Source organism: Micromonospora sp. NPDC023966 (genome assembly GCF_040639095.1).
Classification (GTDB): domain Bacteria; phylum Actinomycetota; class Actinomycetes; order Mycobacteriales; family Micromonosporaceae; genus Micromonospora.
Genome location: NZ_JBEZZJ010000001.1, coordinates 1 through 57,671, shown reverse-complemented (window position 1 = coordinate 57,671; position 57,671 = coordinate 1). Strand labels below are relative to the sequence as shown.

Annotated in this window: 45 protein-coding genes, 2 tRNA genes and 4 pseudogenes (1 of these 51 running past the window's edge); 25 read left to right on the top strand and 26 right to left on the bottom strand. The window is 68.5% G+C overall.

What is annotated here, in order from left to right; translation table 11 throughout:
• Positions 1 to 784 carry the start of a hypothetical protein gene (locus AB0F68_RS00255; protein WP_357331547.1) on the bottom strand. Its footprint begins 842 nt before the window's first position, so 784 of the gene's 1,626 nt are visible here — the first part of the coding sequence; it begins with the start codon at positions 782 to 784; its stop codon lies beyond the left edge, outside the window.
• A 133-nt stretch (positions 785 to 917) separates the two neighbouring features.
• On the opposite strand from AB0F68_RS00255, the gene AB0F68_RS00250 reads away from it, so the two are divergent.
• Positions 918 to 1,008 (top strand) — tRNA-Ser (locus AB0F68_RS00250).
• Between the two features lie 35 nt (positions 1,009 to 1,043).
• Positions 1,044 to 1,116 (top strand) — tRNA-Arg (locus AB0F68_RS00245).
• A gap of 260 nt (positions 1,117 to 1,376) precedes the next feature.
• Here the strand turns inward: AB0F68_RS00245 and AB0F68_RS00240 are convergent.
• From AB0F68_RS00240 to AB0F68_RS00225, 4 genes are all read right to left on the bottom strand, one after another.
• Positions 1,377 to 1,622, bottom strand: coding sequence for a hypothetical protein (locus tag AB0F68_RS00240; protein ID WP_357331545.1), 246 nt, complete (start codon positions 1,620 to 1,622; stop codon positions 1,377 to 1,379).
• Positions 1,623 to 1,822: 200 nt separating this feature from the next.
• Complete coding sequence (locus AB0F68_RS00235) at positions 1,823 to 2,266, bottom strand: hypothetical protein (RefSeq protein WP_357331543.1); 444 nt, start codon at positions 2,264 to 2,266, stop codon at positions 1,823 to 1,825.
• Positions 2,238 to 3,392, bottom strand: coding sequence for a nucleotidyltransferase (locus tag AB0F68_RS00230; protein WP_357331541.1), 1,155 nt, complete (start codon positions 3,390 to 3,392; stop codon positions 2,238 to 2,240). The genes AB0F68_RS00235 and AB0F68_RS00230 overlap by 29 nt, the downstream gene beginning before the upstream one ends.
• Before the next feature lie 3 nt (positions 3,393 to 3,395).
• Complete coding sequence (locus tag AB0F68_RS00225) at positions 3,396 to 4,346, bottom strand: CBASS cGAMP-activated phospholipase (protein WP_357331539.1); 951 nt, start codon at positions 4,344 to 4,346, stop codon at positions 3,396 to 3,398.
• 164 nt (positions 4,347 to 4,510) lie between these two features.
• On the opposite strand from AB0F68_RS00225, the gene AB0F68_RS00220 reads away from it, so the two are divergent.
• Positions 4,511 to 4,825: a hypothetical protein gene (locus tag AB0F68_RS00220; RefSeq protein ID WP_357331537.1), complete on the top strand. Its 315-nt coding sequence runs from the start codon at positions 4,511 to 4,513 to the stop codon at positions 4,823 to 4,825.
• Positions 4,822 to 5,919, top strand: coding sequence for a HigA family addiction module antitoxin (locus AB0F68_RS00215; protein WP_357331535.1), 1,098 nt, complete (start codon positions 4,822 to 4,824; stop codon positions 5,917 to 5,919). Before AB0F68_RS00220 ends, AB0F68_RS00215 begins: the two co-directional genes overlap by 4 nt.
• 357 nt (positions 5,920 to 6,276) lie before the next feature.
• On the opposite strand, the gene AB0F68_RS00210 is transcribed toward AB0F68_RS00215, so the two are convergent.
• The 9 genes from AB0F68_RS00210 to AB0F68_RS00170 all read right to left on the bottom strand — a co-directional run bounded on the left by AB0F68_RS00210 (position 6,277) and on the right by AB0F68_RS00170 (position 23,554).
• Positions 6,277 to 6,993, bottom strand: coding sequence for a SprT family zinc-dependent metalloprotease (locus tag AB0F68_RS00210; protein ID WP_357331533.1), 717 nt, complete (start codon positions 6,991 to 6,993; stop codon positions 6,277 to 6,279).
• Complete coding sequence (locus AB0F68_RS00205; protein WP_357331531.1) at positions 6,990 to 10,247, bottom strand: HsdR family type I site-specific deoxyribonuclease; 3,258 nt, start codon at positions 10,245 to 10,247, stop codon at positions 6,990 to 6,992. The genes AB0F68_RS00210 and AB0F68_RS00205 overlap by 4 nt, the downstream gene beginning before the upstream one ends.
• 4 nt (positions 10,248 to 10,251) lie before the next feature.
• Positions 10,252 to 11,400, bottom strand: a complete 1,149-nt coding sequence (locus tag AB0F68_RS00200) for a restriction endonuclease subunit S (protein ID WP_357331529.1) — start codon at positions 11,398 to 11,400, stop codon at positions 10,252 to 10,254.
• Positions 11,393 to 13,792, bottom strand: coding sequence for an N-6 DNA methylase (locus AB0F68_RS00195; protein ID WP_357331527.1), 2,400 nt, complete (start codon positions 13,790 to 13,792; stop codon positions 11,393 to 11,395). Before AB0F68_RS00195 ends, AB0F68_RS00200 begins: the two co-directional genes overlap by 8 nt.
• Positions 13,793 to 14,077: 285 nt before the next feature.
• The gene (locus AB0F68_RS00190) at positions 14,078 to 17,533 is read right to left on the bottom strand and encodes a DEAD/DEAH box helicase (protein WP_357331525.1); all 3,456 of its coding nucleotides are present in this window, start codon (positions 17,531 to 17,533) and stop codon (positions 14,078 to 14,080) included.
• Positions 17,502 to 18,944 carry an ATP-binding protein gene (locus AB0F68_RS00185; protein ID WP_357331523.1) on the bottom strand — a complete coding sequence of 481 codons (1,443 nt, stop codon included), beginning with the start codon at positions 18,942 to 18,944 and terminating at the stop codon, positions 17,502 to 17,504. The genes AB0F68_RS00190 and AB0F68_RS00185 overlap by 32 nt, the downstream gene beginning before the upstream one ends.
• Positions 18,941 to 21,259, bottom strand: a complete 2,319-nt coding sequence (locus tag AB0F68_RS00180) for a TerB N-terminal domain-containing protein (RefSeq protein WP_357331521.1) — start codon at positions 21,257 to 21,259, stop codon at positions 18,941 to 18,943. Before AB0F68_RS00180 ends, AB0F68_RS00185 begins: the two co-directional genes overlap by 4 nt.
• A gap of 1,203 nt (positions 21,260 to 22,462) precedes the next feature.
• Positions 22,463 to 22,732: a hypothetical protein gene (locus AB0F68_RS00175; protein WP_357331519.1), complete on the bottom strand. Its 270-nt coding sequence runs from the start codon at positions 22,730 to 22,732 to the stop codon at positions 22,463 to 22,465.
• Positions 22,733 to 22,774: 42 nt separating this feature from the next.
• Positions 22,775 to 23,554, bottom strand: coding sequence for a TauD/TfdA family dioxygenase (locus AB0F68_RS00170; protein ID WP_357331517.1), 780 nt, complete (start codon positions 23,552 to 23,554; stop codon positions 22,775 to 22,777).
• Positions 23,555 to 23,690: 136 nt separating this feature from the next.
• Between AB0F68_RS00170 and AB0F68_RS00165 the strand changes: the two genes are divergently transcribed.
• Both AB0F68_RS00165 and AB0F68_RS00160 read left to right on the top strand, forming a co-directional pair.
• Positions 23,691 to 24,131, top strand: a complete 441-nt coding sequence (locus AB0F68_RS00165; protein ID WP_357331515.1) for an NUDIX domain-containing protein — start codon at positions 23,691 to 23,693, stop codon at positions 24,129 to 24,131.
• A gap of 10 nt (positions 24,132 to 24,141) precedes the next feature.
• A complete protein-coding gene (locus AB0F68_RS00160; protein WP_357331513.1) occupies positions 24,142 to 25,398 on the top strand; it encodes a helix-turn-helix domain-containing protein in 1,257 nt (418 codons plus the stop codon).
• A 6-nt stretch (positions 25,399 to 25,404) separates the two neighbouring features.
• Here AB0F68_RS00160 and AB0F68_RS00155 read toward each other — a convergent pair whose 3' ends face one another.
• Both AB0F68_RS00155 and AB0F68_RS00150 read right to left on the bottom strand, forming a co-directional pair.
• Entirely contained in the window at positions 25,405 to 25,680 is a 276-nt protein-coding gene (locus tag AB0F68_RS00155; protein WP_357331511.1) for a hypothetical protein, read from the bottom strand.
• 53 nt (positions 25,681 to 25,733) lie between these two features.
• Positions 25,734 to 25,928 (bottom strand): annotated as a pseudogene (locus AB0F68_RS00150) (hypothetical protein); the annotation flags it as partial.
• Positions 25,929 to 26,309: 381 nt separating this feature from the next.
• Here AB0F68_RS00150 and AB0F68_RS00145 point away from each other — a divergent pair.
• Both AB0F68_RS00145 and AB0F68_RS00140 read left to right on the top strand, forming a co-directional pair.
• Positions 26,310 to 27,377 carry an ATP-dependent DNA ligase gene (locus AB0F68_RS00145; protein WP_357331509.1) on the top strand — a complete coding sequence of 356 codons (1,068 nt, stop codon included), beginning with the start codon at positions 26,310 to 26,312 and terminating at the stop codon, positions 27,375 to 27,377.
• An 89-nt stretch (positions 27,378 to 27,466) separates the two neighbouring features.
• The gene (locus AB0F68_RS00140) at positions 27,467 to 27,634 is read left to right on the top strand and encodes a hypothetical protein (protein WP_357331507.1); all 168 of its coding nucleotides are present in this window, start codon (positions 27,467 to 27,469) and stop codon (positions 27,632 to 27,634) included.
• A 177-nt stretch (positions 27,635 to 27,811) separates the two neighbouring features.
• Here the strand turns inward: AB0F68_RS00140 and AB0F68_RS00135 are convergent, their stop codons facing one another.
• The 8 genes and pseudogenes from AB0F68_RS00135 to AB0F68_RS00100 form a co-directional block, all read right to left on the bottom strand.
• Positions 27,812 to 28,183: a metalloregulator ArsR/SmtB family transcription factor gene (locus AB0F68_RS00135; protein WP_357331505.1), complete on the bottom strand. Its 372-nt coding sequence runs from the start codon at positions 28,181 to 28,183 to the stop codon at positions 27,812 to 27,814.
• Between the two features lie 712 nt (positions 28,184 to 28,895).
• The gene (locus AB0F68_RS00130; RefSeq protein WP_357331503.1) at positions 28,896 to 29,216 is read right to left on the bottom strand and encodes an STAS domain-containing protein; all 321 of its coding nucleotides are present in this window, start codon (positions 29,214 to 29,216) and stop codon (positions 28,896 to 28,898) included.
• A 269-nt stretch (positions 29,217 to 29,485) separates the two neighbouring features.
• Entirely contained in the window at positions 29,486 to 30,490 is a 1,005-nt protein-coding gene (locus AB0F68_RS00125; RefSeq protein WP_357331501.1) for a hypothetical protein, read from the bottom strand.
• Between the two features lie 221 nt (positions 30,491 to 30,711).
• Positions 30,712 to 31,392, bottom strand: coding sequence for a hypothetical protein (locus AB0F68_RS00120; RefSeq protein ID WP_357331499.1), 681 nt, complete (start codon positions 31,390 to 31,392; stop codon positions 30,712 to 30,714).
• A 149-nt stretch (positions 31,393 to 31,541) separates the two neighbouring features.
• Positions 31,542 to 32,684 carry a hypothetical protein gene (locus tag AB0F68_RS00115; protein WP_357331497.1) on the bottom strand — a complete coding sequence of 381 codons (1,143 nt, stop codon included), beginning with the start codon at positions 32,682 to 32,684 and terminating at the stop codon, positions 31,542 to 31,544.
• A 638-nt stretch (positions 32,685 to 33,322) separates the two neighbouring features.
• Positions 33,323 to 33,502: a hypothetical protein gene (locus tag AB0F68_RS00110; protein WP_357331495.1), complete on the bottom strand. Its 180-nt coding sequence runs from the start codon at positions 33,500 to 33,502 to the stop codon at positions 33,323 to 33,325.
• Between the two features lie 1,445 nt (positions 33,503 to 34,947).
• Positions 34,948 to 35,331 (bottom strand): annotated as a pseudogene (locus AB0F68_RS00105) (hypothetical protein); the annotation flags it as partial.
• Between the two features lie 455 nt (positions 35,332 to 35,786).
• On the bottom strand, positions 35,787 to 36,011 hold the full coding sequence (locus tag AB0F68_RS00100) for a hypothetical protein (protein ID WP_357331493.1): 225 nt from the start codon (positions 36,009 to 36,011) through the stop codon (positions 35,787 to 35,789).
• Between the two features lie 350 nt (positions 36,012 to 36,361).
• On the opposite strand from AB0F68_RS00100, the gene AB0F68_RS00095 reads away from it, so the two are divergent.
• The 4 genes from AB0F68_RS00095 (at position 36,362) to AB0F68_RS00080 (ending at position 40,237) form a co-directional block, all read left to right on the top strand.
• Positions 36,362 to 37,228: a hypothetical protein gene (locus tag AB0F68_RS00095; RefSeq protein ID WP_357331491.1), complete on the top strand. Its 867-nt coding sequence runs from the start codon at positions 36,362 to 36,364 to the stop codon at positions 37,226 to 37,228.
• A 40-nt stretch (positions 37,229 to 37,268) separates the two neighbouring features.
• Positions 37,269 to 38,216, top strand: a complete 948-nt coding sequence (locus AB0F68_RS00090) for a DNA methyltransferase (protein WP_357332847.1) — start codon at positions 37,269 to 37,271, stop codon at positions 38,214 to 38,216.
• A gap of 189 nt (positions 38,217 to 38,405) precedes the next feature.
• On the top strand, positions 38,406 to 38,690 hold the full coding sequence (locus tag AB0F68_RS00085; RefSeq protein ID WP_357331489.1) for a DNA-binding protein: 285 nt from the start codon (positions 38,406 to 38,408) through the stop codon (positions 38,688 to 38,690).
• Positions 38,691 to 38,806: 116 nt separating this feature from the next.
• Positions 38,807 to 40,237, top strand: coding sequence for a tyrosine-type recombinase/integrase (locus AB0F68_RS00080; protein ID WP_357331487.1), 1,431 nt, complete (start codon positions 38,807 to 38,809; stop codon positions 40,235 to 40,237).
• A 255-nt stretch (positions 40,238 to 40,492) separates the two neighbouring features.
• Here AB0F68_RS00080 and AB0F68_RS00075 read toward each other — a convergent pair whose 3' ends face one another.
• The gene (locus AB0F68_RS00075; RefSeq protein WP_357331485.1) at positions 40,493 to 41,173 is read right to left on the bottom strand and encodes a hypothetical protein; all 681 of its coding nucleotides are present in this window, start codon (positions 41,171 to 41,173) and stop codon (positions 40,493 to 40,495) included.
• Positions 41,174 to 41,361: 188 nt separating this feature from the next.
• Between AB0F68_RS00075 and AB0F68_RS00070 the strand changes: the two genes are divergently transcribed.
• The 4 genes and pseudogenes from AB0F68_RS00070 (at position 41,362) to AB0F68_RS00055 (ending at position 43,778) form a co-directional block, all read left to right on the top strand.
• Positions 41,362 to 42,363 (top strand): RHS repeat-associated core domain-containing protein, encoded by a 1,002-nt coding sequence (locus AB0F68_RS00070; RefSeq protein ID WP_357331483.1) that lies wholly within the window; start codon positions 41,362 to 41,364, stop codon positions 42,361 to 42,363.
• A 195-nt stretch (positions 42,364 to 42,558) separates the two neighbouring features.
• Positions 42,559 to 43,227 (top strand): annotated as a pseudogene (locus AB0F68_RS00065) (polymorphic toxin-type HINT domain-containing protein); the annotation flags it as partial.
• Positions 43,184 to 43,363 (top strand): hypothetical protein, encoded by a 180-nt coding sequence (locus AB0F68_RS00060; RefSeq protein WP_357331481.1) that lies wholly within the window; start codon positions 43,184 to 43,186, stop codon positions 43,361 to 43,363. The pseudogene AB0F68_RS00065 and the gene AB0F68_RS00060, both read left to right, overlap by 44 nt.
• 1 nt (position 43,364) lies before the next feature.
• The gene (locus AB0F68_RS00055; RefSeq protein WP_357331480.1) at positions 43,365 to 43,778 is read left to right on the top strand and encodes a hypothetical protein; all 414 of its coding nucleotides are present in this window, start codon (positions 43,365 to 43,367) and stop codon (positions 43,776 to 43,778) included.
• A gap of 367 nt (positions 43,779 to 44,145) precedes the next feature.
• On the opposite strand, the gene AB0F68_RS00050 is transcribed toward AB0F68_RS00055, so the two are convergent.
• On the bottom strand, positions 44,146 to 44,307 hold the full coding sequence (locus AB0F68_RS00050) for a hypothetical protein (protein WP_357332896.1): 162 nt from the start codon (positions 44,305 to 44,307) through the stop codon (positions 44,146 to 44,148).
• Positions 44,308 to 44,493: 186 nt separating this feature from the next.
• Here AB0F68_RS00050 and AB0F68_RS00045 point away from each other — a divergent pair, with 186 nt between their 5' ends.
• The 9 genes and pseudogenes from AB0F68_RS00045 (at position 44,494) to AB0F68_RS00005 (ending at position 56,894) form a co-directional block, all read left to right on the top strand.
• Positions 44,494 to 44,901 carry a hypothetical protein gene (locus AB0F68_RS00045; RefSeq protein WP_357331479.1) on the top strand — a complete coding sequence of 136 codons (408 nt, stop codon included), beginning with the start codon at positions 44,494 to 44,496 and terminating at the stop codon, positions 44,899 to 44,901.
• Between the two features lie 794 nt (positions 44,902 to 45,695).
• Positions 45,696 to 46,190: pseudogene (locus tag AB0F68_RS00040) on the top strand (IS3 family transposase); the annotation flags it as partial.
• 204 nt (positions 46,191 to 46,394) lie between these two features.
• Positions 46,395 to 47,681, top strand: coding sequence for a hypothetical protein (locus AB0F68_RS00035; RefSeq protein ID WP_357331477.1), 1,287 nt, complete (start codon positions 46,395 to 46,397; stop codon positions 47,679 to 47,681).
• A 1,043-nt stretch (positions 47,682 to 48,724) separates the two neighbouring features.
• Positions 48,725 to 48,814 (top strand): K(+)-transporting ATPase subunit F, encoded by a 90-nt coding sequence (kdpF, locus tag AB0F68_RS00030; RefSeq protein WP_089017935.1) that lies wholly within the window; start codon positions 48,725 to 48,727, stop codon positions 48,812 to 48,814.
• Positions 48,814 to 50,469, top strand: coding sequence for a potassium-transporting ATPase subunit KdpA (gene kdpA, locus AB0F68_RS00025; RefSeq protein ID WP_357331474.1), 1,656 nt, complete (start codon positions 48,814 to 48,816; stop codon positions 50,467 to 50,469). Before kdpF ends, kdpA begins: the two co-directional genes overlap by 1 nt.
• Positions 50,470 to 50,489: 20 nt before the next feature.
• Positions 50,490 to 52,679, top strand: coding sequence for a potassium-transporting ATPase subunit KdpB (gene kdpB, locus AB0F68_RS00020; protein WP_357332846.1), 2,190 nt, complete (start codon positions 50,490 to 50,492; stop codon positions 52,677 to 52,679).
• Positions 52,679 to 53,560 carry a potassium-transporting ATPase subunit C gene (locus tag AB0F68_RS00015; protein WP_357331472.1) on the top strand — a complete coding sequence of 294 codons (882 nt, stop codon included), beginning with the start codon at positions 52,679 to 52,681 and terminating at the stop codon, positions 53,558 to 53,560. The genes kdpB and AB0F68_RS00015 overlap by 1 nt, the downstream gene beginning before the upstream one ends.
• A 95-nt stretch (positions 53,561 to 53,655) precedes the next feature.
• A complete protein-coding gene (locus AB0F68_RS00010; RefSeq protein WP_357331470.1) occupies positions 53,656 to 56,205 on the top strand; it encodes a DUF4118 domain-containing protein in 2,550 nt (849 codons plus the stop codon).
• Positions 56,202 to 56,894: a response regulator gene (locus AB0F68_RS00005; protein WP_357331468.1), complete on the top strand. Its 693-nt coding sequence runs from the start codon at positions 56,202 to 56,204 to the stop codon at positions 56,892 to 56,894. Before AB0F68_RS00010 ends, AB0F68_RS00005 begins: the two co-directional genes overlap by 4 nt.
• Positions 56,895 to 57,671 lie beyond the last annotated feature (777 nt).

The window sequence follows — 57,671 nt, the reverse complement described above, 5'->3', positions numbered from 1 at the left end:
GGACCTGGGCGGCAGTGGGCTCCGCGGGGACCGGGGCGGCAGCCGGTTCGGTCGGGACCTGCGCGGGTTCGGTGGTGCCCTGGGCGAGGGCGGGCGCGCCGGCCTCCGACTGAATTTCGGTCGGCGCGGCGGACGCCCGGCGAGCGGGCGTCCGTTTCGGCGGGGCGGTCTTCTTCGCCGGTGTGCCCTTGGTCTTCCTCGCCCGCCCGGCCGGCGTCGGCGCGGCGGTGCCCGGTGCTGCCTCGGCCGGCTCCGCCGCCCCTGGTCCGGCGGTGGTCGTCTCGGGCGTCTCGGTGTCCGCGGGCACCGCTGTCTCGGGCGCATTCGGAGCCTCGACCGCGACGGCGGGCTTCCGTGCCGTCGACGTGGCCTTCTTCGCCGGGGCCGCCTTCTTCGCCGGGGTGGCCTTCTTTGCCGCCGGCGCGCGGCGGGGGCGCTTCGGTGCCTCCTCGATCACCGGCACGTCCGCAGCGGCGGCGCCCGGTGGCGGCGCGACCGTCGGCGTACCCGGATCGGTGCCGGCGGCGACCTCGGCGGGCGGGCGCGGGCGGGGGGCCGCCGGCCCGTCGGCGGCCGGCGGCATGGTCTGCGCGGGGTCGGGTGGCTGGAAGAGGACGATCGGGGCGGCCTTGACCCGCCGGGGAGGCGGCGGTGCGTCGCCCGCCACGTCGGGAGCGGGCTCCGGCGTGGGCGGCGGGGTGAAGGTCGGTCGGGGGGAGCGGCTCCGCGGGGCCTTGGCGGCGGGCTCGCGACGGGGCGGATCGCTCGGCGGCTGCTCCTGCATATCGATGGAGCGTAGACCCGGGCGTGACATGGCACACGGTGAAAACGCAGGGGATGGGCGCTTCCCGGTAGTCGCTTTGCTCCGGGTGGGTGTGGCCCTGTATCCTCGGGCGCGGTGGTCTCCGGGCCACCAGGGAGACTTCGCCTAGTCTGGTCTATGGCGCCGCACTGCTAATGCGGTTGGGGTCTTAAAGCCCCTCCCGGGTTCGAATCCCGGAGTCTCCGCGCGAAAGCCGGTGTGTAGACTGGCCGAGCAGCAGGCGCCCGTAGCTCAATGGATAGAGCATCTGACTACGGATCAGAAGGTTAGGGGTTCGAGTCCCTTCGGGCGCACAAGATCAAGAGGCGTCTGACCTGCAGTAACCGGGGTCAGACGCCTCTTTGCTTCGCAGCATGTAGACGAGATGGTGCTCGGATGGTGCTCGTGCGACGGCCGTGCCCTACGTCCCGTCCCGTCCGTGGGTGATGCGGATCCGGATGCATTCGGGTAAGACCTGATGAGCCGAGGATTGCCCGCCTGGTGTTTGCGTTCGTCCACCGTCAGGTGAGGTTTAGTTGTAGCGGTAGCCGAGCCGGAGGATCGGGTCGTTCTGTCAGAACCGGGAGACGATCTGCCGCTGCTTGACGCGCGTCAGCTCGTAGCCGAAGCCCTGCTCGGTCATCTTGGGGACGACGGAGATCCGCACGTCCTCGTCCTCGAAGGGCAGCAGCGCATAGGCCGACACCCGGCCACGGGTGAGAACGGTGAACAGCGGGCTGGGCGCGATGGTCTGGAACTGGAAGTTGCCCTGACCGTCGGGCTGGATGCGCAGACGCTGCTGCGCGAGGCAGCTGAGCATCTTCCACGGTTGGTCGCACGACCTCGCCAGGGACAACCCCGGTTTACCCGCTCGACGTCCGTCAACGCGCCGAGGACCATGCCGCGATCGTCCAGCTCCGCGACCAGGCCGAGGCCGGACTCCTCACGCTGCGCGTCGCCGACACGCTCTCAATGGGCGACGCGGCAGAGGCGGTAACGAGCCGGCTGGCGCGCTGGTGATCACGCGTCTCGCGTTGACAGGTAGGTGACGGTGTCGCCGACCGTGTGGGTGTCGCCGCCTCCGGCCCAGTAACCGGTGATGAGCCACAGCTCGTAGTGGATGAGCCATTCGGCGGTCCAGGGCAGGATGGTGGCGGCCAGCAGCATGTGGTGTTTCCACTCGCCGGGAAAGTACAGGCACAGTTCGTCGCCGGGGTAGACGTGAGGGAGCGCGTCTGCGCCGGGATGGAGGTCAAGTGGCGGATCGGTGACGGTCACCCGGGGGCGGCGGCCGTGCCGGTAGATCAGGCGCACCGTGTAGGTCTGGCTGGCCGGGGTCGGCTGGAGCCGGGTGGTGCAGTCCAGCTCGCCGCGGCGGACAGTGCCGTCGACGTTGGGCAGCACGGCGGTGATCGCGACGAGCTGCCGGGTCAGGTTAACCGCGCGGGTCGGTGTGCTGGCCATGGAAGGTGTGCTGCCGGACCCGCGGCCCCGCCGTGGTCGTGGTGAGCAGGCCGCCGACGCCCATGCGTAGCGCGCCGGTCGTTGTCTGCTGGCGGAGGCGCTCGCCGTAGCGCTGCACGGAGCGCTGCACCGCGTCCGAGGTGAAGCTCTCCGACATCCGTGTGGCGAGCACGTGCAGCCCCTTGCGCTGCAGCTGGACGAGGTCGTCGAGGACGATGCTGAGGTCTGTGTGCCAGCGGATGAAGGCTTCGCGTCGCTCGGGGTACTCGTTCCACTTGTCGGCGAAGTTCTCCTCCTCGTGCGCTGGGTTGGGCACCCACCACCGGCCGTGGCGGTTCTCGACGAAGTTGCCCATGCCGTGGAGGACGTTGCGGGTGCCGGTGAACAGGTCGTGCTCCCCGGCGTATGCGCGGGCAGCCAGAGTGGTGATCAGGATCGACGGGGGCCGGTTGTCCGGGTCGTTGGCGAAGTACAGCATGGCGTGCCATTTGAGGACCTGCACGAGCCGCTGCAGGGTGGTGCGGACGTCCCAGTCGGGTACGTCGGCGACGTTCGCGTGCCGCTTCGCCTCGACCAGGTGGCGGTCCAGCTGTGAGCGCAGCTGGAACCAGGTGGCGTAGCCGATCGGGTTGCTGTGCTGCCACGCGCGCAGCTGCTTGTCGGTGAGCAGGATGCCGGTCGGCGGGACCGCCGGGTCGGGGATGGTGGGCAGCACGTCGAGGTGGAAGCCGTCGTCGGGGTAGCCTAGCGTCCAGCAGCGGCGGGTGGCCTTACAGCTGGCGGGGCCGTCGCCGTGGCCCTGCCGCTGCTTCCAGCGTACGAAGGCATGCAGCATGCGCCCGACGCGCTCCTTCAGCTCGGCCTGGGTGATGGACTCCTTGGCGATCGGCAACCAGCACACGAGGTCAATGTCGTACTCCCCGGTGGGAGTGTTGGGGCGCACGACGGTGCCGAGCCGGAAGGAGCCCTGCGGGTAGATGCGCCAGTCCGGCGTGCCGTGCTCGGCGAGCCAGGCGCCGACCTCCTCGTACTTGTCGACGGCGAGCTGGTGCAGGTGCGGGGAGATGTCGAGGGTCTCGACGGCACCGTCGAGCAGCATCGAGAGCATCTCTTCGATGGTGTCCACGGGTCAGTCCTTCCGTGCCGGGTAGTGGGGGACGTACGCCGGCGCGGTGTGGTCGGCGAAGCAGCGGGTGAAGGTCGGTGACGCGGCGCGGCTCTCGTGTCCGGCCAGGCCGATCAGGGCGTCGGCGTCGACCTTGTCCAGGGCGAGCGCGCCGGTGGGCACCGTGGGATTGAGCCGCAGCACCCGCTCCTTGCCCAGGAAGTGCCGGATCTGCTTATCGGCGCTCTCGCTCTGGGCTCGCATGAGGACCTCGACCGCGTCGCGGACCCACGGCAGCAGACCGCCGCGGTCGAGGCGGCGGCTGCGGTGGCGCATGTCGGTCGTGGTGCCGAGGCTGAAGACCCGGATCTGCTCGAGCGGCACGCCGAGCGGTCCGACCGCCTCGGTCAGAGCGACCATGGCCGGGTTGTTCGCCCAGACGCCGCCGTCGATGAGCCGCGCGCCGCCGAGCGCCATGCCGGGCAGGTAGGTCGGTGCGGCGGCGGTGGCCATGGCGACGTCGACCGCTCGTTCGCGCCAGTCCCGCTTGAGCGTCTCCAGGTGCGGGGTCCGGAACAGGTAGACGTCGTCGGCGCCGATGTTGTACGAGGTGATCAGGAGGCGCTTCGTGCTTTCGCCGAACGTGCGCTCCCCCAGCACCTCGGTCAGCGCCGCCCGCAGCGGTCCTGCCGCGTACTTGGCCCGCAGCATGTGCCGCATGCCGCGCAGCCGGCTGCGGTCGCGGAAGATCCGCGGACCGTGGTCGGTGTAGAACTGCAGGATCTGGCGGGGCGTGAGGCCGAGCCCGAGGCCCAGCGCGATGATCCCGCCGGTCGACGTGCCGGCGATCAGGTCGAAGTGGTCCGTGACGTGCATGTCGAGGTCCTCCTCGAGGCGCGCGAGGACCGCCGCGGAGAACATCCCCCGCAGCCCGCCGCCGTCCAGTGACAGGATCTGAAACCGCTCGCCGGTCACCGGACCGCACCCACTCTCGCCACGTCCGCGTCCTCCGCCTCTCCAACAGCCTCTTGTCGACCTTGCTCACCATACGCCATCGTCCGGTCATTTCATGCACCAGGCAGGTATACGGAACAGTTCCGTGGATCGAGCCCGTGCATGAAACGCTATAGTCCGGGGTGATGGAGATCTGGTTCGGCGACGACGAGACCGCCGACTTGTGCAGCCGGGCCGCGAGGCTGACCGCACGCTGGGGATCGACGGGCGGTATGGCGGTCGGCCGCAAGCTGATCCAGATCGAGGCCGCCCCGACCGTGGAGGCGCTGCAGTCGCTGCCGGGCGACCTGCGCCGCGACCCGGCCGACGGCGTCTGGATGATCAGCGTGGGCGGGGTGGCGATCATCAAGTTCGAGATCAACAACGGCACGGCCGACGGGACACACGTGGTCCGCGTGCTCTCCGTCACCGACCAACCAGCGGGAAGGACACGCCGATGACAGGCACCAGCAGCACCCGGCGGTTCCGCCCCGACTACACCATTCCGCCCGGCGAAACCCTGGTGGAGGTCCTCACCGAACGCGGCATGAGCCAGGCCGAGCTGGCCCGGCGGACCGGGTTGTCCACCAAACACATCAACCAGGTCGTTCTCGGCACCGCCACGCTCAGCGCCGAGACGGCCCTGCGGTTCGAGTTCGTGACCGGCGTACCCGCACAGGTATGGACGGCCCTGGAGTCGGCGTACCAGGTTGCCCAGACCCGACAGGACGAGTCCACCCGTTTGGAGAAGCAGGTCGATTGGCTGCACCAACTGCCAGTCGCTGAACTCATCCGCCGAGGCTTCATCCGCAAAGACGCTCCACCGGTCGAACGCCTGCGCGACGCGCTCGCGTTCTTCAAGGTCGCATCACCGGACGCGTGGGGCCAGGTATGGGCAGCACCGACCGCGTACCGGCAATCCCGCGCGTTCGAAATCGACTACGGCGCCTTAGCGGCCTGGCTTCGCATCGGCGAGATCCGCGCCGAACAATCCGACCTGCCGCCGTTCGACCGCACCAAGTTCAAAGACGCGCTGCCCCGCATCCGAGCCCTGACCACACTCGACGACCCGGAAGACTGGCTCCCGCAACTTGAAGCGCTCTGCGCCGGGGCCGGGGTCGCCCTCGTCATCGAACGCGAGATCGTCGGCGCACGCATCAACGGCGCCGTCCGCTGGCTCCCCAGCGAACGGCCGCTCATCCAGCTCAGCGTCCGGCACCGCTGGGCCGACATCTTCTGGTTCACCTTCTTCCACGAGGCGGCACACGTGCTGCTGCACGACCGCAGACGATTCACGATCGTCGACGGCGTGGAGCGCGCCGACGCCGACAACGTCATGGAGCACGAGGCCGATGACTTCGCCGGCCGCATTCTGTTACCCCGGACATTCGACGCCCGACTGGCAACCGTCCGGTCGCAGGCCCAGGCAGTAGCCCTCGCCAAAGAAGCCGGCGTCCACCCGGGCATCGTCGTCGGGCGACTCCAGCACGACAAGACGATCCCCTACAGCTACTTCAACCGGCTCCGCACCCGTCTCGCCTTCACCGACGATTGAGTCTCGACCACAACTGCCCCCCGATCCGATCCCAGCCCGCAACCGACATCACGCTGCGGCGACGTCCCCTTCGACAGCCACCGGGCCGCCAGCAAGGTGCTTGCGCTCAGCCCGGACGAGCCGGTCACCGCCCATACACCCGGTGAGCGGATGAACAACATCAGCGCCAGCAACCCGGCCGGGTTCTGTGAATGGGGACTTGACAGAGGAAATTCACGAGGCCCTCCCGGGTAGGGAAACCTTTCGACAAGTTCCGCCTCACCCGGAGGTCTCACCTATCTCAAGATCCCAGCCTCGTCAGCAACGTCCACGGTCACAACACCCCGAGGGCGTGTACTGCCGAGCGGTGGCCTTTAGTCAGCCCATCCACAGGCGGGCGCCGGTGTGAAGGAGGTCGGACTTGCGGCGCTCGTAGTCCGGCATGGCCCGTTCTACAGTTGCCCAGAACGCGGCCGTGTGCTGCGGGTGCGCCACGTGTGCCAGTTCGTGCACCAACACGTAGTCGATCAGCGACGGCGGTAGTTGCAGCGTCGCCCAGTGGATGTTGAGTCGGCCGTTGGAGCTCAGGGACCCCCACCGGTAGCCAAGGTCCCGCACGTCCAGCTCGCTCGGGACCAGCCCCATCCGGTCGGTCCACGGACGCATCCTGCCCGGCAGCCACTGCCGGCCCCGGGCGCGGTACCAGCGGACCAGCCAGGCGCCCGGGTCTGGGGCGGCTGCGGCCGTGCGGGGTAGCAATAGCCGGCCGCGTTCCATCCGCACCTCGTCCGTGTCCCTGACGAGCAGGCGATGGCTGCGGCCCAGGTATGTGAATCCCTCCCCGCTGACGAACTCCTTCGCTGGCCGGGCGGATAGCAGCAGGTCCTTCTCGGCTAGCTTGCGGTACACCCACATCCGCTTGGCGTACGCCCACGCGGCCAACGCGTCCGGTGGGCACCCGGTAGGTGCCTGCAAATACAGTGACCCGTCGCGGTCGACGGTGATGCCGACGGTGGCGCGGCGCGGCGACTCGCGAACCGCGAAGTGCAGGTCCCCGATGAGCATCGTGTCGGGCAGCGCCTCGGCCACGCTCACGATGACACCAGCTGGTGGTGGTTGTGCTTGGCCAGCTCCAGTAGCCGGTCGGCGAGCGGTCGCAGCATGGCGTACTTGAACAGGTCGCTGCCGTCCTCCAGCCGGGTGTCGTCCAGACGCGCGATGACCGCCCGGCGGAGCTGTTCGCGCTTGTGCGGGTTGTCCCAGAATCCGACCAGGCGTATGTCCTCGCGGATGAGGTGTACGACGTCGATGGTGGCCTGCCGCAGCGGTCCGGCGGCCTCGGTGGTGACTGGTCGGCCATGTTCGGCCAGTGCTTCGGCGATGAGGTCGTGGAACGGGGCCTCGGTACGCGGGTCGAGTCCGTCGGCGTGCTCGGTCCGTCCGGCGGTCACCACCGGCAGGAAGTCGGCCAGCGCTAGGGCGAGCTGCTCCCACTGGTCCCGCAGCTCGGTGAGGACCTGCTCCAGGTGTTCGGACAGCCGCTGGTAGTGGGCCGGGTCGCTGTCCATGTGTTCGCTGATGTGGTGCCGGATGGCGTGCTCCATCTCCGACGCCTTGGCGCGCGGGCTGGTCAGCCCGCTGACCTTCTCGGCGTAGTCGGCGGCCGTGATGCAGATTGGTGGGATCTTCTGCTCGATGCCCAGCGCGTGGACGTGCGCGTCGATCAGCGCCCGGACCTTCTCCCCGTACACCCGTACGTCGAACAAGGTGTGGTCGCGGTAGCGGCGGCGGGCCAGGTGCGCGATTGCGCCGAATGCCTTGCCGTCGGCCACGTACGGCAGCGCCTTCTCCGACGGCAGCACGATTTCCAGGCTGCGGGTGAACGTCTTGAGCGCGGCCTCGAAACGCGCCCGCAGCCGCTCGTCGGCCAACGCCTCCACGCAGGCGTCCTGCGCGGCGACGGTGCTGAATTCCCGAATGCCAGCGAAGAGCTGTCGGACGGCGGCGTGTGCGGCGGCCAGGCGCGGCACCTCGTCATCGAGGCTGGTCAGCGCGCCCTCGATGTCGTCCGGGGCGTACGCCTCCAGCGCCTGCGCCAGATGCTGAGCGACGCCGTAGTAGTCCACCACGTACCCGACGCTCTTGCCGGGCGCGGTGCGGTTGACCCGGGCGATGGCCTGAAGCAGATCGGCCTCGCGAACCGCCTTATCCAGGTAGAGCACCTGCTCGCGGGGCGCGTCGAACCCGGTCAGCAGCATCGCGTTAACGATCAGCATGGCGACCGGGCTGGCATGCTCGGCCAGCACGCCGGGCATCGGCAGCTTTCGGGCCTTGAAGTCCTCGACGACCTGTTCGTAGCCGCTGGTCCAGGCAGCCAGGTCAGCCGGGTCGTTCTGCCTGCCGGAGATCACCGGGACGAAGTCCAGCGCGGCGATGACGTCCCGGTACCGCCAGGCCCGCACCAGCGTGGCCCGCTTTGCCGGCAGCCGGTCGACCCGGGCCAGCGCCTCGGGCCCCCGCCACACCGGGTCCAGGGCGTCCAGCTCGGCCACCAGCTCGTCGCGAGCGGCCAGCAGCGCGGTGCGGTACCGCACGCTGGCCCGCCGGCTGCTGGCCACCACCTGAGCCTTGAACCCGTTGGGCAGGACCACGTCCACGTAGTGGCGCAGCATGTTGCGCGCCTTGGCGGCGATGAGCTGCTCGGCCTCGTTGACGTGCGCCTTGGTGGCGTACCGCTGCCTGAGCTGCTCGGTCTGCTCCGGGCTGAGCCCGTACAGGTCGATGAACTCGTCGATGTCGTCAGCGTCGGCCACACCGCCGCGGGTAGTGCGGCCCTCGTACACGATCGGCACCGTGGCACCGTCGGCTTCCGACTGGCGGATGTCGTACCGGTCCAGGTAGTCACCGAAGATCGCGTGCGTCTTCTTCTTCGCGCCCATGATGATCGGCGTGCCGGTGAAACCGACTCGAGCAGCGCTGGGCAGGGCCGTGCGCAGCGCGGCGTGCAGCGCACTGGCGTGCGACCGGTGCGCCTCGTCCACCAACACCAGCACCTCGGGCGACGGGTCCAGCTCGCCGATAGTCTTCAACGCTGCGTCGTCGTTCTTGCGTGCCTCCGGGTTCCGGTACTTCTGGATCATCACGAAGACCAGCGCCTTACCCGTGGTGGCGAGGAACTCCTTGGCCTTCGCGACGCTCTTGGCCGTGTGCACCGTCTCGCCGGTCAGCTCGGTCGTGTCCGCGAGCTGCTTTTGTAGGTCGCGTCGGTCGGTGACCACGACCACCTTGAATCCGACCAGCGCCGGATGCGAGCGCATCGCCCGCACCAGGAACACCATGGTCAGGCTCTTGCCGGAGCCCTGGGTGTGCCAGATGATCCCGCCGCGCCGATCATGCGCGCCGTCCTGGGCCCGGGTTGGCCCGCTGACCAGCCGGTCGATGGTCGCCCGCACTGCCCGGTACTGCTGGTACCGCGCGACCACCTTGATCTTCCGGTCCTCTGGCTGCATGAACAGCGTGAAGTGCCGCACCAGGTCCAGCAGCCGGGCCGGGTGCAGCATCCCCGCGACCAAACGCTGCTGCGACGACAACCGCGACACGCCGAGGTCGTCCTGGACGTCCTCTTCGGGTACGGGGGCAGTTGTCTTCCACTCCGCGTAGTGCTCGGCCAGCGAGGTGAACGTGCCCACCCGGGCCTCGTCGAAGGAGGTGACGGCGACGAACTGGTTGGTGTGGAACAGCCGCTCGCTGCCTTCCGGCTCTACCGAGCCGCGCTGATTGGCGTACCGGCGAAGCTGCTCAATCGCCGCGTTGATCGGGGCTGGCACGGCCGGGGACTTGGCCTCCACCACAACCAGCGGGATGCCGTTGACGAACAGCACCGCGTCCGGATAGATGGGGGTGCGTCCGCCGGGTGGGTCGACCCGAAATTGGTTGACCACCAGGAACTCGTTGCGGGCCAGCGGGTCGGGGCTGGTCCAGTCGATGAAGTGGACGGTACGGTCCCGGCCGCCATCCCAGCCCGGCACCCCCTCGACGGTCACGCCGTACAACAGCTTCTCGGTCAGCTCCTCGTTGATCTCAAGCAGGGATGTGGCCTGCGGTCGGGCAAGCTGAGAGACCGCCTGGCTGATTCGTCCGTCATCGAGCCACGCACGGCCGTCGTCACCAAGGTTGATCCGCCGCGCCGCGGCTCGGAGCCGATCGAGCAGCAGCACGTCCCGGAAGCTGTCCCGCCCGGTCGCGCTGGGTGGGTCCATCTTGCTGCCCTCAATGTGCCGCCAGCCCATCCGGGTGAGCTGCTCAAGCAACGGTCGCTCGACCCGTTCGTACTCCGACCCCGATCCCACTCCGCTATGCCCCCTCCACCGAAACCCGCACTCGCCCGGTCAAAAGATCCTCCATCAGCCCATCCTTGATGCGTCGGAGTTTGGCTAGCTTCATCTGCTCCGCCTTGATGCGCGCCTTGGCGACCTTGCTCACCGCAACGATCCTTCGTTGTTTGTCTATTGCTGGAACAGGTATCTCGAATGCCAGCACGTCGGCGCGAGTAATGTTCGGATCTTTGCGGGTGCTTGCTGCAATACCTTTCCAGTAGCGACGCCCCAGTTGAAGCGCCAGTTGCACATAGGAAGGGTCTACCGTTAGGTCATGAATCTCAACCGCACTAATCGCCTGATTGATCGTTGCAGTGCGGCCAAGGATTGCTGTTCGACCGATCTGCGCCCACCCTCCATACATCGCAATAAGTACCGTCATGGGCGCAAGGATCGGGCAGGAGTAGTCCGCCACTGCGGCATCTGTAATCCGCTCGTCCGTTGATGTAAGGACGTCCTCGTTAAGATCCATGGTCTTAACCCATGGAAGGTTCCCGTTTGCATAATAACGGGAGTGAAGGGCGCGGGATGGCGTTGAGCCCGAACGAATACGACCAATCGAGCCGAGCGGACGCATAATTTCAAGAGATTCTGCTGTGTGGCCTGCCAACTGTCCGAGCAGGCTTCGTAGCGTGCCGTCAGCCGTAACGGCGAGCTTGTCAAGTAGGCGTTCGGTAGAGCGGGTCGACTCCTCCACCGAGTCCAAGATTTCCGCAATTCTCCGCTGCTTAACCAAACTGGCTGGGTACGAGATCTCTAGCTTGCGCACCTGGGTCTGGGTAATCAACGGCTGCGCAGTTCGGCTGGCCAGGTTGGCGAGATTCCGCCAAGTCAACCACCAGTACAAAAATCGGGGATCGGCGCTCTGCGGTTTCGTCGTCACTGTCAAGACGTTGTCAGACGCCCAGCATGGTTCTTGCTGGTAATGGGTTGCTCCGGCGGCGCCCACACGACCGATTAGAATCCCGCCTTGAAAGTTTACCCGACCCGTTTTGCCGATTTTTCCGTTGGCACCCATCACCGGAACAACGCCACTGTGCGGCGGGGGCGCAGAACCGGTGGCAACTTGGGCGAGCTGGCTAACTGTGGCGGCGGTCCATCCAGCCGGGCTCGCCTCCTCACGCATAGCCCAACTCCTTCAGGTAGGTGTTGAGCTGAGAGGTGGCAGCGTCGCGTTGGGACTCGATGTCGGCCAACGAGATGGCGTACTTGTCCCACCATTTCTCTAGCACGGCGATCACTTGGCGCCGGTTGGCGGCCACATAGCCATCCAGGTGAGCTGCCAGGTCTTCCTGCCAGATGTCCATCACCAGGTCCTGCTCCTGCGGGCCGGTCAGCGCGGCCCGCGCTCGGTCCAGCGTGGCGATGAACTGGGTTCTTAGCTCCCTTTGCCGTTTGCGTACCTTGGTCAGCTCCGTCTTGAGGCGCTTCAGCTCCGCCGGGCTGACCGCCTCCTCGGCGTCGTCGTCCGCCGGCTCTTCGTCCTCGCCGGCCGGCACGGTGGCCGCCCTGATTCGGGCCTCCAACTCCGCGCGCTGAGCCTCAGCGGCGGCCAGCTCCTCCAGGTATTCCGGCACGAGCTTCGGCACCACGCGGTGCTCGAGCGGGTCCGTCTTCGCTCGCTCGTCCTCCAAGGCCGTGCCGATCGTGGTGACCCAGCCGTCCACCACACCGCCGAAGCCGTGCGTGGCCAAGGCCCGCAGGTCGTATTGGAAAGCGTCCCACCAGCGCACGATCACCCCGGCAATCTGGAACCGGTCGAGCAGCCCTACCGGCAGCAGCGCCGTGGTGAACGACTCGATCAGCTCGGTGCGAGCCGCCATCAGACGCTTCGTGGCCGGCAGCTCGATGACCAGCTTGCGGTGCTCCTCCCACCACTCGCTCTGCACGGCGGCCAGCGCCGCCTCGCGGTCGCGTACCCCGGCATGGTCGGTGACCAGCGCGACGAGCGCGGCACGGTCGACGCCCGAGGCGAAGTCGAAGTAGGCACCGTCCCGGTCGACGAACACGGTGTCGGTGGTGAAGCCGTGCGCGGCGACCAGGTCTGCCTTGCCGGCGACCTCGGCCTTCGGCACGCCGCCATGCAGGTGAGCGCGCACGTCATGGGGCTCCGGGGGCGGGGCATTGTCGGCGTACCGGCGGATGTTGAGGTTGTCGTCGTTCTCCCGCAGCTCCTCCCGGGTCACCACTCGTGCGTAGCCGGGGATGTCCGTGAACGCCTCGTACGCGTACACGAGCTTCTCGATGTGCTCGGGCAGTAGGTAGTTCTGCGCGCGGCCGGCGGCGTACTCGTGGTCGGCGTTGATGAACAGGACCCGGCCGGCTCGCTCTGGCGGCTTGGACCCAGGCGCGCGCAGCACCAGCACGCACGCGGGGATGCCGGTGCCGTAAAACAGGTTCGGGGCCAGGCCGATGACGGCCTCGATCACATCGTCGTCGAGCAAGTTGGTGCGGATGTCGCGTTCGGCGCCACCGCGGAACAGCACGCCGTGCGGCATCACAGTGGCCGCGACGCCGTTGGCCTTGAGCACGGCAACCATGTGCTGGACGAACATCAGGTCGGCCTTCTTGCCGCCCTCTGGTGCCCAGCCCCAGCGGAAGCGGTTGCTGTAGCGCATGCCGTCGCTGGAGTAGTTCTGCGAGAACGGCGGGTTGGACAGCACCCGGTCGAACAGGTCGAGCTGGCCGCCGTGGGCGTGGCGGGGGTTGGCCAGGGTGTCGTCGTTCTCGATCTTCGCGTCGGGGATGCCGTGCAGCAGCAGGTTCATCTTGGAGATCGACCAGACGCTACCGGCGTCCTCTTGCCCGGCTAGCAGCAAGTTGCGCGGGTTGCCGCCGTGCTCCTCGACGTACTCCTTGGCGTGGATCAGCATGCCGCCGGAGCCCGAGCATGGGTCGTACACACTCATGCCTTCGGCTGGCTTGACCAGCCGGACCATCATCCGGACCACAGCCCGCGGGGTGTAGAACTCGCCACCCTTCTTGCCGGCCGAGTCCGCGAACTCCTTGATCAGATACTCGTACGCGGCTCCGAGGAGGTCCGGGAACTCGAAGTCCTCGGTGCGCAGCCGATGCCGGCCGAAGTGCGCGATCAGATCCCGCAGCTTCTTGTCCGGTATGCGTGAGTTGCCGACCTGCTGGTTGAAGTTAATGTGCTGGAGAACCCCTTCCAGCGAGTCCGGGTTAGCGTCCTCCAGGGCAGACAATGCCTTGTTGATGCCGCTACCAACATCGTGGTGCAGCCGCCGAAGAAGGTCCCAGCGCGCAATCGTCGGGACGAAGAAGGCATCCCGGTAGGATTCCGGCTGCTCGGCGCGGTGCTCGGCTTCCTGAGGGCCCCGGTCGGCGTAGCGGGCCAGGACTCGCTCCCGTTCGGCGTCGAACATGTCCGACGCGCGCTTCAGGAACAGCATCCCGAAGATGTACTCCTTGAACTCCGAGGCATCCATCTTGCCCCGCAGGATGTCCGCCGCCGCGAACAGGTGCCGCTCCAACTGGGGCAGGGTCAGCTTCCGCACGTGTCCACTCTCCGTCCGCACGTTCAGACATGAACGCGCAGCGCTCAGCTTAGAGCCGGGCTGAGGATGCCATCCGCAACCCGTCGGCTGGCGTGTAGCGCATGCCGGACCATCGTCGCGGCCGATGACACCTTCAGGTGCTGGACAGGCCAGTTGGGCGGAGCTGGCAGGCGGACGTAGTTGAAGGGCATGACTCGAGTCGATGCCGGGGTATCAATAATTGCCATCCTTGGTGCCGCAGGCCGGTTGCTGGTTCGGCGCGGTGCGTCGCTCCCAGGCGCGCCCTCAGAGAGGACTGGACTTACGTCCGCCGAGTGGCTCTGGCCGGAGTTCTTGCACGGCTGTTGCAGCGGATTCTAGGGCTTGGGTCAGTTGGCGTAGCTGTGCTGCCAGGTCAGCGATTTCGTCCGGAGTTCCGGGTGCCGCCACTTCATCAAGCAGAGCCGCGAGGTATTGCTGGTGGAGGAGGTGTACTTGGTCACCGGAGAGTCCCCATGTCCGGGCTACTTCGATGAGGGATGCCACCTCGGCGTGGCTGAGGACATGGTCGGCAAGGGCACGGTCGAGCACGTCGAGGTAGGCGTCGGCACGGGAGTCGCCGATGGTCGCGGCCTGTACGCGGGCGGCTACACCGGCGAGACCGATGCGGGGGTTGGGCTTGCGCGTAGCGTTGCCGACGGCAGCCGATGGACGCGCCAGGGTGGCGGCGTACCCGGTCGGCGCTGTCCAAGCGAGCGGGAGTTCGAGGGGATGGCAGTCGAGTTCGGCCAGGTCGGTGACGCCAGCTTGGCGGGCGCGCTCCAGGTACTTCTTGAGTAGCTGTGCGGTGGCCATTGCGTCGCCGAGCGCGGAGTGCGCTGCTTGTAGGGGGATGCCTTCGGCAAGACAGGAGTCTGCGAGTCGGCGGGTTGAACCGCGGCCGAACCGGTGGGACATGCTGAGGGTGCAGAGTGCGGGCCATGCCGGGGCGGGGTAGCCGAGGTGGTGGTACTCGGCGTCGAGGAAGCTGAGGTCGTAGCGTGCGTTGTGTGCAACGACGATGGCGCCGCGCAACAGGTTGGCGAGTTCGCCGGCGATGTCTTTGAAGCGCGGAGCGGGGGCGAGGTCGGCGGCGGTGAGGCCGTGTACGCGGGTGGGTCCTGGGTCTCGGTCGGGCTTGATGAGGGTGGTCCATTGGTGTTCGATCTGCCCTGCGGGAGACAGGCGTACTACCGCGACTTCGATGATCCGGTCGCCTCGGTGTGGGGCGAAGCCGGTGGTTTCCAGGTCGACGACCGCGAAGGGGGTCTGCCCGAGCTGAGCCAACGGCCGTATAAAAGGCTGCGTGGCTGATCGGCCAGGTGTGGGGCGGGGTGTGGGCGGTGTGTAGCTGCGGTCGTGGTTCACGGTCCCGCTAGCGAGCACAGAGGCTTGACCCGGGGCAGGCATTGCGGCCATCGACTGCAATGTTTGCCAGGTTTCTGGTACGTCGAGGGCCCGTGCTGCGTAGGCGACGGTGAGCAGCTCGTCTGTGAGGTACTGGTCGTATTTGTCTGCCGCCTTGGTCGGCACCGTCGCGGCGAGTACCAGGGGGTCGGGTGGTGTCTCATCGGCGAGGCGCTGGATGGTTTCCCAGAGCCCGACGGGGTCGGTGCCGCGGATGGTCAGTGCGACGCCGTCGTGGCCCACCTCTAGTCCTTCTCGCGTGAGGGTTATGGCGAGGGTGTTCATGATTCTGTCCCCTCGCCAGGGGAACAGGAGGGTGTCGTTGCCCCAGCCGAGGATCGCGTGGCCGTTCAGTGCGTACCTGTTGAAGGCTGCACGCCCTTCTTTGAGGAGGGCTTGGGCCTGGCGGTCGAGGTAGCGTGGCATCTCGGTCGTCGTGTAGATCGTGCGCATGCGTTGTCGGACGGCGTCGGCGACTTCGCCGCCATTTCCTGAGAAGCTCGGGGGGCGGCCACCACCGGATCTGACCAGGTCGATTACTTTCTGCCTCGTGTCGATCGCGACGATCTTCCAGCGTCGGCCGCTGAAGATCAGGAGCATTCCAGGGGTGATCGGGTTGTCGACCGGCAGCGATCCGATGGTGCGGCCGTCCGCGACGAGGCGGAACTCTTCTGGGCTTGTGAAGGCGGTGTAGAAGCTGTAGTGGTTGACGAGGCGGTCGCCGACGCCGCCGGGCAGCAGAAGTCCTTGCGAGTCTTGGGTGAGCAGGTCCTGCTTGCCCATGCAGCGCAGGAGAGCGATGAAGGTGCTCTTGTCGACGCGCGCGAACGGGCCGTGTCCGGACAATGCGTCGTAGAGCTGCTGAGAGTGTGCGCCGCCGCGTTGGGCGATGACCGACAGGATCTGTTGGGTGAGGGTCGACAGGTGCATGCTCGCGGTGTCCGGTGGCTCGTACCACTTGGCGAGCAGCAGGTCGACCATTGCGACGCTTTGGACGAGCTGGCTGCGCAGCGTGTCGGCGGGGGGTGTGCGGTCGGTGAGTTCGGGTTCCGAGACGTACATCCGCAGCACGGCGGGCTGGTCGGCTCGGCGTCCGGAGCGGCCGAGCCGCTGCCGCATTCCAGCGACGCTGGCTGGCGCTCCGATCTGGGCTACGGAGTCCACGGAGCCGATGTCGATTCCCATTTCCAGGGTTGACGTGCAGATCGCGGTGACCGGCGTGGTGCGGTCTTTGAGTCGTGCTTCGACGTGCTCGCGGATCTCCTTTGAGAGGTTGCCGTGGTGCGGGAGGAACTCGCTGGGGACGTTGTTGTTCTTGCAGCGCCGGTCGAGCATGTCGCTGTAGAGCTCGACGGCGCTGCGGGAGTTGGCGAAGACGAGGTTGTCGCTTCCCCGCAGGGTACGGAAGAGGTGGTCGGCGATCCCGGCCTTGTCCCACGATTCTTCCTCATCGTCCGACTCAGAGGTGGCGGTGCCGGATGGAGGTGCGGCGGGCGCCTTACCGGGGGGAGACGGAGCGGCGGCGACGTATCCCCGAAGCTGCAGCCGCATCTCTCGAGCGTCATCGTCGGACGCGATCACGGTGACGGCGTCGCCGCGGCCCGGGCGGAGGAACTCTGCCGCTGCGGTGAAGTCGCCGAGGGTGGCCGACAGGGCGATACGCGGGATTCTGCGCCGCAGGACGAGGTCCACCCGATGGAGCAGTGATTGCAGTTGGGCGCCGCGTTCGGTGCCGATGAACGCGTGCAGCTCGTCGATGACGACGTGGCTGATGTCGCCGAGGATGCGAGCGACCTTGTCGCCGTGGTTGACGAACAGTGACTCCAGCGATTCGGGCGTGATCAGCAGAATTCCGTCCGGCTCGCGTAGAACGCGCGACTTGCGCGATCCCGCCACGTCGCCATGCCACCGGTGGACCGGAACGTCGAGCCGTTCGCACAGGTGAGCGAGCCGCTCATACTGGTCGTTGATCAGAGCCTTGAGTGGCCCGACGTAGAGCGCGCAGACTCCGGCAACGTCGTCGCTTGCGTCCCGCCGAGCTGCGATGGCTGAGCAGATTGGCAACCAGGCTGCTTCCGTCTTCCCGCTGGCGGTCGCGGCAGCGATTATGACGTCGGTGTCACCCGCGAAGATCGGCCGAGCGGCGCGTTCCTGCGCGTCCCGCAGATGGTCCCAGCCCTGATCGTGGATCCACCGCTGCACTTTCGGGTGCAGTAGGTGGTATGCCGACGACGGGACGGCAGCGGGTGACGGCTCGACTGTTGCCGTCGGCTGCCGCTCGGGGTCAGAGGCGGAAGGAAGCAAGTTCGTCGTCATCCGGAGGCAGTCGGTCGGCGGTCACCATTACGGCCGGCGTGTGGGAGAAGCCGTGGCCTCCGGTGGAGGCGGCCAGTTCTTGGTGTTGTTCATCACCGGGCCGGCCAGCTGGGTCGCTGGCATCGTCGAGTGGTTCGAGGTTCGGGTCCGTCTCGGCGGCGATGTGGATCGCGCCGATGAGGGACCGCCAGTCTTGTCCGGGGTTCTGTTCGAGGATCGCGAGCAGGTCGAGGAAGCCCTTGATGGTGTTACGCGGTGTGCGGAAGTAGGCGTCCCCGATGCGGGACGCGCAGTGGTTCATGTAGGCGTGCAAGGCTTCGTCTGGCAGGAGGTAGGCCGTCGGGTCACCGGCGGCGTAGGCGTGGCGAAGCTTGGCCAGCAGGACGTAGAAGTCCTCAGGTGACAGGTTCGCCAGGCGCAGAACAGGGCCGGAGTAGTCGACGAGCTCGGCGGTGGCGTAGGTGTTCTCGGCCAGGCGGGACTGCAGGGCGGCGTAGGAGTAGAGGCCGCGGCGGGTGTCGAGCAGGAAATCGGGTGTTCCGCCGAAGAGGAACCCGAGGCCCGACGCCGTTCCTTGCAGGCTGTCGTTCAGGATGCGCAGGATCTGCTCGTAGTTGGCGTTGCGGGCCTGGGAGTTTGCCAGCTTGTACAGGTTGACCATCTCGTCGAGGCAGACGAGCAGGCCGTCGTAGCCGGCCAGGCGGACGAACCGGGACATCAACTTGAGGTGGTCGTAGAAGGACGCGTCGTCGACGATGGTGCGCACGCCGAGGGCGTTGCGGGCGTCGGTGCGGGTGGAGAACTCGCCGCGCAGCCACCTGACGGCGTCGATCTTGAGTTGCTCGTTGCCGGTGTCGTGGCCCTGCCAGTACTTCGCGATGACGTCGGCGAAGTCGTAGCCGCCCGTCAACTCGCTGAGCGCGCCGAGGCGAACGCGGATGACCACCTGGGGGTTCTGGCCGGTGTCGCGTGCCTCGGTCAGCGCCTGGGTCACGAACCGTTCGACGACGCTGGCCAGCGCGCCGCCGTCGGGCTTGGCGCGGGTGGCCATGTTGCGCATCAGTTCGGCGTACAGGCTGCGTGCTTGCCCGCCGGTGGCATGCAGCCGGCGGTCGGGGGACAGGTCCGCGTGGACGGTGACCAGACGCTTCTCCAGCGCGATGGAGCGGATCAGGTGCAGGAAGAACGTCTTGCCCGAGCCGTACTCACCGATGACGAAACGGCTGCCGGCCCCGCCGTCGGCGATGCGGGTGATGTCGGCGACAAGAGCCTGCACCTCCGCAGCCCTACCCACCTGGACGTGCTGTTGCCCGGCGCGCGGCACCACTCCCGCGCGTAGCGACTGGATGATCGCGTCGCGCTCGCGGGGCCTGATACGGGTGCCCTGGCCGGTGGGAGTAGTAACGCTCATCGCAGTAGCTCCTGAAGCGCGTAGTCATTGATCACAACGTCGTCGTCGCCCTCGGCGACAGGTTCCCCCGCAGCGTCCATGGCGACCTCGTTGAGCAGGTCCAACGCTCCAGCCGGCATCACGCCGTGCCGCTCGGCGAGGTCCTCGTACGCCGCGCGGGTCCACGTCGGGTGAGCGGCCAGGGACCGCAGGAGTTCGCTGTGCACGGCGTCCAAGCCGGGAATGAGGGCCTGGGTAGTGGGCTCAGCTTTCGGTTCGTCGTGGCGGGCAGCCGGCATTGCGGCCGGCTGGGGCGCAGGGCCTTCCTCGTCGGTGAAGATGGTCGACAGCAGCGCCGAGACGGCCGCTGTCTCTGCCAACTTCGCGGCGATCACGTCTTCGTCGAGGACGACACCGGAAGCCGGTGGCGACACTCGTTGACCGTTGCCCTGGGTAGATGCTCGGTGAGCTGCCGGTGGTGCAGTCGGCAGCGTGTACCCCGCTGGCGCAGGCCCTGCGGGGCGCACGACGACGGGTCCTGCGGCTGGGGGTGGAGTCGCCACGAGAGCGGCAGGGCCGGTGACCTGTTGGTGGAGGCGGCCGTAGATGAGGTTCGGATCAAGGCCGAGGAGCTTGTAGATCTTCGTGAGGCTCGTGACCTCCTCCGGTGAGATGACTCCGTCGGCGGCCGCTACCGTGATCAAAAAGTCGCCGATGGTCTCACGTTGATCGGCCCGGAGCAGATCGAGGCGTTTCTTCAGCCCGGTCAGCTTGACGCCGGTGACGGCCAGCCACCGTTGGTGCGCCTGCAGGCGGGCTCTCTCGGGGGCTGTCAAATGCAGCGCGGCTTGGAGGTGTGCTGTCAGGTGATGCTGTTCGTGGTCGCTGACGGTGCCGTCCGAAGCGCTGACCGCGACCGCGAGGTGCAGCAGGGTGGCTGCGGCGGTGTAGGCGGGTGTTGCGGTATGCGGGGCGTCGGCGGTGGTGCGGAACAGGACGGCAGGACCGGCAGGCAGTGGTGATCCGCCGAGTCGGACGTCCGGCTCCACACCGACGCCGAGACGCCCGAGGAGTTGGGCGAGGGAAACCGCCTCAGCCTTGGTCATCTTCCCAGTCTGAGCGGTTGGCCAAAAGGCGATGAGTTCCGCCGCGTCGACCAGCACGTCGGTCTCATTTGCCAGGCGAGCGTCGCACCAGGCGCGCAGGGCGCCGACCTGCCCTGCCTGCTGGTCGAGCAGTTCGGGAGGCAGCAGGGCGGCTGCGGCGAGGGATCCCCGGCCATCCGGGTCGCGGCCAAGCCTTCGGCTGTAGGCATCCAGGTCATCGGTGACGGACTCGACGAGTTCGGTCAGCTTGCGCGCCGGCCCAGCGAGCTCGACGACGTCAGGCAGATCGAGCCGCGCGCTGGCGCTGGCGATACCCCCACTGGCCGCCCGGTAGATCACCTCGATTCGTGCCTTACCTGGCCTGACACGGAAGCCGTCCTTGAACCGCTCCGCGTACCGCCTCACGAACAGACGATCGAACTCCTCAGGACAACGGGTCTGGGGCGTGCGTGGATAAAGCGACGGCAGATACCACGCCCAGGCACGGGCCCACCCAGCTGGTACGGGAGTGCCGCTGGCGGCGAATTCACCCAACGCGAGCCGTAGCTGCATCGGGATGGGCCACCGGTCAGGCGCAAGCTCCGGTGGTCGTCCTTCGCTGCCGTCGGACTCAGCCGCGCCGATCAACTCGAGAACCTGGAGAAAACTGCTGGCGTAGGAGCGGAACGAGTTGTTGGCACCGTAGATCTTGAGGAGTCGACGGACCTCGGCGGCGATCGCCGGTATCTCCCGCCGCAGCGCCCGGTCGTTCGAAATGTCGACCAGAACGCGTCGCTCAAGGCCATAGAAGAAGAGGAAGACGTAACCAATGGGCGCTGCGCCGTAGCGGCGGCCATCGGCCAGCCACGTCAGATAGGCGGCCCTACTGCTCGCAGGGAGCGTGCCGTACGACGGCCAGTAGTCCAGCCCGATCCCGTCCCAGTCGGGCCGATTCCTGTCGATCCGAAGCGTCGGGTCGATGAGCGCAGGCTCGGTCCGGCCATTGGGAGCAGTCAAATGCCTACCGACATAGATCAGACCTCCCGGGATCGGGTACCCGGCGACGGTCGTCGGCTGCCCGGCTGGAATCCAGATGGTCGGCTGGCTCGCGGCCGGGACCTGCGGAGCTACCTGTCTGAGTGTCGTCGATTGGGGCCGCGCGGGCGCAGGCTGACCCGCTACCACACCACCGGCCGGGCCTGGTTCCTGATGTTGCGGCGCGCTACCTCGGAACCTGTCGAAGAAACCCACAACCCCTACTCCCCCATGACCAGGGACGCTTGTCGCCATGCCAGTCAGGTGTCCACCGCCCTGCTCCTGGACCCGCCAAACCTCACGCCTGTCCGCCATGTCTCGGGTGCGAGCGGATGGAGCGGACCAAAGCCTAGGTTGTGACCCATCGTGGCGAGGACCGTACTTTCGGTCGGAAAGCGACACTGATGGATCAGGGATCGTTGTGCTGATGTCCGCCGGGGGGCAGTCGCCCAGACACCGCAAGGCTGACCGTCGCCCGGCCGATGACGGATGGGTGGTCGAGGGTCGGAAGGGGTGGACATCCCGAGGAGGATGAGCGCCGGGTGACCAGGACGGCCAACACGACGAGGAGGCACGGCCACCAGCGGTCCGGCTGGTCAGGTTCAAGCAGGCATCCGAACCAGCTCGCTTTGGACGGGACTTCAGCGCTCGAGTCGACACGCTGAGCGCCAGGCAGCCCCGGCCTCCCTCCTACGAAGGCATGCCCTGAACCATGGTCGTTGTCACAGATGGGTGAGTCGGTGGTCGAGGGCGGTGTGGCGGGCGGCCGGGCGCCGACGGTATGGACGGCGGCGGCGAGGGCGTGGCGGGGCTGCTCGGGGCACGTGGAGCAGGTCAGTGCAGCGGGGTGCGGTCATCGCAGCCACCCCAGGAACCGGCGATGGAGTAGACCAGCGGGAGCCCAGCCCATGTCCTGGCTCGCAGCGACCATGCAGGAGCCCATGTACAGGGCGAGCGAGATGGGAGCGCCTTCGAACTCGGCTCGCAGCTCGTGGCGTCGCGTGCGGCAGGGCCATGGGGCACCGCACCCGGCGCAGGTCCAGATCGGCAGAACGGGTCCGTGCGTGGTCATCACGCCTCACCGGACCAATGCCCGCGTCTGAGCGGTATGCGGTGTCTCGACCGGCAGGCCGGCCCACCGCCGCAGTGGCGGACTAGCCGGACCTTTCTCCGCAACCACATTGGCCGACGTCTACGTTCTAGGCTCAGTGGGTAGGGAACGACCTGCTCAGCCGAAATCGCCTCTGATTGTCGCCGGCGGGTTTTCCGGAAGAAGGTCACGTCGCGCTCCTCCTCCTCCTCCTCCTCCTCCTGCTGCTGCTGCTGATGCGCTTCCGGCTCCTGGCAGCGCTTCTTGGGGCCGCCCTTGGGCTGGCCGTTCGCGTGCGGATGTCGACCGGCGCGGATCTGCCCCGACGGCTATGGACGTAGATTTCCCGGTTGGCGCATTCCGATCTGCTTGGCCGACTCTGTGCCTAGCGGCCGGCTGCATTCCAGGCAGTCCAGGGATGCTCCGCAGGTGCGACACCATTGGAGCGAGCGCTTGAACGTGAGCAGCCCGGCGAGGAATCCGAGCACAAGCGCTGCGCTGATGGCCGCGATCGAGGTCAGGTTCATGGTGTGCCTTTCAGGACGCCGGGCGTCGGCATCGTCGATTCGGTCGATGTTGGGCGGGCGTAGCTGTGCCACCCGCAGACGGTGGGCGAGGCGGTGCGGTGATATCGACGGATGTCAGGTACGCCGCAGTGCCGGCGGCGGCGCCTCTGCTGGGCAGAATCCGGTCGGCAGGGCGTAGGTGGACAGCGGGTCACCGATGATGCGCAGCATCAGGCGGTTGCCGGTGAACCCGGTTCTGCCGTGGAGCCAGCGGTCGTTGAGCAGGATGTAGCCGTGACCCTCACGCAGGTCAACTGGAATCGTCTGCTGCTGGACAAGCGCGCGAATCCGGTCGATAGATGGCAGGAGCATCGGCGAGAATCGCGCAAGCTCGTCGAGGCGAAGCCGGACGACTATCTGGCCCTCGGTCGTCTGCTGGAAGACCGCGCCGAGGTGGCCGGAGCCTCCGCCGAAGTACGCGGATCGGGGCGTGGACAGCGCCGCGAGCATGGCGGGTTCGGTGCGGGCGATCCCGTCGTAGAGTTCGCGTCCGTCCACCAGATGACTGCGTCCACCGGTCTGCGCCGGTCGAAGGCACGCCAGCATCAGGACGCGCGGTGGCCGGCATACGGCCGATCCTTCGGTGTGGGGCCAGAGCTCGCGATCGGTGAAGCCCGCGAGGCTGGTTTCTCCGTCTTTGGACGCTGGCCGCCGGGCGATGACCGTGACCCCGTCGGAGTCGCTGTCGCGGTGCGTGCGAATTTTGATCAGCGACCGGGCCGCGCAGAGCAGTTCCTCTCGCCCGATTCCACCCTGGAAGATCGTGATGCCGTGCGTGGTGAGGCCATTCAGGATGCGAGCCGTGCTGTCCGGGTCGCGTAGGTCTACGTGGGGCAGGTCGTTAAAGTCGCGCATCTGGTCACCTCCGGCGGATCGCGTTGCCGGCGTTCACCATGGCTGCGCCTACCGAATGCATCAAGTGACGGATTGTCAACGCCGCGCCGCCCGATGTTGAGCCAAGACCGTGCTACGTTCCGGACGGTCCAGATCCATGCACCAGTTAGAGGGAAGCCGGTCGATGAGCTACCAGCCGCACCTGTTCCCTGTCTCGGTTAAGGGCGTCGTGGTCCGCGACGGCCGCGTGCTGTTGCTGCGCAACGAGCGCGACGAGTGGGAGCTGCCGGGCGGGAAGCTGGAACTCGGTGAGGAACCCGCGGAGTGCGTAACCCGGGAGATCGCCGAGGAGGTCGGCTGGGCGGTGACCTCTGGCCCGCTGCTGGACGCTTGGCAGTACCACATCCGCGACGACGTCGATGTCCTGATCATCACGTACGGCTGCCACGTCGGCACCGACGCTAATCCGGTCGTCAGCCACGAGCACAAGGAAGTCGGCCTGTTCACCGAGGCTGAGGCCGCGGCGCTGCGCATGCCCGACGGGTACAAGAGGTCCATCGCGACCTGGTACGCCAAGCTCAGTACCCGGATCATGTAGGCGACCGACGATGCAGTGCGGCGGTTGCGGGGCGAAGGTCGGCCGCCGGAGCACGTCGCCGCTGTGCCCGGCTTGCCATGCCATCGCCGGTGCCGCCCTGCCAGTCCCTGTCCGGCGCCGTGGCGACGCGGCCTTGTGGTTGTGGACCAGTGACACCGCACGCGCGGCGTTGGCCAGCGGCGATCTCGCGGTCATCATGCGCGCCTACCGGGTCGCGACTGGTGTAAGCCAGCGACGTCTAGCGGAGTTGCTCGGCTACGACGCGACCTACATCTCGATGATCGAAACGGGGCGGCGGGAGATCAGCGATGTCGCGGCCCGGCTACGTATCGCCCGCCACCTCGGCCTGCCAGCGCACACGCTCGGGGTAAGCGACCCCGACGACGCCGACTTCACCGCCATGCTCCAGTTCGGCGAGTCGACCATCCGCCTCGCCGCGATCGCACGACAGTCCGGACACGGCGCCGACGCCGTCAACGAGCTCTGGCCGCTGGTCAGCCGCCTAGAGAGCCGCGTCGCCGACGGGCACGTCGAGCGGGAGGTGATGCTCCTGCTTGCCCGCGCCCGCGCCGAGCTCGGCGTCTCACTCGGCTACGTCTTGCCCGAGGAACGACTCGTCAGCGCCGCCCGATGGACCGGCCGGGCGCTGTGGCTGGCCGAACACCTCGACGACCAGGACCTGCTCGCCTTCATCCTCCGAGTACACGGCAACGAGCTGCGCAAGGTCGAACGGCACACCGCCGCCGTTGCCCGACTTCAACGCGCAGTGGAACTTGCGCCTGATCCCGACCGAGGTGCGGGCCTGGTACAGCTCGCCCGAGCCACCGGCGAACTCGGCGACCCCGCCCTGTTCGACCACACCATCACCAGCGCCTGGCGACTGGTCGACGCCAAACCCGGCACAGGACTCACCAGCCTCCACGCCCTCCACGAAGTGCACCTGCGCGGGCTGGTCCACACACACCGACCCGACCTGGCCACCGACCTACTCGATCGCCACCGCATATCCACCGCCGCCATACCACCCCAATGGCAGGCGATCCTCCACGTCACCACCGGCGAAGTCCTCCTGGCCCGCGCCGACACACCCCAAGCCGAAACGGCGTTCCAGGCTGCCATCACCATCGCCGAGGAACACCGCCTACCACACCAGATCCAACGCGCCTTCCGGGCCTGCACATCGCATCTCCCCGCTGTCGGAGAGCTCGCGTGCCAGGCGCTGGAAAGGCTCCGCATCCCCGAGCCGGCCGGCAGCCAGGCCCCATAATCCGCACTATGTGACCCGCCGTGCCTCACCGACGCCAGCAACCGGCGGGGGAGTACTGCGGTCCTGCTCCCGCCACCGGCCGGCGGTGTCGGCGCGTAGCAGGCGGTCAACCATCTGCAGGGCCTCCGGCTCCGAGTCAAACTCCCACCGCAGCACCTTGCCCGTCTCGGTGTCGCCGGCGCGGGCCATCACCGTCCAGCGCGTCTCCCGGACGAGCCACAAGTCGCGCCGGGTCAGCCGCCCCCAGATCCCGTTCCACCACCGCTGTACCACCTCCTGCACGAGCTAATCGTACATACGTTCGATGGGTGCGGCAGCGAACAGATTGAAGGCCACTCGCAGCGGTCCTCGGCGCCCCGGCCATACGCTTCACAGCAGTCCGGGCGGTGTCGATATACCCGAAAATCACGCCCGCTGCGGCGGCCGTGTTCCGGCGTAATCTCGTACAGGCAGGCCTGCCACACGACGATCTCCCCACCGCCGGGCACCACTTGGCCGTCAGCTGGCCCGCCGCGCAGCAGCACGTCCACCCTCCGACCGTACGTAATCCGTGAGGACCCGGCCCGGCGTACGAGGCTCTGCTGTCGGAGCCGGTTGTCGAAATCTGCTAGCACCCCTGTGACCACCCGGTTCGCGGCGCAACGAGCAGGCACTGCCCCGACTCAGCCGGGCGCCCGGAAGGTGGTGGCAGCTGTCCTGATCAGTCCGCCAGTTCAGCAGAGGTGCCCCGTGCAGGGGTGAGGGGCCTCCTTTTCGCTGCATGGTCCCGCGCGCCAGCCCGGCCGCAACGCGCGCTGATGCCATTCGTTGTCGCTGATCTGCACCCGCGGCAGCCCATGTCTCTTCGACGATGACGTGAGGGGGCGGAAGATGAGCGGCGCTTGCGGCCGGCGTGGTGGGGACTGGAGGTGATGCCAGCCCGCCCACGGGGGAGCGCCGGGCAGGAGCCGGTGCTGCGCCGGCCGGTCGCGCCGATGCTCGCGGCGCCGGTGGACGTGGTGCCCGAGGGCCCCGGCCTGGTACATGAGCCGAAGTGGGACGGGTGGCGGGCGGTCGCCTTCCGTGAGGCGGATGGGGTGTACCTACAGTCGCGGGCCGGCCGGAACTTGAGCACCTACTTCCCGGACATCACGCGAGCGATCCGGGCGGCCATCCCACCAGGCGTGGTGCTCGACGGTGAACTGATCGTCTGGGAGCGAGGCCGCACCAACTTCGCCCAGCTGCAGCGGCGCGTCACCGCCGGCCGCGCCCTCCTGCGCCTGGCACGCGACTGCCCCGCCCACTACGTGCTGTTCGACCTGCTCGCCGACGCCGACGGCAGGGTGATCCTTGATCTGCCTCTGTCGCAGCGGCGGGCCCGGCTGGAGCGGCTGCTCGCCGACTCTCCGGCGCAGCTCACCCTGACCCCGCAGACGGCCGACATGACGCTGGTGTCGGACTGGCTGCTGCACTGGACCGTCGCGGCGGGCATCGAGGGTGTGGTCAGCAAGCGGCTGGGCGGCCGGTACGAGCCCGGACGGCGTGGCTGGTCGAAGTTCCGCACCCGGATCGTCACGGAGGCCATCGTCGGCGGGGTCACCGGCAACATCAGCAGTCCGGAAACCGTGCTGCTCGGCCGGTTCGACCGGCGGGGACGACTGCGCTACACGGGCCGCTCCCACCCGCTGACCGCCGCTCAGGCCGGCGAACTGGCGCCGCTGCTCTCACCGCCGCGGCTGCCGCGCCCCGGCGCGACCGCTCATCCGTGGCCGCAGCCGCTGCCCGCATCCTGGTCCGGCCAGCTGGACCGACCCGAGCCCCTGCCGTACGCGCAGGTGGACCCAACGGTGGTGGCGGAGATCGACGCCGACGTGGCGTTCGAGCACCAGCGGTGGCGCCACCGGGTGCGCTACGCGCGGGCCCGGCCGGACATGTCGGTCTACGACGTGCCGCTACTGCTCGGCGACGGCGAAGACCCATTCGGGATAGCGGCCGGCTGACAAGCGTAGACCGCCGACGATATCGCCCCGGCGCAGTGGCCGTCTACTGGGGTGCCTGCGCGGGTGAGCCTTGCAACGATGAGATCCTGGTGCCGGTCGAGCCCGACGGTGTCATCCTGCGGGCCGGAGACGACGACCGCGGATTGCGGCTGGAGAGCGACGCCGAGCGGGGCCAGTTCGTCGCCCATCTCCGGCGTCGGTCCTGGCCAACTCCGCACGCCTACTACGCCACCGCCAGCCGCTGCCCCATGTCCTGAGTCGGCCAGGCAAACCGCGTGCACAGCCGCTTAGGTCGAACTTGACCTCTCCGTACGGGCAACGTACGTCCAGGACGACGGGGGGTGTCGGCGCGGCCACAAACCGGCCGTGACCAGAGCGGACGTCATTGTCGGCACCGCGGACGCGGCACCGGCGCCAGCCTTTGACAGTGCCGTTTAGCGGGTCTTCTTCGTCGCCCGCTTGCGAGGCGGCGTCAACAAGTCGGCGATCGCCGAGATCGCGGACGGTACGAGGCGGTAGTACGCCCAGACGCCCCGCTTGTCGCGCTCGAGCAGGCCGGCCTCGGTGAGGATCCGAAGGTGATGACTCACGGTCGGCTGGGACAGACCAAGCGGCGCGATGAGGTCACTCACGGACGCCTCGCCCTCCGGAGCGGACTGGATGAGACTGAGCAGTCGCAGCCGGGCCGGGTCGGCGAATGCCTTCAGCACTCCCGCGAGCCGCTCGGCATCGGCACGCTTGATCGGCTCGCCAGCAAGCGGCGAGATGGCAGGCGTAGCAGTTTTCGCAGTTCCCACGTCTGCCATCGTTCCACGCCGGTGGAACCAGGACCGGGTCACGGTCGGTTTGCGGGTAGGGAGCCTTGTTGATCCGTCCCGGTCGTGTCCGCCGCCGGACGGGCGGGTGTCTGAATCGGCCCAGTGTGTAGGGATCTTGGGCCGCTCCGGATGATGATCGGCGGACGGAGGGAGGTGCCGGCGTGCCCGATCGTGTGACGTGGTGGTCGTCGGGGGCGGGCAGGGGGCCTGGCGGCGGCTACTACCTGCGCCGCGCTGGTCTGGATGACGTCATCCTCGACGCCCAGTCGCAGCCGGGTGGCGCGTGGCGGCATGGCTGGGACTCGTTGCGGTTGTTCTCCCCGGCGGAGTACAGCCCGCTGCCGGACCATGAGCATCCCCCCATTTCAAGATGGCGTCACCGCCCACGGTTGCCCCGGCGCTGGCGACGCACGCGGTGCTGCCGGCCCGGCAAGCCGTAGCGGTCACCCTGAGCGTTCGCATGACGAGCGCGGTCAGAGGCTGGCAGCCCGCCAGGGAGGGGACCCATCCCGGCCTCACAGCGCGACCAGCGTGCAGAATGGCCGGCGTTACATCAACGATCCTCGCTTTATGGCTCCGCGGTTGCGAGTCGCTGGCTTTTGAGGAATCAGCGAGTCGGGCCCAAGCGCGCCGAGCCCATTTGTGGTTTTCGTCTTGAAACGCGGCAGAGTAAGGGCTCGGCTAATTTGAGCGGAAGTCACTATCGGTTGCCGGTGAGCACCTCGTAGATCCCTGCCATTCGAAACTGCCTCTCTAGAAAAGTGCTGACTTGCCGCACCACCAGTGAGGTGCCCAGCCCTCGGGCGGCGCGCTGGGCGGCGAGGAGGGCCGCCAGGCCCGTGGAGTCTATGAATGTGACCTGCAGCATGTCGACTACCAGTCGGGGTGGGCGGCGCTGCGTGACCTCGTTCACTAGCGCGGCCTTGAGGTCTTCCGAAGCCGCGATATCGATATCGCCGCGCACGTGAATCGTGGAGGTGCCGTCCGCCGCAAGGGATGTACTGATCGTGAAGTTACCCACCGGTCGCGTGTTCTTTCATGCGAATTCCACATCCAATCTTGCGGTGTGCTCGGAACCATAACGCCCAGCCGCGGAAACAGCACCTTCTTGTGCCCGATGCTGATCTGCCCGCGTTGGGCCCTTTATCGGGATCGCTGCGCCGATGGGCAGCTGGCTCACACGGGCAGTTCGGTCCGTCGGCCTCGATCCCTACGCAGCCGGTGGTCCCAGCCGCTGCCAGTCGAACGGACGAACCCCCTGCCGCTCGTCGAGCGAAGAGGTCCGCCTGCCTAGGTCGGACCCCCCGCTACTGCCCGGGGCGGATCGGACAGAACACTGCAGTCGTTGGCCGCGGCCGCGAGTAGAGCGCCTGCGGTGTCGAGCCGGCCGACCGCGCGGTGGGTGGCGGCGAGGCTTTTCCACTGGAGCGGATCAACGGTCAGCACCGCCGCGGCCGGATGGTTGACCAGGAGATCGAGCCGGTCGGTATCGATGACTGATCGGGCTGCCTCGGCCAGGCACACCACGGGTAGCCCGAAAAGGGATTCCTCGCTGGCGACCTTGGCGATCGCCTGGCCTACCGCGGTCGAGCCCTCGGTGAACGCGAGGATGGCGGAGGTGTCGAGGATGAGCCGGATCGGGAAGTCGTTCAGGGCAGGCGTGGGCGGGCGCGAGGCTGGGGTGGATGAGCGGTCACGGCGCCGGCGCTGTCCTGGAGCGCGCCACATCGGGTAGGTGGGACTGCCGTCGGGGAGAGTGAATGGTTCGAGGGGGACGTAGCCGTGCCGTGCGTACAGGTCCCGGTCGGCGAGGGTGGTCACCTCCGTGTAGGTGGGCATCGGTGTCTGGCCCATCCGCGCGTTGCTGGTGGCGAGCAGGGTGCGGGCGCGCCTGACGCGGTGCGGCTTCGGCGCGACGGTGAAGAACGCCAGGTGGTGGTGCGGGCCGTCGGGTCGGTGTCTGCGCAGAACGTCGTCGAGGTGCAGGAAATGGTCCAGGTACTCGCCGCAGGCGGCAGCGAGCCGCTCGCCGTACCCGGCCGGTGGTGAGATGGGACCGTAGCGGTGCAGCCACACGGCGGCGGCGGAACGATCGTGCAGGAGATGGGCCTCGCCGAACAGCATCGCGTATTCGGTCCAGACGCGGACGACGGCGCTGAGGATGTCCCGCCGGCGGTGTTCGTCGGGTACGAGCCAAGCGCCGATCGTGCTGTCGGCGAAGGGGCCGACGACAAGATCTACGATCTGCGGGATGTCGTGCCAGTGGGCGCGACAGACGGGCAGGTTGTTGGTCACGCGGTTCTCCGGGTAGAAGATGCGGCTGGTCAGCGATGGCGGTGTCGCCGGGCTGTGCAGAGTTCTGGGATGGCATACGCACGGCAGCAGATGCGGCTTCTTCCTCCCCTTGCGAGCCGATCAGTCGGGGCGCCGTATTGATCACAGGTCAGGCGGACAGCGGGCCGATGCTCTGGGCCGCTGGCCGGGATGGCGGGGCCATCCCGGCCAGATCGGGTGGTTCAGCGCAGCGCCCACCGGGTCGACGGGTTGTTGTGTGGGAGGACCAGCGGACGCCGCACGGGTGAGCGAACGTTGCGGCTGGACCGTCCCTTCCACGGCGGCGACAACCGCCACATCGAGTGCCCGATGGTGTGATCGCCGAGCGGAACGGCGTCCCGCTGGGTGTACGCGTGCCGTCGGAACAGCTCTTGGTCGTCGTCGGTGAAGACCTCCGCGTAGGTGGGCAGGCCGAGGGTGTCCATCCACTGCTGCGCTCCGGCGAGGGCCGCCGCGGCGTGGCCCGACTCCGCCGGGCCCGGCGCGGCGAGCAGGGCCAGGTGGTTGTGTGCCTCGGTGGGACGCCGCGCGGCGAGGGCCTGGTCGAACTGCAGGAAACGATCCAGGTGCGCACCGCATGCTTCGGTGAGCCGGTCGGCGTGTCGGGCTGGGGGCGGGATGGGCCGGTAGCGATGGAACCAGACGGTCGCGGCGGTGCCGTTGGGTAGCAGGAACGCATCGCCGAAGAGCAGCGCGTGTTCTATCCAGATCCGAGCCACCGCGGTGAGGATGGTCGGCCGGCGTCGCTCGTCGGGGACGAGCCAGGCGCCGAGGCCGGTGGGAGCGAGGGTTTCGGTGACAAGATCGGCGATCCGGCCGATGTCGCACCAGCGAGCCCGGACGACGGGCTGGGTCACGTTCATGGGTAACTCCTGGCCACCATTGTGATGGGGTACGATGCCGGCGTCGTCGCGGGGCCACCGCGGGCCGGCCCGGGCCACCAAGGGCCGTCAGGCATACGGGTACGCAGAGGCCGCCGGTGCCGCGCGGACGGCACGCAACGGCCCGCCGGTCAGGCGGGCCGGGTGTCCGGGCGGGGCGAGCGGGACGGGTGAGCGTCGCCACCGGTCGGGTGGCAGAGTCGCTCGGCCAGGCTGGGTGGCGTCCATACCGACGCGGGGGTGTCGGCCGGGCCCCCGTGGACAGCACCGGACGCGCCGGACCCACTGGTGCCGGGGGCGGGCGCAGAGTCGGCATCCGGCCAGGGCAGGCGCGGCGCGTCCGGCCGAGCGAGGCGCGGCAGGGACGACAACTGCGTGGTGCGGTGCCAGTCCGGTGGGGTGCTGGTGGAGTCGAATCCCACGGCGGGCTTGTCAGGCGCGGCGACGACCGGTCCGGTGGCAGGCTCGGTGGCAGGCCCGCTGCCGCCCGGGCCAGCGTCAGGTACGGGGCCGCCGGCCGGGCTATTCGGCGGCGTCGTGGCCGGCGGTGTGGCGGCTGGCGGGTCCAGAAGGTCCGTCACCGGGTCGAGGGTCTCGAGCACAGGATCCAGCGGCTCGAGCACCGGCTGCAGCCCTCGCCAGATGGGCGAGAGGACCGGGGCGAGCGGCCGGGTCACCGGACGGAGGGCGTCAGCCACCGGCATGAGCACGTCGGACTGCACGGGGCCCGTGACCGGGCGCAGCGCGTCGGCGACCGGGGTGAGCACGCCCGTTCGGACCGGCTCGGTCACCGGACGCAGGCCACCACCGACTGGTGTCAGCATCCTCCCGCCACCCAGCCCGGCCGAGCGGGATGAGCCGGCGGCGGGCTTCGGCGTGCCGACCCGTGCGGGTGGCTCCGCGTGGTGAGCGGACGGTAGGGACGCCCGGCCCGGTCGGCTTGCTGCCTGGTCGGGGGTCGGGCGGCTCGGTGCCATCCGGGTCGGTGGTGGCACCGCTCGGGAGCCTGGTTCCATCGGCGGGGCGGCTGGCGACGCGGAGTCGCTGGTGGGCACCCGCGGTGCCGGCGTGGGTGCCGCCGCCTCGAGAACTGGGCGGAGCACGTCGGTGAGCAGGTCGACGGCGGCGTCGATCGGCGCGGCCGGCGGACGGTCGGCGGCGTAGGCGGTCGCGGTGGCGGCGGCCTCGTGCGCGCCCCACGTCACAACGACCCCGCCGAGCAGGAGCCCGAGGCGCAGCGCGACCCGCGTCCACCGCCTGCCCCGTCGACTCATCCCGGCATCCCTCCGACCCTCGGCCATCGCCGATGATCAATCATTCGTACTCTACCGAACGCAGTGGCCCGATCACAGCATGCCGCTGATCGGAATCGGGCGCGCCGCGCCCTAGCGGCAGGCGCGGGCGCTTCCAACCGGGCTGCCACCGGCATGCATCGACGACCTGGCGCACGAACTGTTCGAATGCCCCTGATGAGATCGGGAACGCGGAGGAGCCTGGCGACGGTGCCATTGCCCGACGGTGGGGGGCTGCCCCCGGAGCGGGCCGCCGACTGTCGGGAAAGTCGCTCGTGTTCACACTCGGCTGATCTCCGCCGGCGCCAGACTTCCTGCGGCTGACATCGGCCGTCACGTCGTACCGGCGGTGTGGTTCCGTCGGGCATGAGGCCGCGCACCCCGCCCTTCCATTACTGAAGCCCTGTCGCTGGCGTCACCCCTCCATGAGGGCGAGATGTGTCCAATGGCTGGACGGGGTCCCGTGACCTCCGACAGCGCCGGCGGGTTGCACTCTGCGGCGGGCCTGCACGGGATATCGGGTGGCCTACCCAATTTCTGCGGGCCCGCCGTCCCGCACGGTTGGCGAGAGACCGAACCATTCCGCCGCCCCTCGACCGTCCCGCTGGTGTCACATCGACTCAATGCGGCAGCCCGTGAGCGCTCGTGACTCCGTTCACGCCCACATGGGTGACGTGGCCGCGCGGCCGCGTACCGGACGCGGTGACGAACCGGGCGAGCGCGATGTCAGCCGTCTGTTGCAGGTCTGCGCGGCTGACCCCGGCGGCCGCGTGTACCGCTTGGCCCTCGGTGACCACCATGACGAAGCAGGCGAGCGCGGCGGTCGCCCGCAACCTTCATCGGTGTTCTGGTGACCTGGGACCTCGTCGGCCACCTACCCCTCCCCCTGGGTGCCGCCGGCCACAAAGGATCCACGGTCATCGTCGGCCTCAACTGCCTCGGACTCCTGCGCCAATCCGCCTGACGGCGAACGACGTAGGGGCTCGGGGACCCCAATGCCGACTCAACCCTCCGTCGCCGCACTCGCAACCGTCCCACCCCGCTGCAGCGCCGTACGACGAGCCCCCAACCGCCTGATCGTCCCTGCTCGATGACGTGGCTAACCGCCGGCCCCCCGCCGTCTCATCCAGCCCAGCCCCCGCTGCGATTGGCAAGGGCAGGGGCAACCGCGTGAGCGGACGGGCCGCGCCTGAGATGATTGCGACGCCCGCGGCCGGTTATGAAGACGCGTGTGCAGGGCCACCGGTGCAGAGACCGACAAGGAGGGCCTCCAATGCAGTCGCATCACGTGAAGGCGCTGCTCATGTGTGCGAGCACGGGAACCCTCGTGAAGTACTGCCTACCAATCTCGGAGGTAGTACCGACCGGTTTTCGCTGCCAGCCGACTGAGCCGGGAAGAGGTGACGGCGGGTTACCAGCACTGTGCCCATCCTGCCGCCTGTTGGCTCTCGATCCGCAGCGGTTGCAGGCTCGCGTCGCGCGGGAGGTGTCAGCGGGTTGGGCCAAGCACGACCGGGTCGGAGCGGTGGTGGTCGGCTGCTAACGGCGTGATGGCGAGCGGCCGATGCTTGAGCAGACGCGCGAGGCATGTCCCTGATCCCAAGTCGGATCATCCAGCCGCACGGCCCGGCCGCCCTCGCAGTGGTCACGATCCTGGTCACGCCGCCGCATAGGCCTTTGCGTGCCGAGATCGACAGTGAGCAGGACGAGAAGAGCCCATATGCCTACCGGTGATCTGGAGAGCTTCACCGTCGGGCCTGGCAGTAGGACGCGTGACATAGGTGTGGCAACGCCGCGCACCGCCAGCGCGTCAAGGATCAGACAAGGCGGAATCGAACTGCTGGAGCCGGAGTGCCTCCGCCGGAGGCGCAGTGATCGTAACCCCACGACCGCCGCCAGCTCGCCGGCGCGGCCGGCGGATGCTCCCTAACGCCGCGGGGCCCGGCCGGCTGCCGCGACGCGTCGAACGCGAGGGCCCAGTTGTCGGCCGAGCAGGCATGCCCATCCATCAGACGGACGGGATGCTGGGAATACACTGCCCTCTCATGTCATGCGAGCAGGTCACCGTCGGCCCGGTCGAACTCGACTACACCCTCACCGAAGACGACTGGCTCGACGGCTTCATCGCCCACCGGCGTCGCGTCCGGCGTCCCTGGCTGGTCCCGGTACTGATCGTCGCCGCGCTCGTCGGGCTCCTCCCCGGGCTCGTCGCTTCTGACGACTTGTCGGCGGCTGACGTCGCAGCCCTCGCCGCGGCCAGGAAGCCGGTGAGGACCTCCGCGCCGATGTCGTTGGGATCGCCGCCATAGCCGGTAGACAGGTGACTGGCGTAGCGGCGCAACGCTGGCATCGCCATGCCGACCGCGGCGATCACCCACGCCGGCCCGTCGAGGCGGGCTCGGCGGATCACCTCCCGCCACACCTCGTCGCGCGCTGAGAAAGCGCGCGGGTGCGCGAGGAGCCAATCTCGCAGCGCCGGCAGGGTCATGACATCACCGGGTAGGCCGGTGCCAGGGTCGAACGTGTCAAGGTCGAGTGTCATCGGTGCGGGGTCGCAGGTCAGTGCGGCGAACGCGGCGTCGGCGGCGTCCAGCGGCGAGGCGGGCCAGTCGATGTCAGAGGCAGTCATGTCACACTCCAGCAACCAAGATCATCGGTTGACGCCGTGATGGTGTCGCTGCGTCAGGTAGGCGCCGATTACGACACGAGCGACTCACGAGGCACACACAGCGCAGGTTGTGCCGCCTCTGACACCGCCGTGTCGACGACGACACAATCTCTGACACCGAGCCCATGGCATCGGCTGTGATCTTTGACAGCGGTGTGTGAAGCAGCCCATGAGCTGCACGGTGACACCGCCAACTGCCGTGGTATCGACTCTCCGCGTCCGGCGGGCGAGGTGCTCGCCCGGCTGGCGAGGGCGACGATGACAACGCCGGCGATGACACTGACAGCCGCTCACGAGCGCTCACAATGACCAGCGTCCGGCTGCGGCGACACGGTCGCAGACCGCAATGTCACACCGGAGGCCGTCGGTGTCATCGCGGCGTCGACAGCTGTACGACCGGGCAGTCATCGGGCGTGTCAGGCCGATGTCATGGGCGACGGTGTCGTGACACGGCCGGCGACCACACCTATCACCGCACGGGCCGACAGCCAGCTGTCATAGCTGTTCGGCACTGACATCAAGGTCGCCGGGAGCCTGTCGCTTGCCGTCTCGCTGCCGACGATGCTGGTGGCAATTGCCAGGTACAGCCGCGACCAGAGCTTCGTGGTCCTGCGCCGTAACGCGCGGTTCGCCGTCGTCATGACGTCGGCTCGATCGTGGGTCGCTCGGCGGCCTGCTGCTGGGCATCGTTCCCGGCGTGGTGCTTATCCCCGCCCTGGTCGTCCTGCTCCTGCTGTCAGCCGCCACGGTTTGGCGGCACTAGCCGAGCCTGCTCGACTTGCGTGCTCGGTGGTGGGCGGGATGGCAGCTGTCCGCCGCGAAGCGGGGCAATCATGCGGCCGCGCGGCGAGACATCGGCCTGCGTACCCCATCTCGCGCTGATTGTGAGCGGCTGTGAGCCGTTGTGAGAACGGGGGGCGTTCGCCAGAGCACACAAACACGGGTTTAAGGGTGTCAGCGCACTGCCCGCCCGGCGCGGAGCCGACACCACATGAGCGAGCACACGCCGCAGCACCAGACCCCCGCCCGCCCCGTCGACCCGGACCGCTCGGGCCCCGACCCGACCCTGACCGATCTTGTGGCCGGCGACCCGCCGGTGCCGATCACCGTGTGGCGCACCGCCCGAACCTCCGCCGACGCATGTCGCACTGTCGGCGCCCGCTTGGCCTACCGCCTCGTGTCCGCCTACAGCCGGCCCGGCGACACGGTCGTCGACTGCACCGACGAGCACGCCCTCACCACCGCCTGCCTCGCCGGGCGGCGCCGGCACCACCCCGGCTGGTTCACCGACGGACCCAACCTCCTCGTCGGTCCGGCCAGCGAACCTGCCGGCCCCGACCCGTCCGACAAGCAGCAGCAGGACGACGACGTGCCGGAAGTGAGCGCCTGGTTCGGTGACGACCTCACCGACCCGGCCGACCCCGCTGGCTCGCCGCAGGCGACCGGTCTGCTGGTCGCCTCCTGGCCCCTCGACGCCAACGAGGCCACGAACCGGGTACGCCTGGCGTGCCTGCTGAGCGCCTGCGCCCGGCTGTTGCGCCCCGGCGGCTGCCTCGTGCTCATCGTCGCGGTCCCCGCAGGCGCCATTGCGACGCCGGAGGACTTTAGCCCTCTCGCCGCCGCGGCGGCGAACGTCGGGCTGGGGTATCTGCAGCACATCGTCGCGGTCACCGCCGACACCGACGCCGACACCTTCGTCTACCACGTCACCGACGCAGAGCTCCTCGCCCTCGCCCATGAGTTGGCCGGGCAGCAGTGGGCGCTCACGCACCACCGCGTCCACGCCGACCTGCTGGTGTTCAGCCTCGCGCCGGTCACCCCGACGCATGGGCGGCGCAGCCGCGAGGGCGGTGACTGACGTGGCTGAGCACCCCACCACCCACGGACCCGATGAGCCGATCCGGCCGGAGTGCGCCGGCACGCACCGCGCCCAGGAGGATCGCCGCCGGGAGTACGACGGACGCCACCCGGCGACGACCGGGCCAGAGGGCCTGTCGGTGTGGGTGACCGCCCAGAGCACCGGTCCGGTGCAGCGGCGAGGCCGGTACGTGCCCGAATCGGTGAAGCACCCGGCCCGGATGCTGCCGGCGATCGCCGCCCACGCCGTCGCCGCCTACACCAACCCCGGGGACCTGGTCCTCGACCCGATGTGCGGCATCGGCACCACCCTCGTTGAGGCCATCCACGCCGGCCGCGACGCCATCGGTGTGGAGTACGAGTCACGCTGGTCGAACATCGCTGACGCCAACATCACCCACGCCCAGGGCCACGGTGCGAGCGGCAGGGCGGCGGTGATGCGCGGCGACGCCACCCGCATCCTGTCCCTCGTTCCCGCCGCTCTCGTCGGGCAGGTCGCCCTCGTGGTGACCTCGCCGCCGTATGGGCCGACCGTGCATGGCCTGGTCCGCCCCGGCGCGGACGGGGTGGCGAAGTTCGACAACGCCTACAACGACGGCACCGACCGAGGCAACCTCGCCTACCGCGACCTCACCGGCCTCGCCGACGGGTTCGCCCAGATCTTGGCCGGCTGTCACACCCTGCTGCGCCCCGGTGGTGTCGTCGTCGTCACCGCCCGGCCCTGGCGCAAGCACGGCCAGCTGGTCGACCTGCCGTCGGCGGTCATCGGCGCGGGGATCCGCGCAGGCCTGACCCCGGTGGACCGGTGCGTCGCACTCCTGGCGGCCGTCCGCGACGGGCACCTCGTCGCCCGGCCCAGCTTCTTCCAGCTGCAGCAGGTCCGCCGGGCCCGCACCGCGGGCACCCCGATGCACCTCATCGCACACGAGGACGTCCTCGTGTTCGCCAAGACCCAGCCCGCCAGTGAGCAACGGGAGGGCCGCGCATGAGCGAACCGAGCAAACCGTTGCTGAGCCTCGGCGCCGACGCGGACCTGCCGGACGTGATGCCGTGCGGGAGGTGAAGTGAGTGCCCGACTCGCCGGGCTGGCGCGCCACCCACTTGGTCGCAGCTCCACTACGGCACCGGCCGGCTTCTCGCCGACAACACCGCAACCCGCACACAAGGAGAAATGCCTCATGAACTCCGACCGCCCTCCGACGGCCGCTACAAGCAACGACGGCCCATCGCAGGTATGGACGGTGGAGCGGATCCGCGCGCTCGGCGCGGTCACCGACATCACCACTGCCGGCCAGATCTTTGGCCTGTCCCGAAGCCGCGCCTACGAACTCGCCGCCACCAACACCTTCCCCGCCCGGGTTCTGCGCGTCGGGTCCCGCTACCGCGTCTCCGTCGCCGCCATCCTCACCGCCCTCGACGTCGACCCCAACAGCCCCCATCCCACCACCGAACCATCGACTTGACCCCGCCCCCCAATCACGCGTCGATCACCACCGACCAATCCGATGCCCGCCCCGCCAGCACACGCGGCGGCAACGACGAAAGGACGATTGATGGCTGACGGATCCGTCGGCAAACGATGCGGATGCGTCCACGACGGCAAGCGCCTCGGTGCCAAGTGCCTAAACTCCGACGCGGCGGCGGCTGGAACCCTCACCACGGCAACTGGGGCTACCAACTGGAACTGCCACCCGACGCCACCGGCAAGCGCCGGCAACTACGCCGCAGCGGCTTCGGCAGCCGTGACGCCGCCGTCGCCGAACGCGACCACGCCCGCGCGCTGCTCGACCTCGCCGGCCGGGACAAGACCCTTACCCGCCAGGTCGCCGACCTCCTGCACTCGTGCAAGCGCGGCGAACCGCTGCCCGAGCGAGACGCCGTCGCCCGCCGCATCCGCGCCGGTGTCCCCGCCAACGTCGCCACCACCGTCGGCGATTACCTCACCGGGTGGATCACCTCACGAACGCGGTTGTCGCCCGCGACGCTGCGCAGCTACCAGGACCACATCCGCATGTACTGGATCCCCAACATCGGCGGCATCCCACTGCAGGACCTCACCGCCACGCACATCCAGGCCGTGTTCACCCTTATCGACACCCGCAACAACGAGATCACCGCCGCGCGCGTCAGCACCGACCCGGCCGTCCGCGACAGCGCCAAGGGCGCTCGAACGGTGGGGCCAGCCAGCCAGCAGCGGATCCTGGCAACACTGCGCGCGGCGCTCAACGACGCGATCCGCAAACACCGCCGGCTCCTCGACCACAACCCCGCCGAACACGTCGACCTGCCCTCCGGCGCCTCGCCGAAGCCACGACTATGGACCGACACCGCCGTCAACCGGTGGCGCAAGAGCGGTGCACGGCCCAGCCCCGTCATGGTGTGGACTCCCGCCCACGCCGGGGCGTTCCTCGACTACGCCGAAACCCACGACATCGTCCTCTACGCCCTGCTCCTGCTCGCCACCCACCGAGGACTGCGCCGCGCCGAGCTGTGCGGGCTGCGCGACTACGACGTCGACCTCGACGCCGCCGCCATCACCATCACCGAACAACGCACCAGCGTCGGCTACAAACCAATCACCAAGCCGGTGAAATCACGCGCCGGAGAACGCGTCATCCCCCTCGCCGACGACACGGTTACCGTGCTGCGCGCCTACCGCGCCCGCCGCAACGGGTGGAAACTTGTCAGCGGCTCGGACTGGCCCGACACCCGGTTGTTCTTCGTACGGCCCGACGGCAAACCCTGGCACCCAGAGACCATCAGCCAACGGTTCGACAACCTGGTCGCCGCCAGCGGCCTCCCACCCGTCCGATTCCACGACCTGCGCCACATCGCCGCAACCCTCATGCTCGCTGCCAGCGCCAGCATCAAGGAAATCCAGGACACCCTCGGCCACGCCTCCTACACCATGACTGCCGACGTCTACACCTCCGTCTTGGAGGAGCTGAAGCGGACCACTGCGGAGGCCACCACGAAGCTGATTCCCCGCCGCCCGCATCGGGCGGCGTGACGACGTTGGTCAGCCGGTCTGGTCGCGGTAGAGCCGGCACATCGTGCCCGTCCGCGCATGGGGTGGGCCAGTACCCCTCAGCTGACCATCGCCCGCCGGCTCACCATGGCGCAGGCCCGCCTGCAACCCGCTACCTGTCGGTCGCATGGCAGGCAGGCAGACAGTTCTCGCGGTTTCGGGTTTGCAGCAGTAGCCAGCCTGCTGTCTGTCCGGATCGCCGCCGGCCCGAAACATCTCGGGCGGGCGGCGAGGGGCTTAACTCCGGGTTACGAGACCGGCGTCGACCACGTACTCCCCGCCATGCACGGCCTCGAATTCGGCGCTGGTGACGAGCAGAGTCGGCTCGAACTGGTACGAGGTCACCATGTCTGAGTCCGTTGCGTCGTCACCGACGTCCGCGACGACGGCAGCGATCATCGACCGGCCGTTCGGTGATAACGCTAGATCGGCCATGCCGGGAAGCTTCGTGAGAAACCTGCCTCTGGCCGATTTCCCATCCCACTCGGTCAGGTACCAGGTGAAGTCCTCCGGATCCACCTCGGGGGGCAGCGGCAACCTGCCGAGGGAGTCGGGTGCGGTCATGAAGAACAGCCGGTCACCCACGGGTGCCGGCGACCGCACCAGCACCACGGACTCGCAACCCGAATCACCGCCACTGACGTTGAAGGTTGTCCCGTCGACCGTCACCGGAGAGGGGAACGCAGACGCCTTCCCGTCGGCGAGCGCCCCGATTGCGATACCGCACTCCCGGGGCGCCTGCACATTTCCTCTGCCGTCACCGTCCACGAGTACGGCGTCGCCAAGGAAGCGCGTCAACGCCAGAGGCTCGAACTTATTGTCGTTCGGGGAGTAGCTGAGCAGTTCCATTCGGTCCCAGCCGCACTCGATGGCCACCCCGAGGTCGCTGTCGAAGCCCGCGAAGAGGAAGCTGAACACCCCCTCTTCGCAGACAGATCCCTGTGGGGGACGCCCGAGAACGCGTTCCTCATTGCTCTGGTCGGGCCGCTGCCGCCAAACTTCGGGCCAGTCCGAGGACATCTCTCGCAGGTAGTAGACCCAACCGTCGGCGCCCCAGACCGGATACCTACACCTACCCCGCCAAGGGGCAGCCTCAGGCCCACGGCATGAGCTCGATCGCCGTGACCGGCAGCACCACCCGCGCCGACTCCTTCGGCTACGACCTCGCCGGCAACATGCGCATCCGCACCGTCAACGGAGTCAAGACCGACTACGCCTTCAACGCTGAAGGCCGGTTCGACACCGCCACCGTCACCGTCGGCACGGGCACCGAACAGACCAAGCACCTGTACGACGTCGACGGCACTCTCCTGGTGCGCCGCGATCCGACAGGCACGAGCCTCTACCCCGGCAGCGAGGAACTCCGCCTCGAAGGCAAGACCGTCACCGGCACCCGCTACTACAGCCACAACGGTGCCACCGTCGCCGTCCGCGCCAAAGACGGCCTCGACTGGCTTGCCACCGACCACCAGACCAGCGCCAACCTCACCGTCGACCCCACCACCGGCACCGCCCAACGACGCTGGTACACCCCCTACGGCGGCGACCGAACCGGCGCCACCGACTGGCCCACCGGCCGCGGCTTCCTCAACGCACCCGCTAACGGCTCCACCAAACTCCTCGACGTCGGCGCCCGCGAATACGACCCCGACACCGGCACCTTCACCTTCCCAGACCCCCTCATCAACCCAGGCAACCCGAACTGCCTCAACCCCTACGCCTACACACACCACAACCCCATCACCCTCAGCGACCCCAGCGGCCTCTTGCCACAAGAGCTGTATGGGATCGGCGGAAGCAAGCTGTCCGACAACCAAAGAGCGGTGCTGGTATACGGCGCGACCGTCGTAGCGGCGTTCGCGGTCTGCGCAGCCACCGCGGGAGTTGGCTGCGCAATCATGATCGGCGTCTCCGTTGGCTTCGGGCTAGGCGCAACATTTGCCGAGGAGGGGCACCGGACCGAAGGCGGAATAATCGGCGCCATCGCCGGAGGCGTCGGTGGCGGCGTCGGGGGCCTCCTTGGCGTAACCCCCGGGTATTACCGCGATCTCCGGGGCGCGGCTATTCGCCGCCACCGTCGCCGCCGGAGCCTCCGAAAACGTCGCTAGCCAGCTTCTCACCACCGGCACGGTCGACTGGCGGCAAACAGCAGAAGCCGCAGCGGCGGCCGCCACCTTCTTCTTCGCAGGGGCAATAGCAGGAAAGGCCGCCAGAAAGATTCGCGGCGGGCGCGGCGTGAGCAAGCACAGCTTCGCGCCTAACACACCTGTCCTGATGGCCGACGGCACCACCAAACCCTCGAGGAAGTAGAGCTCGGCGACGAAGTCGTTGCTACCGATCCGGAGACAGGCGACACCGAGTCGAAGCAGGTCGAACAGCTTCACCTCAACCATGACACCGAACTGACCGAACTCACTGTCCGAGTCAAGGGCAGTGCACCCAGCGATGGGGATAGCCCCAACGTCAACAATGTTCTGCACACCACCCAGACCCATCCATTCTGGGATGAGACCCTCGAAGACTGGGTCGACGCGGCCAACCTTGTCACCGGCCACCGACTCCAGGCCAGTGACGGAAAGACCGTCACCGTAACCGGAGTTCGGAACTACACCGGCGCGGTTGGCATGAACGACCTCACCATCGCCGACATCCACACCTACTACGTGATGGCCGGCCGGACCTCGGTCCTCGTCCACAATAACAACGCGTCCTGCCCGGTTCCGAATCATATTATGAAGCGAACTGATTTCGATTCCCGTGGCAATAAGCGGGTGGGGTCTGAGCAGACCTACTACGCAGGGCGTCAGACGCCGGAGGAGCGGGCCCAAGGTAGATACAAGGGCGGACTGATTTCTCACACGGAATCTAGGGCGACTCGGGAAGCTGGCTCTCCTCATCCGTACTGGAAGGACGGCGACGATCCCCATCTTGGGGCGGCAGCGCAATGCAGCAGGGGACACGGTATTCTTTGAAGGTGACTTGCCGCCATGCCAATGGTGTCAAATCGCGCTGGAGGAAGCTGCTGAAATCACTGGCGCGAACTTCGTATATCGCTGGGTCGAAGGTGGGGTTGAGCAATTCTGGTGGCGCGGACCAAGTGGGAGATGATGTGGGCACGCTGATTATTAATGACTTCAGTTTCGAGGAACATGGTCCGGTGCTCTCGGTCGGGCTGGCCGAGTCAGCAGACGAGAGCGGCCGCGACTTGATTTTTCAATGCGACCTCAGGCACAACAGCTACCCGGCTGAAAGTAACTGGCCCGAGGGCGAGACTTACTGCGTGACGGATACCTGGGGCCGTACAGGCTATGGCGGTGTAACGGAAGCCTCGTTTCGCGGCAGGGTATTGCGGATGGTTTTCAATGAAAAGACAACGCGAGTGCTGGGATTGGAAGAACCTAGTTGGGAACTCGTAATCAGTGATGCTCTGGCTAACGTAGACGAACTTCGGCGGCAGCTTGAACGCGTACTTTCGTGTGGCCGTCCGGAGTATCGGCCTCGTGTATTCGACTTCGGGGAATAGCCTGGAGTGGAGGCCCTGTGGGCAAGAGCGGAAATTCGCTTATCACCCTCGTCTTGCGAGTAGTCTGGGTGGAATGAACGGCGCTGAACAGCGCTCAGCGGCACCTTGAACGAGTTCAACAGCAGTTGCCCGGTCATGTCCACTCTCGTCTCCGCAGGTCGATGCGCTGCAGCGTTCGGCGGGGAAGACGAAGTGGTCAGCCCGGGCTGCACCGCGTCTCGCCGGTGCGGGCCGTTCCCCTAGATGCTGGCACCGGCCCAGCAGCACGGCGCCGCATCAAGCCATGACTCTGGCTTCTGCGGCACCAGCCGTCGGTATCGTCCCGGCGGCTGAGGCGAGTTTCACTTGCCACCTCGGACCACGGTCTTCAGCATGATGAGCCCTTCGGACTCCAGATGGCCGGCGCGTGCAGGCGGGCGATCCCGTCGATCCCCTCCTCGAGTTTCGCCTTGCCCAGCCGCCGGCCCGCCTCGTCCTGTATCTCGACATCGTGGTCGTCCTCGGCCCAGTCGTCTCCCACGAACAGCATGTCCTCCTCCCGCTGGTCCAAGGTCGAGCGAGCTGTCTGGCAGCCTCCGGGAGACCTTCCGCAAGCTAATGATCAAGTGCTCACGCCGGTGCGGCGGGCACGACATCCCATCAGCGGTTACGTCTCCCGACCACCGGCAGGGGCACGATCTGTCAATAGGACTGCAAGCACGTCCTGCAACGGGGAGTGCTCACCCGACAGCGGGGCTATCTGCTGAGCGTCATCAACGGGGCGACGACGGAGCAAATGCGCGCCGCTTGGCGCGCTGCGGCTGACATGCGCGACTGGGCGCTTGCCCAGTGCACCGCCGTCGAAGTGGACCTGAACAGCGGCGACCTCGGCGACGCGACGCTGACCTGGATGATGGGCGCCGTTCTCGGCTTGCCGCGACTGCTCGTCCGCGACGTGCTGCGCGATCGCCGCCCATCCATCGGCACCCGGGTCAACACCGCGATCATGCTGCTGCTCATCAGCGACGGTTTGCACCGGCTACGCGAGTTGGTGCCCGACGGACAGTTCGAGCTGTTGCCCCAGATCCTGCCGCCCTTCCTACATGTGCTCGCTGGCGTGCCGACCCCCGCCAACCCATCGTGATCACCCCGGGCGTGCCTCACCTCGGCCCGAGCCGAAATTCATCACGGTCGGGTGCATGACGTGGGCGCCCGTCGAGGCGTCGATGGACCAGAGACACCAGTGAGAACAGATCCGGGGCGTCCGGCTCGGTCACCGCCCATCCGGCGGTGGCCCGCGGTGTGTGGGCCGGCGGGTTTGTGGAACATCCCGACTCTGCTGCCGAGTTTGTGACACGCCGGCGGGATCGTTCTGGCTGGCTGGTTCTGGGTTGATGATCCCTGTTCGCGGTCGTGTTCTCGTCGTTGGTGGCCGCGGGATGGGGGTGTGTGGGTGTCGATGCAGCCGCGGTCGCGGGTGGAGATTCCGGAGCAGACTGAGCTTCCCCCGGTTTCCCGGACACCTGAGCTGAGGCGACACTGGTCGCCGAGGGAGGAGTTCGGATGCCCGTGCCGACACCGCCCTTCAGCCCACCCGAGCGGGCCCCGGTGCCCGCACCACACCCGCCGGAGTTTCGTCAGCGCGCGGTCGAGTTGGCTCGGCTGCGGGACAAGCCGATCCGGGAGATCGCAAAAGGATCTGGGGATCTCCGAGTCGTGTCTGCGGAACTGGCTGGCCCAGGCCGACACCGAGGACGGTAAGCGCGAGGGCCTGACCAGCGACGAACGCGGAGAGCTCGCGGCGCTGCGTAAGGAGAAGCGGCGCTTGGAGGTGGAGAACGAGATCCTGCGCCGGGCTGCGGCCTACTTTGCGCGGGAGAATGTCCTCCCAAAATGATCTACCCGGTCGTCGCCGATCTCGCCGCTGGCGGGATCGCGGTGGCGGTGGCGTGCCGGGTCCTGGGGGTGTCGACGTCGGGCTACTACGCTTGGCGCGGCCGGCCCGTGTCCCGTCGCCAGGCGGCCGATCAGGCGCTCGGTGAGCTGATCCGCGATATCCATCAGATGTCGCGGGGCACCTACGGATCCCCGCGGGTGCACGCCGAGCTGCGCCTCGCCGCAGGCGTGCGGTGCGGCCGCAAACGGGTGCAGCGGCTCATACGACATGCCGGTCTGCAGGGCGTCGACCGGCGCCGGCGGCGTGGCTGCACCGTGCGCGATCCTGCCGCCCAGCCCAGTGCGGACCTGGTCAACCGGCAGTTCGTCGCCGACCGGCCGGACGCGCTGTGGGTTACCGACATCACCCAGCACCGCACTCAGGGCGGCTGGGGTTGGCCGTGTCCGGCAACAAGATCTACGCGGTCACTGACCAGTTGGCCGAGCCTCCGAAGTGGAAAAAACGCGAAACGCCCCGGCACCGAGGCGGCCAGATGAGGCGGAGGAGTGGGCCAGTCTCAGCGTGAGGCCCGCCGACCGGGGACCGGAAGCCAGGCGCGTGCCACTGTCGGACGAGAGCCGGAACGGACGACGGCGCGGACGTAACAGTGACTACGGTCTTCGCGCTCAACCCGAGGGACGCCGACGATCCCGACGACTCGGGCCGGCTGGCCCGGTCGATCCCTCCGACGTTAGGACCTGATGTCCGTTCGTCTCCGCTCCACCCGCCATCACCTGCTCCGTAGCAGTCTCCTGGTCGGCGCGCTGGCCGGTCTCGGTGCCGGTCTGCTGCCCGCCGCCCCGGCCGGCGCCGCCGCCTCCCGGGCGGACCTGGTGGTCGCCGCGTCCGTCAGCCCGGTCGAGGTGCCGGCCAGCGGTGGCTGGTCGACCCTGACGCTCGACGTGCGCAATGCCGGCACCAGGGCCAGCCAGGATGTGACCGTGGCGTTCACGCTGCCGCCGGGAGCCTGGTTCTCCACCGACGGATTGGTGATTCCGCCAAGCTGGCACTGCGACCTGGCAGGCGCCGCGACCTGCACCCACGCCCCCCTGGCCGCCGGGGAGGTCGCCGACGCGCTGAACATCCCGTTCGGTGTCCCGGCCGCTACCGCCGGCGACACGCTCACCGTCACCGCCACGGCGTCGACCCGTACGGACTCGACGACCACCAACAACACCGGCCGGGCGAGCGTGCGTTACGTGCCCAGCACCGTGGACCTCGAGTTCGTGCCCGCCGGAAACAGCCAGCAGCTGCTCCCGAACGAGTATGTGAACCTTTCCGCGTCGGTCCGGAACACCGGGAACTCGCCCTCGGGTGAGGTGACCGTCACCATCCCGGTGCCGGCCGGGGTGCAGGGCTCGGAGACGTCGAGCGAGGGGTGGGACTGCGCGTTCGGCGACGGCGTGGCCGACGGCCGGACCGGCTGGCGCTGCATGCACGGCCCGCTGCAGCCGGGTCAGACGAGCGAGCAGCTGTACTACGGCGGGATGCTCACCGCCACCACGGTCGGCGAGGTCGTGACGGTGGAGGCGACCGCCGCGACGACCGCGCCGGAGACCACCCTGGACAACAACACTGCGCGGCACACCATCACCGTCGAACAGGGGGCCATCATCCGCGGCACCGTCTGGGTGGACGGCAACAACAACCGCGTATGGGACTCGTGCGAGGTGGGCGCCCCGGTCGGCTCCGAGGGCATCTCCCGCATCGACGTGGTGACGGCCCCGGGGCAGCCCGGCTCCGGTGGGCTGACCACCATCAACCCCGACGGCACGTTCATCGCGTACGTCCGCTCGGGCACCTATCGTGTGCAGTTCCACGTGTACCACCCGCACGACTTCATCGACTCCGTCGACTCGGACCTGATCTACTACTGGAACGAGACCGGCGGCGCCAACTACGGCTACACCGACTGGGTCACCGTGGCTACGGGTGACGAGGTGACGCTGGACGCGGGCGTGCGGTCACGCTGGATCGAGTCCTGCTGACATTTCTCGACGCCGTTCCGGCGACACCCGGGCGGCCCGGCCTCCGCGGCCGGGCCGCCCGTTGCTTGTCGTGGACCCTCGCCCTCATCGATATTCAGGTCTGCCACACCCACCGTGACCTGCAAGATCAGGTTAGAAAAGGCTCATTGGCGAGCCTCAACGACGTCACCCTGGCCGACGTAGGTGGAGCCAGAGTCGTTCGGTGCTCGTATGGTGATCGGACGTGGGCGAACTGGCGTGAACCCGCCGGTACCTGGCTGAACTCGCGTCCCCGCTTCCCGCCGCTACCCTGAGCCCGAGGGGCGGGAGCGGTGAGCGTCGAGAGATCCTCAGCAAGGTCCCGTTCTACGTCGAGCAGGCCTCCTACTGGGTCAGCTACCACGAGAAGAACACCTGTGACCGCTGCACGCCCGTGGGGTGCCCTCGGCTAGATGAGGCTGCGGAGCTGCTAGCGGAGTAGCGAACCCAGCGCATCGAGCGGTACGGCCGTAAGGGATCTTTGTAGCCTGAGCCGTTACAGTCGTGCCCCTCGACCAGGGGCCGGGTTCGCAGATTTCCTTACCCCGCAAGGTTTTCAGGCTCCCGAAGTCGTGTTTCCGCAGGTCACGGGGTCTGTGTACGTGGGACGCCTACGGATTAGAAGGTTAGAGGTTCGAGTCCCTTCGGGCGCACCAGATCAAGAGGCGTCTGACCTGGCAAAACGGAGTCAGGCGTTTCTTGCTGTTCGCCCTCGGTGGACGTGTGCTGGCTGATCTTCCGGCGATCCTGTCCGGCCAGCGGTCTTGAGTCATACCGGTGATCGGGCTCACCGGAATAGCGGGCCGCGTGAAGAACGCGTCAAAAATCCGCCCCTCGCCGTCATGGTCGCGTTATAGCCCCTGTCACCGGGCCCTACCCGGGGCTTTGATTGCTCGGCGTGGCCGGAAGGCGGTCGCGACGAACCTTCCGGTATGAGGAGTCAGCGTGTCTGACGTGGTGTTCGTGGTGCTGACGGTGGCGCTGTTCGCGCTGCTCGCCCTCGTGGTGCGGGCGGTGGAGAAGCTGTGAGTGCCGTCAACGCCGTGGGGCTGGTGCTCGCGATCGTGCTGGGCGCCTTCTTGGTGTTCGCCCTGCTGTTTCCGGAGCGCTTCTGATGACCATGACAACAGCGGGCGTCATCTTCGTGCTGGCGCTGGTGGCGGCCCTGGTCGCCGTCTACCGGCCGTTCGGCGACTACATGTTCCGGGCGGTCTCTGGCACCCGGCAGTCCCGCGTCGAGCGGGGGATCTTCCGCCTGGTCGGGGTCAACCCGGCCGCCGAGCAGTCCTGGGGCGTGTACGCCCGCAGCGTCCTGGCGTTCTCGGCGGTGTCGATCCTGTTCCTGTACCTGTTCCAGCGGGTGCAGAACCACCTGTGGCTGTCGCTGGGCTTCGACCCGGTGGTGCCGCACGGCGCGTGGAACACGGCCGTGTCGTTCGTGACCAACACCAACTGGCAGTCGTACTCCGGTGAGTCGACGATGGGCCACCTGGTGCAGATGGCCGGCCTGGCGGTGCAGAACTTCGCCTCCGCGGCGGTCGGCATCGCGGTGGCTGTCGCGCTGGTGCGCGGCTTCGCCCGCAGCCGCACCGGGCAGCTCGGCAACTTCTGGGTTGACCTGATCCGGATCGTGCTGCGCATCCTGCTCCCCGTCGCGGTGCTCGGCGCAATTGTGCTGATGATCGGCGGGGTGGTGCAGAACCTGTCCGCCGGCGCCGAGGTGACGACGCTGACCGGCGGCGCCCAGACCATCACCGGCGGTCCGGTGGCCAGCCAGGAAGTGATCAAGGAGTTGGGGACCAACGGTGGTGGCTTCTACAACGTCAACAGCGCCCACCCGTTCGAGAACCCGACCGGGTGGACGAACTGGTTGGAGATCTTCCTGATCTTCCTGATCCCGTTCAGCATGCCCCGGGTGTTCGGCCGGATGGTCGGGCAGAACCGGCAGGGCTACGCCATCGCCGCGGTGATGGGCATCCTCGCGTTCGCCAGCGTGGTCATCACCAACGTCTTCGAGCTGACCGGACATGGCACGGTGCCGCAGGCGGTCGGCGCGGCGCTGGAGGGCAAGGAGGTGCGGTTCGACGTGTCGAATTCGGCCACCTTCGCCGCCGCCACCACGCTGACCTCCACCGGCGCGGTGAACTCGTTCCACGACTCGTACACCCCGCTCGGCGGCATGATGACGATGCTCAACATGATGCTCGGTGAGGTCGCCCCCGGCGGCACCGGCTCCGGCCTCTACGGCCTGCTCATCCTCGCCGTGATCACGGTCTTCGTGGCCGGCCTGATGGTCGGCCGCACCCCGGAGTACCTGGGCAAGAAGATCGGTGCACGCGAGATCAAGTTCGCGTCGCTGTACTTCCTCATCACGCCGGCCCTGGTGCTGACCGGCACGGCCGCCGCGTTCGCCACCGGCAACAACTCCACCGCGCTCAACGTCGGCCCGCACGGCCTCTCCGAGGTGCTCTACGCGTTCACCTCGGCCAGCAACAACAACGGCTCCGCCTTCGGCGGCATCACCGTCAACACCACCTGGTGGGACACCGCACTCGGGTTGTGCATGCTGCTGGGCCGGTTCCTGCCGATCATCTTCGTGCTCGGATTGGCCGGCTCACTGGCCCGCCAGGCACCCACCCCCGCGTCCGAGGGCACCCTACCGACGCACCGACCGCTGTTCGTCGGGATGGTCGTCGGCGTCACGGTGGTCCTCGTCGCGCTGACCTACCTGCCCGCCCTCGCGCTCGGACCCCTCGCCGAGGGGCTGTGACCACCATGAGAGAGAACGACATGACCACCTCCTCGCCGGCACCGCACGGTACGGCGGACGCCCCCACCTCCGGCACACCGGCCACCCACGGCAACCGGGGCGGAGGACTGCTCGACCGGAAGCAGCTGATCCGGTCCCTGCCCGACGCGCTGCGCAAGCTCGACCCGCGCACCCTGTGGCGCAACCCGGTAATGCTGATCGTCGAGATCGGTGCGCTGTTCACCACCGTCCTCGCGGTGGCGGACCCGTCGGTGTTCGCGCTCGCGATCACAGTCTGGCTCTGGCTGACCGTCATCTTCGCGAACCTCGCCGAGGCCGTCGCAGAGGGCCGGGGCAAGGCCCAGGCCGCTGCCCTGCGCAAGGCGAAGACGGACACCGTCGCCGCCCGCGCCCTGGGCTGGACCCCGGGCGCTGCGCCGGGGACCTTCCGCACCGAGTCGGTGCCCGCCCCGCAGCTGAGGCAGGGCGACGTCGTGCTGGTCGAGGCCGGCGAGATCATTCCCGGTGACGGGGACGTGGTCGAGGGCATCGCCAGTGTCGACGAGTCGGCGATCACTGGCGAGTCCGCACCGGTGATCCGGGAGTCCGGGGGTGACCGCAGCGCGGTCACCGGTGGCACCCGGGTGCTCTCCGACCGGATCGTCGTGATGATTACGCAGAAGCCGGGTGAGAGCTTCATCGACCGGATGATCAACCTGGTCGAGGGGGCCAACCGGCAGAAGACCCCGAACGAGATCGCGCTGAACATTCTGCTCGCCGCGCTCACGATCATCTTCCTGCTGGCCGTGGTGACCCTGCAGCCACTGGCGATCTTCTCGAAGGGCTACCAGGCGGCCGCCGCGGACAGCGGCGCGATCACCGACGCCGGTGTCACCGGCGTGGTGCTGGTGTCCCTGCTGGTGTGCCTGATCCCGACCACCATCGGGGCGTTGCTGTCGGCCATCGGCATCGCCGGCATGGACCGCCTCGTGCAGCGCAACGTCCTGGCCATGAGCGGCCGGGCGGTCGAGGCGGCCGGGGACGTGAACACCCTGCTGCTGGACAAGACGGGCACGATCACCCTGGGCAACCGGCAGGCGGCCGAGTTCCTTCCAGTCGAGGGGGTGGACGTTCCCACCGTGGCCGACGCCGCGCAGCTGTCCAGCCTCGCCGACGAGACCCCCGAAGGCCGTTCCATCGTGGTGCTCGCGAAGAACGAGTTCGGGCTGCGGGAGCGCGAGCCGGGCTTCATCCCGCACGCCACTTTCGTGCCGTTCACCGCGCAGACTCGGATGAGCGGCGTCGACCTCACCCCAGACAGGGCTGAGCCGGCGCGCCGGATCCGCAAGGGCGCCGCCGCGGCAGTGATGAAGTGGGTGCGCGAGAACGGCGGCCACCCCACAGAGTACGTGGGGCAGTTGGTCGACGAGATCAGCGGCATCGGTGGCACCCCGCTGGTGGTCGCCGAGCACGTCGACGGCGAGTCGGCTCGCACCCTCGGTGTCATCCACCTCAAGGACGTGGTCAAGGCCGGCATGCGCGAGCGGTTCGACGAGATGCGCCGGATGGGCATCCGGACCGTGATGATCACCGGCGATAACCCGCGTACCGCGCGGGCGATCGCGGACGAGGCCGGTGTGGACGACTTCCTTGCGGAGGCGACTCCGGAGGACAAGCTCGCCCTGATCAGGAAGGAGCAGGAGGGGGGCCGGCTGGTCGCGATGACCGGAGACGGCACCAACGACGCGCCCGCCCTGGCGCAGGCCGACGTCGGAGTCGCGATGAACACCGGCACGTCGGCCGCGAAGGAGGCCGGCAACATGGTCGACCTCGACTCCGACCCGACCAAGCTGATCGAGATCGTCGAGATCGGCAAGCAGTTGCTGATAACTCGAGGAGCGTTGACCACGTTCAGCATCTCGAACGACATCGCGAAATACTTCGCGATCATTCCGGCGATGTTCGCCGGCATCTACCCGAGCCTGGACCGGCTGAACATCATGCGGCTGGCCAGCCCCGAATCGGCCATCCTGTCCGCGGTCATCTTCAACGCCTTGGTGATCATCGCGCTGATTCCGCTGGCCCTGCGCGGCGTCCGCTACCGGCCGGCCGCCGCGTCGAAGCTGCTCAGCCGCAACCTGCTGCTCTACGGCCTCGGCGGCATCATCGTGCCGTTCATCGGCATCAAGATCATTGACCTGCTCATCCAGTTCATCCCAGGGATCTCGTGATGCGCCTACCCGCCTGGCTCGCCCAACACCTCGCCGCCCTACGCACGCTGCTCGTCCTCACCGTGTTGCTCGGGCTGGCCTACCCGCTCGCCATGGTCGCGATCGGCCAGATTCCCGGTCTCGCCAGCAAGGCGGACGGCTCGCTCATAACGGTCGACGGCCGCACGGTCGGCAGCAGCCTGATCGGGCAGTCGTTCACCGACGCCGACGGCAACCCCGTCCCGCGCTACTTCCAGTCCCGGCCGTCGGCGGCCGGCGACGGCTACGACCCCACCTCCACCTCGGCCAGCAACCTCGGTCCGGAGAGCGTGGTCGACACCATCGCCGCCAACCCCGACGACTCCACGCAAAGCCTGCTCACCCAGGTCTGCGCCCGCAGCAAGGCGATCGGCGAACTCGACAGCGTCGACGGCCGGCGGCCGTACTGCACCCCCGAAGGTGTTGGCGCGGTGCTCGCGGTGTTCCGGGCCGACGGGCTCACGGGCCGGATCACACGGGTCGTGAGCGTCAACCAGGTGGCGCCCGCCATCCCGTTCATCGATCGCTACCAGGGAGTGCAGGTAGAGCTGGCGCAGCCCGGCCACGACTACGTGGCCGAGGGCGGCATCGTCACCCCGGTCCGGGGCGACGCGCCGGCGACGCCCGCCGTGCCGGCCGACGCGGTCACCGCCAGCGGCAGCGGCCTCGACCCGCACATCAGCCCGGCGTACGCGGACCTCCAGGTGGCCCGCGTGGCGCGCGAGCGTGGCGCGGACCCGGCGGCGGTCCGCCGTCTGGTGTCCGAGCACACCACCGGCCGGGCGCTCGGCTTCACGGGCGCGCCCGCCGTCAACGTGCTCGACCTCAACCTCGCGCTCGACACGCAGTTCCCCGCGCGCTAACCGACGATCGCGGGCGGAACCACCATCTGTGGCCCTGCCCGCGTCGCTCGAACGCCCGATGACCGGTGGCCCCGGGAATCAGAGAGGATGTTTCCGTGCCAAGGGGAGAGCTGCGCATCTACCTCGGGGCCGCCCCGGGCGTCGGCAAGACGTACGCGATGCTGGAGGAGGCCCAGCGGCGGGCCGGGCGGGGCACCGACGTGGTGATCGGCCTGGTGGAGACCCACGGCCGGCCGCACACCGCAGCGATGATCGGCGATCTGGAGGTGGTGCCCCGGCGCGCGGTCGCCTACCGGGGCGCCGAGTTCACCGAGATGGACCTCGACGCGGTGCTGGCGCGCCGGCCCGAGGTCGCAGTGGTCGACGAGCTGGCGCACACCAACGTCCCCGGCTCCCGTAACGAGAAGCGTTGGCAGGACGTCCAGGAACTGCTGGACACCGGCATCAGCGTGCTGACGACGGTCAACATCCAGCATCTCGAGTCGCTCAACGACGTGGTGGCGGGGATCACCGGCATCACGCAGCAGGAAACGCTGCCCGACCAGGTGGTCCGCGCCGCCGAGCAGGTCGAGCTGGTGGACATGACGCCGGAGGCGCTGCGCCGCCGGATGGCCCACGGCAACATCTACCGCCCGGACAAGATCGACGCCGCACTCGGCAACTACTTCCGAATCGGCAACCTCACCGCGCTGCGCGAACTGGCCCTGCTGTGGCTCGCCGACAAGGTCGACGAGCAGCTCGACGCGTACCGGTCCCAGCAGGGCATCTCGGCCACCTGGGAGGCCCGGGAGCGGGTCGTCGTCGCCCTCACCGGCGGCCCCGAGGGCGAGACCCTGATCCGCCGAGCGGCGCGGATCGCCGCCCGCAGCAAGGGCGCCGGCCTGCTCGCCGTGCACGTCGCACGCAGTGACGGCCTGGCCGGCGCCGACCCGGCCCAGCTGGCCCGCCAGCGCGTCCTGGTGGAGAGCCTCGGCGGCACCTACCACCAGGTGCTCGGGGCAGACATCCCGGCGGCGCTGCTCGACTTCGCGCGCGGCGTCAACGCCACCCAGCTCGTGCTCGGCGCGAGCCGGAGGGGCCGCTTTGCTCAACTGCTGTCCCGGGGCGTGGGCGTCACCACCACCGCCCTGTCCGGGCCGATCGACGTGCACCTGGTCACCCACGCCGAGGTTGGGCGGGGCCGGCGCGGGGGCACCGTGCCCGCCGCGCTGTCCCGGCAGCGCCGGCTGGTGGGCTTCGCCCTCGCCGTCCTCGGCATGCCGGCGCTGACCGTGCTGCTGAAGGTGCTGCCCGACCTCACCCTGACCAGCGACATTCTCATATTCCTGGCCGCTGTGGTCGGCGTCGCGCTGGTCGGCGGGCTGTGGCCGGCCCTGGTCGCCGCGCTCGGCGGGTCCCTGCTGCTCAACTGGTTCTTCACCCCACCCCTCCACACGCTCACTATCGCCCAGGCGGAGAACCTGCTCGCCCTCGGCGTCTTCGTCGGCGTCGCGATCGCGGTGAGCTGGGTGGTCGACCTGGCCGCCCGGCGTACCCGGGAGGCGGCGCGGGCGTCGGCCGACGCGCAGACCCTGGCCACCGTCGCCGGCGGCGTGCTGCGCGGCGAACGGCCCCTGCCGGCGCTCCTGGATCGACTGCGGGAGACCTTCGCGCTGCGCGCGGTCAGTGTCCTCGAACTCGCTGCCGAGGCGCAGAGTCGCCCCGGCCGAGCCCAGGAGGAGGCCGCCTGGCGGGTGGTGGCCAGCGTCGGCGAGGCACCGCCGTGCAGCCCCAGCGCGGGAGAGACGATCGTGCCGGTGGACGAGCAGCTCACCGTCGTGCTTTGCGGTCGCCGGCTGGAGGCCGCCGACCGGCGCATCGTCGAGGCCTTCGCCGCCCAGGCCGCCGTCGCCCTGCGCCAGGAACGCCTCGCCGAGGAAGCCGCCACCGCCCGGCCGCTCGCCGCCGCCGACCGGATGCGCACCGCGCTGCTCGCCGCCGTCAGCCACGACCTGCGCACACCCCTCGCCTCGGCGAAGGCCGCCGTGTCCAGCCTACGCAGCCACGACATCGAATTCGACGCCGACGACCGCGAGGAGCTGCTCGCCACCGCCGATGAGTCGCTCGACCGGCTGGGCCGCCTCGTGGCGAACCTGCTCGACATGAGCCGCCTTCAAGCCGGCGCCCTCGGCGTCACCCCCATCGGGATCGGGCTGGAGGACGCCGTACCCCGGGCCCTGGACGAGCTGGGCCCGGCGGCGGCCGAGGTGGCCACGGACATCCCGCCCGACCTCCCCGCGGCCCTCGCCGACCCCGGCCTGCTGGAGCGGGTGCTGGTCAACATCGTGGCCAACGCGCTGCGACACAGCCCGCCCGGGCACCCTCCGACGATCACCGCCAGCGCGCACGCCGGCCAGGTCGAGCTGCGGGTGATCGACACCGGCCCGGGCATCCCGGAGGACCAGTGGGAGCACGTCTTCCTGCCGTTCCAGCGCCTCGGCGACCGGGACAACACGACCGGCGTCGGCCTCGGCCTCGCCCTGTCCCGCGGACTCACCGAGGCGATGGGCGGCAGCATCACCCCGGAAACCACGCCTGGTGGTGGCCTGACCATGGTCCTGCGCCTGCCCGCCGCGCCTACACCGAGAGAGGGACCGCAGGAATGACCCGCATCCTCGTCGTCGACGACGAACCCCAGATCCTGCGCGCCCTGCGGATCAACCTGCGCGCCCGCGGATACGACGTCCAGGTCGCCGACACCGGAGCCGCCGCGCTCAAGGTCGCCGCCAGTCATCCACCCGACATGGTCGTGCTCGACCTCGGCCTGCCCGACCTGGACGGCGTCGACGTGATCCGCGGCCTGCGCGGCTGGACCACCGTGCCGATCATCGTGCTCTCCGGCCGGGCCGGCAGCGAGGACAAGGTCTCCGCCCTCGACGCCGGCGCCGACGACTACGTCACCAAGCCGTTCGGCGTGGACGAACTGCTCGCCCGAATCCGGGCCGTCACCCGCCGCCTCGCCACGCCCGCTGACACCATCGCCACCCAGGCGAGCACGTTGCGGGTGGGACGCCACGTGGTCAATCTCGCCGACCGGGTCGTAACCCGCGACGACGGCGTAGAGGTTCGACTAACCCCCACCCAATGGGGCGTACTCGAGAAGCTGCTGCGCAACCCCGGCAAGCTCATCAGTCAACGCCAGTTGCTGAACGACGTCTGGGGCCCGGAGTACCAGAACGAGACCAACTACCTGCGGCAGTACATGGCTCAGCTCCGCCGCAAGCTGGAAGACAATCCTGCCCGGCCACAACATCTGATCACCGAGCCTGGGATGGGATACCGCTACCGCCCTTGAGCGCTTGTCTCGTCTTCAGGAGAAGCCGTGGCTTTTGATCTTAAGCGGCGGGTGTCTGACGGGTCGGAGGCTGCCTCGAACAGCGTGCAGTCGCGTTGGTGGCCCTAGTAGGTCTTGTCGTCGTCGTCCGGTGTTGATTGTCCAACAGTGGCGCCGACCGACCGAATGATACGCCTTCATCAATGTCGCGCGGGGAGCTGCAAACCGGCCTCGGGTCGCCGCCTGTGTCGTCACCGGGCTGCAGGTCATGGTCTGCCTTCTCGTGATCGTGGCGGGGGCGCTGGCGTTGCGCTGAGGTCCTCTCGTTGGAGGAGGAGGGCGGCCGCCGTGGCGGCGAGTAGGCCGGGCGGCCATCCCGGCGCACACGACCACATCGACCTGTCCGACCACCGCCGCAACCTGGCGCCGACCAGCTGATCGGCGGAATCGCCGGCAGGTCGTGCGACTGGTGAAGGGTCTGACGATGCATCACCGGGCCGACTGGTCGTCCTCATCGACCAGGAAGGCGGCCATACCGCCCGCCTAAACCTGAGCGAAGGCTCCCGGCCACAGAGTCGGAGGCCGAATTGGCGCGCAGAAGAGGCTTGCCCAGTGTGGTGACCCTGACCATGGCCGGCGGACCTGCACGAGGGCGGCTGTGGTGGACGCCCCCCGCCTGCACCGGGGTGATCGTCGCGGGGGGGGGGGGGGGGGCGGGGCGGGGGGGGGGGCCCCCCGGGGGGGGCCCCCCCCCCCTCGGCGGGGCGGGCGCGTGCGGGGCGGAGGGAGAGCTCGCAG

What these genes read in the sequence shown, in the direction of transcription:
- AB0F68_RS00215 (WP_357331535.1), top strand. Translation starts at nt 4,822, where the DNA reads ATGACAGGCACCAGCAGCACCCGGCGGTTCCGCCCCGACTACACCATT.
- AB0F68_RS00190 (WP_357331525.1), bottom strand. Translation starts at nt 17,533, where the DNA reads ATGACGACGAACTTGCTTCCTTCCGCCTCTGACCCCGAGCGGCAGCCG.
- AB0F68_RS00050 (WP_357332896.1), bottom strand. Translation starts at nt 44,307, where the DNA reads ATGCTGTTCGTGGGAGACGACTGGGCCGAGGACGACCACGATGTCGAG.
- AB0F68_RS00100 (WP_357331493.1), bottom strand. Translation starts at nt 36,011, where the DNA reads ATGACGACGGCGAACCGCGCGTTACGGCGCAGGACCACGAAGCTCTGG.
- AB0F68_RS00120 (WP_357331499.1), bottom strand. Translation starts at nt 31,392, where the DNA reads ATGAACGTGACCCAGCCCGTCGTCCGGGCTCGCTGGTGCGACATCGGC.
- kdpB (WP_357332846.1), top strand. Translation starts at nt 50,490, where the DNA reads ATGACCACCTCCTCGCCGGCACCGCACGGTACGGCGGACGCCCCCACC.
- AB0F68_RS00080 (WP_357331487.1), top strand. Translation starts at nt 38,807, where the DNA reads ATGCGGATGCGTCCACGACGGCAAGCGCCTCGGTGCCAAGTGCCTAAA.
- AB0F68_RS00235 (WP_357331543.1), bottom strand. Translation starts at nt 2,266, where the DNA reads ATGGCCAGCACACCGACCCGCGCGGTTAACCTGACCCGGCAGCTCGTC.
- AB0F68_RS00005 (WP_357331468.1), top strand. Translation starts at nt 56,202, where the DNA reads ATGACCCGCATCCTCGTCGTCGACGACGAACCCCAGATCCTGCGCGCC.
- AB0F68_RS00200 (WP_357331529.1), bottom strand. Translation starts at nt 11,400, where the DNA reads ATGCGTGAGGAGGCGAGCCCGGCTGGATGGACCGCCGCCACAGTTAGC.
- AB0F68_RS00070 (WP_357331483.1), top strand. Translation starts at nt 41,362, where the DNA reads ATGAGCTCGATCGCCGTGACCGGCAGCACCACCCGCGCCGACTCCTTC.
- AB0F68_RS00170 (WP_357331517.1), bottom strand. Translation starts at nt 23,554, where the DNA reads ATGCGCGACTTTAACGACCTGCCCCACGTAGACCTACGCGACCCGGAC.
- AB0F68_RS00240 (WP_357331545.1), bottom strand. Translation starts at nt 1,622, where the DNA reads ATGCTCAGCTGCCTCGCGCAGCAGCGTCTGCGCATCCAGCCCGACGGT.
- AB0F68_RS00220 (WP_357331537.1), top strand. Translation starts at nt 4,511, where the DNA reads ATGGAGATCTGGTTCGGCGACGACGAGACCGCCGACTTGTGCAGCCGG.
- AB0F68_RS00165 (WP_357331515.1), top strand. Translation starts at nt 23,691, where the DNA reads ATGCACCAGTTAGAGGGAAGCCGGTCGATGAGCTACCAGCCGCACCTG.
- AB0F68_RS00035 (WP_357331477.1), top strand. Translation starts at nt 46,395, where the DNA reads ATGTCCGTTCGTCTCCGCTCCACCCGCCATCACCTGCTCCGTAGCAGT.
- AB0F68_RS00015 (WP_357331472.1), top strand. Translation starts at nt 52,679, where the DNA reads ATGCGCCTACCCGCCTGGCTCGCCCAACACCTCGCCGCCCTACGCACG.
- AB0F68_RS00115 (WP_357331497.1), bottom strand. Translation starts at nt 32,684, where the DNA reads ATGAGTCGACGGGGCAGGCGGTGGACGCGGGTCGCGCTGCGCCTCGGG.
- AB0F68_RS00095 (WP_357331491.1), top strand. Translation starts at nt 36,362, where the DNA reads ATGAGCGAGCACACGCCGCAGCACCAGACCCCCGCCCGCCCCGTCGAC.
- kdpA (WP_357331474.1), top strand. Translation starts at nt 48,814, where the DNA reads ATGACCATGACAACAGCGGGCGTCATCTTCGTGCTGGCGCTGGTGGCG.
- AB0F68_RS00185 (WP_357331523.1), bottom strand. Translation starts at nt 18,944, where the DNA reads ATGAGCGTTACTACTCCCACCGGCCAGGGCACCCGTATCAGGCCCCGC.
- AB0F68_RS00110 (WP_357331495.1), bottom strand. Translation starts at nt 33,502, where the DNA reads ATGGTGGTCACCGAGGGCCAAGCGGTACACGCGGCCGCCGGGGTCAGC.
- AB0F68_RS00085 (WP_357331489.1), top strand. Translation starts at nt 38,406, where the DNA reads ATGAACTCCGACCGCCCTCCGACGGCCGCTACAAGCAACGACGGCCCA.
- AB0F68_RS00160 (WP_357331513.1), top strand. Translation starts at nt 24,142, where the DNA reads ATGCAGTGCGGCGGTTGCGGGGCGAAGGTCGGCCGCCGGAGCACGTCG.
- AB0F68_RS00135 (WP_357331505.1), bottom strand. Translation starts at nt 28,183, where the DNA reads ATGGCAGACGTGGGAACTGCGAAAACTGCTACGCCTGCCATCTCGCCG.
- AB0F68_RS00145 (WP_357331509.1), top strand. Translation starts at nt 26,310, where the DNA reads ATGCCAGCCCGCCCACGGGGGAGCGCCGGGCAGGAGCCGGTGCTGCGC.